The organism is Bordetella tumulicola, assembly GCF_054779135.1.
The window spans coordinates 339357-395185 of the sequence record NZ_BAAGYU010000006.1 but is presented as its reverse complement, the minus strand read 5'-3'; the positions used below and the strand labels follow the sequence as shown (position 1 = coordinate 395185).

The window sequence follows — 55829 nt, the reverse complement described above, 5'->3', positions numbered from 1 at the left end:
ATGCAGATGCGCGCCATGGATCTGGATCATGGGGGTGTCGTTTGCGACGGCGCGTCGACCATTGAGCGGATGTTTGAGAGGCTTGGCCAGATAGCGGCCGGTGACGGATTCGGGCGCGTCGATCAGATCCTGGGCGCTGCCTTGGGCAACGACGCGCCCGCCGCGTACGCCCGCACCCGGGCCGATATCGATGATGTGCGAGGCGCGCCGGATAGTGTCGTCATCGTGTTCGACGACGACCAGCGTATTGCCATTGCCCTCCAGGCGGGCCAGGGCATCGAGCAGGATACGGTTGTCGCGCGGATGCAGGCCGATCGTGGGCTCGTCCAGCACATAGCAAACGCCCTGCAGATTGGATCCCAGTTGGGCCGCCAGGCGGATGCGTTGTGCCTCGCCGCCCGACAGCGTGGGCGCGGCGCGATCGAGTGCCAGATAGTCCAGTCCGACTTCTTTCATGAAGTTCAGGCGGCCACGGATTTCCGTCAAAATATCACGCGCGATTTCCCCTTCGCGGCCGCGCGCGACCAGGCCGGTGAAGAACGTATGCGCCTCGGAGACAGGCATGGCTGCCAACTCGGCGATGGAACGATCACGCCAGCGCACGGCCCGCGCAATACGATTCAGGCGCTGACCATCGCACACGCTGCACGTGCTGGCTTCGCCATCGTAGCCGGCATTCCAGGCGGACTCTTCGCCGGTTTGCTCGGCATCGAAATTCTGCAGTTGCACGCCCGTGCCAAAGCAACCGGTGCACCAGCCGTGCTTGGAGTTATAGGAGAACAGGCGAGGCTCGGGCTCGGGAAAACTGGTGCCGCACGACGGGCAGGCACGCTTGACCGAGAAGTGTTGTTGCTGCAGTTCGCTGTCGAGCGCCTCGTGCAGTTTGTTGACAGGCCAGACCATGTTCAGCACGCCCTGGCCGTGTTCCAGGGCGCGCTTGACCGCGTCACGCAACGCGGCTTCGTTGTCGGAGGCGACGACCAGGTCGGCGATCGGCAGTTCGATCGTGTGTTCTTTGTGGCGATCCAGCCGCGGCCACGGGCTGACGGGAATAAACGTGCCGTCGACTCGCAGATGGCTGTATCCCTTGGCGCCCGCCCATTTGGCCAGATCGGTGTAGTAGCCCTTGCGCGCGACAACAAGCGGCGCGAGTAGGCCGATATGCTCGCCCTTGTGATCGCGCAGCAGGCGGGCCACGATCTGGTCGGCGTTTTGCGGCTCGACTGCGGCCTGGCAATCGGGGCAATACTGCGTGCCCAGCTTGACGTAAAGCAGGCGCAGGAAATGGTGAATTTCCGTCATGGTGGCGACGGTGGATTTGCGGCCGCCGCGGCTGGTGCGTTGTTCGATGGCGACGGTAGGGGGAATGCCGAAAATCGCATCGACGTCGGGTTTGCCTGCGGGCTGCACGATGGCGCGCGCATAGGCGTTCAGGGACTCGAGATAACGGCGCTGGCCCTCGTTGAAGAGGATGTCAAAGGCCAATGTCGATTTGCCCGATCCTGATACCCCTGTAATCACCGTGAATTTGTTGTGCGGGATATCGACGTTGACGCTCTTGAGGTTGTGTTCGCGCGCGTTGCGTATCTCGATGGCTTGCGTGCGCCGCTGGCGTTGCATGACGGATTGCAGCGGTGTGCCCGTGTCGTCGCCATAGGCGGTCATGGGTTCGGCCAGCGTGAGCGCCTGGCTGGGGGAGGTTTCGGATGACACAGGGTCGCCCACCGCCGTGGCCGCATTGCTTGGCAGCACGCTGACCGCGTAGTCGCGTAGCGCGGCCCCGGTATGCGAATGCGGATTGTCCATCAGGTCTTGGGGGGTTCCGACGCCGATGACCAGGCCGCCCGCATCGCCGCCCTCGGGGCCCAGGTCGATCAACCAATCGGCCGCACGGATGACGTCGAGATTGTGCTCGATGACCAGCAGCGTATGGCCGGCCGCGAGCAGTTTACGGAACGCGCGCATCAAGCGCGCAACATCGTCAAAGTGCAGCCCCGTGGTGGGCTCGTCGAACAGGAACAGGCTGCCTTTTTTGGCGACGCGGGCCGTTGAGATGCCACTGCGCGCGGCCTCGGCCAAGTGGCCCGCGAGCTTGAGGCGTTGCGCTTCGCCGCCCGATAGCGTGGGTACGGGCTGCCCGAGCCGCACGTATTCCAGGCCGACATCGGCCAGCGGCGCCAGACCGGTCTGGACATCGCGCAGACCCTTGAAAAAGTCCAGCGCCTCGCTGACCGTCATTGCCAGCACGTCGCTGATCGAGGCGTTTTTGCCCAAGTGTTCGATGCGGACCTCGAGGACCTCCGGCCGGAAGCGTTTTCCGTCGCAGTCGGGACAGCGCAGATAGACATCGGACAAGAACTGCATTTCGACATGCTCGAAGCCCGTGCCGCCGCAGGTGGGACAACGGCCGTCGCCGCTATTGAAGCTGAAGGTGCCCGCCGTGTAGGCACGTTCTTTGGAGAGGGGCGCCTGGGCAAACAGCTTGCGGATGGCGTCAAAGGCGCCAACATAGCTGGCGGGATTGGATCGCGCGGTTTTGCCGATGGGGGTTTGATCCACCATGACGACATCGGCGATTTGTTCGGCGCCCAGCAAGCGATCAAACGCGCCGGGGGCTTCGGAAGGCTTGCCTTGATACTTGAGCAGTGCGGGGTACAGGACGTCCTGGACCAGCGTCGATTTACCGGAGCCCGAAACGCCCGTGACGCAGACCAGACGGCCGAGCGGCAGTTCGATCGAGACGTTGCGCAGATTGTGGGCAGTCACTCCCTCGAGCAGCAGGCGCGGGGTATTGGCGGCGACCGGCATGGGGCGCGGCGCCTCGACGCGTTGACGACCGCTCAGGTAGTCTCCGGTGAGGGTGGCAGAGGTGCGCAGTTGTGCCGGTGTACCGTCGAACACAATGCGGCCGCCGCGTTCGCCGGGGCCGGGACCGATGTCGATGATTCGGTCGGCCGCGACCATGACTTGCGGGTCGTGTTCGACGACGACCAGGGTATTGCCAGCGTGGCGCAAGCGGTGCATGACCTCGACGACACGATGCATGTCGCGTGGGTGCAGCCCAATGGAGGGCTCGTCCAGAACGAACAAGGTGTTGACGAGCGACGTACCCAACGCGGTCGTCAGGTTGATGCGTTGCACTTCGCCGCCAGACAGCGTGCGGCTTTGGCGATCAAGTGTCAGATAACCTAGACCGACATCGCAGAGAAATTTCAGGCGCGCCCGAACCTCGGTGAGCAACAGGTCGGCCGCGGCGTCCATGGCGCCGCCGAATGACAGTGTGTCAAAGAAACGCCGGACGCGCTCGATGGGCAGCAGCATCACGTCGTGAATCGACAGGCCGTCGAGTTGCTCGAGTTGGTTGAGGCTCCAGGCGGCACCCACGGGCATGGCGCGCGCATAGCGCGCGTCCCCGGGGGGCAGCACGGCGTCGGCCTCGGCCCGCGATCCCAGGCGCCATAGCAGGGCATCGGGCTTGAGGCGTGCGCCATGGCAAGTGGGGCAGGCCGTGTAGCTGCGATATTTGGACAACAGCACGCGCACGTGCATTTTGTAGGCGCGGCTTTCTAGCCAGGCAAAGAAGCGGTGTATGCCATACCACTGGGTTTTCCAGGCGTTATTGCCGCCTTTCCAGTCGGGGTCGCCGTGCAGCACCCAGTGGCGTTGCTCGTCGGTCATGGCCTTCCAGGGAACGGAAAGCGGAATGCCCGCGCGGGGGGCGTACTTGGCCAGATCGTCCTGGCATTCCTTGTACGAGGGGGTTTGCCAGGGCTTGATGGCGCCCTCGCGCAGGGTTTTGTTTTCGTCCGGGATGACCAGGCCGTAGTCGATGCCGATGACGCGGCCAAAGCCGCGGCAGGTCTCGCAGGCGCCGAGCGGCGAGTTGAACGAAAAGCTGCTGGGCAACGGATCGGTGTACTCGATATCGCAGTCGGCACAATGCAGGCGATCGCTGTATTTCCAGACGTGCGCGTCGGCCCCCTCGTCGTCGAGCGCATGGACGGCCATGTGGCCGCCGCCCATGCGCAGTGCGGTGTCGAGAGCCTCCATCAAGCGGTCTCGCTCGGTACTGCTGTGGCGAAAGCGGTCCTGGATGACATGGAGGATGCGGCGTTCGCCACTCGCCGCGGCGGTGGTCTTGCGTGCGGTCTTGGCAGCTTTGCGGGGGGCTTTGCGAGGGGGGATAGCGCGTGCGTCGCGGGTTTCTTCGCGGTGTACCCGCGTGTAGCCCTGCTGTTCGAGAAAGCCGCGGACTTCGTCTTCGGTGAAGTTGGCGGGTACGGCAATCGGGAATGTGATGACCAGGCGAGGATCACCCGCGGCCTGCGCACGCTGCGCCAGCGAGTCGGCGACCGATTCGGGGGTGTCGCGGCGGACGAGCTTGCCGCAACCCCGGCAGTAGAGTCTGGCGCCGCGGGCAAACAGGAGCTTGAGGTGATCGTTCAGCTCGGTCATGGTGCCGACGGTGCTGCGCGAGCTGCGGACCGGGTTGGTCTGGTCGATGGCAATGGCTGGCAGGATGCCTTCGATGCGATCGACCTGTGGCTTGTCCATGCGATCGAGAAACTGGCGCGCGTAGGGCGAAAACGTTTCGACGTAGCGGCGCTGCCCTTCGGCATAGAGCGTATCGAACGCCAGTGAGCTTTTGCCGGAGCCCGACACGCCGGTAATCACGATCAGCTCGCCGGTGGCGAGCGTCAGGTCCAGGTTTTTCAGATTGTTCTGGCGGGCACCGACGATGCGAATATGAGAGCTCATGACGAGGAAACGTAGCGTGGACAAGGCGGAATTCAAAGCAATCCCGCAGGCGAAAGGATATCGCTGAAATATCTGTATATATAAACAGTATCTCAGATTATTGTTGTTCAGGGTAATTGTCGCTTTCGGCTCGCCTGGCGGACGATTGTCAGGGTTGATTTGGTAAGGAGCGGTTTTCGGGATAAAATGGCAAGTTATCTATTTTCTGCCACCAGCCTGTGGCCCTCTGTGTATGTCGCGTACCATTTGCGCATATGCCGGGAACGTCGGGCAGGTTTGGGCACCATCGAACCTTACCGGAGATCATCATGGCTGAGCGCAAACGCGTGCGTCGTAACACCCTGGAACGCCGTTGCCTGGGCAAGGCTTTCAAGCGTTTGTTCGTTAATTCCCCCAAGGGAATTTTCAAGATGCTGGAAAAGATCAAGCGCGTGTAATAAACGCGGTTTGACGAAAAAACCACCGATTATGTCGGTGGTTTTTTTTTGTCCAAAATTTTTTTTTGGGTTTTTGCGGCCCATTGCGCGGCTGTATTGAACGAATATGGGCCCGGGTTCGATAATTTTGTATCACCGCGGAACAACATGAAAAGTTTATTTGCAAAATTGAGGGATGGATTACATCGTAATTTTGCATATCCCCCTAAACTTGACGCTATCCTATACCGGCAAAACAAGCCAATCGCGGCTGCCGATGTTTACGCAAACTGTCTGACTGCATGAGTGAGCCTCGTTACGCGTTCACGATACTGACGCCCACTTATAACCGGGTAGCCACGCTGCATCGTGTGCATGAATCCTTAAAGCGACAGACCTGTCGGGATTTTGAGTGGTTGATCGTCGACGACGGGTCGACGGACCGTACGCATGATGCCGTACTGGCCTGGCAGGCGAAGTCGGATTTCCCGATTCGGTATGTCTGGCAACGAAATCAGCATAAAAAGACCGCGTTTAACCGCGGGGTGCGCGAGGCGCAGGGCGAGTTTGTCATCACGCTGGATAGCGATGACGAGATTCCGCCGGATTCGCTGCAAATTTTGAAAGACGCCTGGGAAAATATTCCATCAGATCAACGCGATAAGTATGTGGGCGTGACGGGTCTCTGCGCGCGACCGGATGGCGAGATTGTCGGGGATCGTTTCCCGCAAGATGTTTTTGATGCGTCGGCGGTGGATTTGTATTTCCGTTATCGCATCAAGGGTGAAAAATTCGGGAGTTTGCGCACGGAGGTGTTGCGCCGTTTTCCGTTTCCCGAGGAAGTAGCGGGTTTTGTGCCGGAGAGCTTGATCTGGTGGGCGATGGCGCGGGCGGGCTATCAGAACCGCTGTATTAATCAGGTGGTGCGTACGTATCACGCGAGCGAGGATGGTTTGAGTCGCGCACCGGTCTCGATACGGAATAATGCCCAGGGGCTGTATTTGCTAGCCTGGGATACGCTTGAGCATCACATGGATTGGTTTCGCTATCGGCCCAAGGATTTTCTGATGGCGGCGGCGCGCTATACCCGGTTCCGATTGGACCTGAAACATTCGGGCGTACCGACGGCGGTCCAAGCTTATCCGCTGACACAGCCCGTTGCGCGAATGCTTGTCGCGGTGATGTGGCCCGCGGGGTATGCGCTGCATCGGCGGGATCGGCGGCGGGGACTGACTTAGCGGTTGTTGGGTTGACGCTGCGGGGTTGGGTTCCGATTAGGTTCGATTGGGTTCTTTAGGCGCCCCTGTCCCGCCGGCCTCTCAATGGGTCGCGCCGGGCCAAATCGGCTCGGCTCGGGCGCATGCAGGCGCCCTCGGTCCCGCTGTGCGGGACTGCCCTCACCTCAAAAGGCCCGGCGCGACCCATTGAGAGGCCGGCGGGACAAGGGCTCGCGTTATCGGACTGCGCGTCCTGGCGTGGGCGCGCTGAGAGGAGAAAACAGTCCGCGTTATGGTTATTGGACTGTTGTGCGATGTCTCTCGCTTTTCGTTGACTCTCAGGGTGAGGCGGATTAGTGGTGGCGGTAGCCGGGGGGAGGGGTGTTGCCGTCCGGCTCGTCTTCGACGTCGCCCTCGTCATCATTGCCGTCTTCCTCATCCTCATCGTCGTCTTCCTCATCATCGTCATCGTCCGGCAATGGGTCGTCGGTGAGGGCGAAGGGGAGGACGTCTATCAGGTCGTCGGACCAGGCGGCTTCTTCGCCGTTTTGATCCAGTTTTATGAATCGCTCGCCTTCTGTGAGGGTGATTTGTATCGCCCAGAGGTAAAGACAGTCGTAGGCGTTGTTGTCGTTGGGATCGAGGCCGCCGCGGTTGCCGAGGAGGCGGGCTTGCGGGCCGCCCATCTGGATGTGGGGTTGTTCGTCGTCTTTGGCGTCTTGGGCGATGGGTGTGCCAAAGCTGACCCATTCGGTGCCTTCGTCGCCGAGGACGACTTCGGCCAAGACGGGCTTGCCGACGTAGGCGCTAAGAGCGTCCGCGGTTTTGGCGAGCATGTCGAGTTCTTTGGGGCTGAAGTGCGTTAATGAGGCCGGCGGCGTGGCGGAGGCGGTCATGGGGAGTTCCTGAATGGGGCGGCGAATGCGGGGTGGCGATTCGGTCGAAAGTGTATGAAAGCGATATTGTCGCGCGTTTTTTGCCTTGGGCTGCCTCAAGTCAAAAACGGCCCCTTGGGGGATGAGCCCGGATGGCACGAACCCGCTTGAGCAGTCCATCGTAGCGCCGTCGTGCATGAGGAGGCGTTGCGAACAACTATTGGCTGCTCCTTTTGCCATTGCGCTGGTCGTAGGCTGCACGGGCTTGCTCAATGACCTCCAAGCTTTGCTCAGCCCAGATCCACACGCCGCAAAATGCTGCGCCCAAGCCAAGGCCCAGATCCGTCAGTTGGTATTCCACTTTGGGCGGCACCACGGGGAAAACAGTGCGGGTCACCAGCCCTTCGCGTTCCATCTCGCGCAGCGTTTGCGTCAGCATCTTCTGGCTGATGCCGGTGACTCTCCCGGCTAACTGGGTGAAGCGCAGCGCGCCGTGTCCGGCCAGCACGTCGACGATGATCATCGTCCATTTGTCGGCCACCCGTGCGATGACTTCATTGACCAAGGCCTGTACGCGTGGGTCCGGGGGCTGCTCGGCGGCCAGTTTGGCTTGCATTTGGGCGTGTTTGACGAAATCGATGCTCATGCGTGTTCCTGTGGGTGCGGTGCTTCGGCCGTGTACCTGTGAAGGGAATTGGCGTTGTCCCTCGACGATTACTCCATTTCTTACCAGAAAGTCTGTATAGCACTTTCAGGTGCCTTCTTCCCAAAAGAGAGTATAGAAATTAATCTTCGCTTCGTCCATTGCTTGCCGGTGGCAAAAGGCGGTGGCCAGATGCCCGCAACGCGCTACGGATGGGTTGCTGCTGCTTGGCAATGCAGCTTCCGCCCCCTCTCCAGAAGGAAGAAAGATCATGCAAACCACAGAGAACACCATCCTTCTCACCGGCGATGGCTCCGGTATTGGCCGTGAACTGGCGCAGCGTCTGCACGCGCTGTGAAACACCGTCAGCCGGTGACCCGCCACAGCAAGGCACGCCCGTAGGTTCTGCTTTGCAATATCGATCCTTTTATGGAGTATCACGTGTCCTACAAAGACTTCACTTCACACGACCCGGCAAGTCCGGGCGGGGCATATCTCTCGCGCCGCAATCTGCTGCGCGCCGCCACCTTGGCTGCGCCTGTCGCGCTGCTGGCCAGCACCGCAAGTGCCGCGACTCCTGTCACGGCACCACCTGATGGCAACCCGTCCAAGGCGGCCTTGGTGACTGGCTCTTCACGTGGCATTGGCGCGACGACGGCTAAGCGTTTGGCGCAAGATGGCTACGCAGTAACGATCAACTACTTGAACAATCGGGATCTCGCACAACAAGTGGTGCGCGAGATCACCGATATGGGCGGAAAAGCCATATACGTGCAGGCGGATGTCAGCGATTCAGAAGCAGTGCGGCGTCTGTTTGATGCTCATCAAGAGGCGTTCGGGTCATTGAACGTGGTGGTAGCCAACGCCGGTATCCAGCGCCTGGGTACCTTCGCGCAGATGAGCGATGCCGACTACAACCGCCTGATCGACGTGAACATGAAAGGCTGTTTCCATACCCTGCGTGAAGCTTCGCGACGCGTGGTCGATGGCGGCCGCATCATGGCGCTGTCGTCAGGCACGGTGACGATGCGCCCACCTACCTACGGTGCCTATGCCGCTAGCAAGGCGGCGGTGGATGTGTTCGTGAACATTCTGGCCAAAGAGCTGGCGGGCCGAATGATATCCGTCAACGCGATCGCGCCAGGCACTACCAACACCACCTTGTTCACCGATGGCAAAACAGCCGAGCAAATCGCCGGCTTTGCCCGCCAGACGCCGCACCAGCGTTTGGGTGAGCCGCAAGACATTGCCAAGGTCGTTTCGATTCTGGCAAGTGAGCGAGGCGCGTGGATCAGCGGCCAAGTGGTCAATGCCAATGGCGGTTTGACCTAAATCGCGCTACGACGGCGCGCAAGGCCGCATCGATGGACGCCGCATGTCGGTCACCGCGCTTTTCCTGATTTTTCCGACCTTTTTGAAACGACGAGGAGCTGACATGTCAAAAGATATCATCGACACATCCACCGAGATTGAACACACAGGCCACTCGCGCCGTAACTTCCTGCGGGCATCGGCGTTGGCAGCGCCTGCGGCCATGTTGATGGGCGCTGGTAGCGCAGCTGCGGCAACGGCCGCGGCAGGCGCTACTGATGTCGGCATATCCAAACCCGCCAATGGCAAAGTGGCGCTGGTCACCGGCTCCTCACGCGGCATTGGTGCCGCAACGGCCAAACAGTTGGCCGCCGATGGTTACAGCGTGACGGTCAACTATCTGACCAACCAAGCGCTGGCCGAGGCGGTGGTTGCACACATCACCCAGGCGGGCGGCAAGGCGATCAGCGTACAGGCTGACGTCAGCGATCCGGAGGCAGTGCGCCGCTTGTTTGCGGCCACCCAGCAAGCATTTGGCGGCGTGGATGTGGTAGTGAGCAACGCCGGTATCATGCGCCTGGCGCCATTCGCCCAAATACGCGATGCTGATTTCGACCGGATGATCGCGGTAAACATCAAGGGCAGCTTCAACGTGTTACGTGAAGCCGCCCAGCAGGTGCGAGATGGTGGCCGCATCATCGCCTTGTCTTCCAGCATCACCAAGCTGCGCAGCCCGACCTATGGCCCATACGCGGCCTCCAAAGCGGCGCAAGATTTGTTTGCCAGCGTGTTGGCCAAGGAGCTGGAAGGCCGCAATATTTCAGTCAACGCGATTGCGCCGGGCTTGGTGAACACCACCTTGTTCACCGATGGCAAAACAGAGGTGCAAATCGCGGGCTTCGCGCAGCGCACGCCGCACAAGCGTTTGGGCGAGCCGGAAGATATTGCCCAGGTGATTTCCACGCTGTGCAGCAATGACGGCTGGTGGATCAATGGCCAAACCGTGTTTGCCAACGGCGGTATTGTCTGATGGCTGGGGAATCCGAGCGGCCTGCCCGCCGTGAGGTGGACAGCAAGCCCAAGACGCGGTTTGTGGCGATGAATTGGGTGCGAGAGCAGTAATATCCCGGCTTTGCTTGCGGAAGGTGGGATGTGATGTCGAATGCTGTTGCCGTGCCGTCTATGCGCTATATGTTGTTTCCCCTGTCGGCGGTGTTGATCTGGTCGATGAATATGGTGGTGACGAAGATGGCGGCGGGGGTGATTGAGCCGGCTTCGATCGGGTTTTATCGGTGGGCGTTGGCCGCGGCGTTGTTGACCCCTTTTGTTTTGCCGAGTGTGGTGCGCGACTGGCGGGTGATTGTGCCGGCGTTGGGCAAGCTGGCGGTGTTGGGTGCGCTGGGCATGGCGGTGTATCAAGGGCTGATTTATGTGGCGGCGGAGACGACGACCGCGACCCATATGGGCATTATTACGGCGATGGTGCCTCTGCTGACGATTGTGTTGGTATGTGTGGTGCTGCGGGAGTGGCCGACCTGGGCGGCTGTGGCGGGCGGCGTGTTGTCGCTGTTGGGGTTGGGGGTGTTGTTGAGCGAGGGGGATCCTTTACGGTTGCTGGAGGTGGGTGGCAGCCGGGGGGATGCGTTGATGGGCGTCGCGGCGCTTGCTTATGCGACGTATGGGGTTTTGCTGCGTCGCTGGCCGTTGCCTATCAAGGTGTGGCAGTCGCTCTATGTGCAGATATTGTTCGGGTTGTTGTTTCAGTTGCCGGTGTTTTTGCTGTCGGTAGCGTCGCCCTTGACTGACGCGAATATTCCGCTGGTGCTGTATGCGGGGATTTTTCCGTCGCTGTTTGCGCCGTATTTGTGGATGCAGGCGGTGCAGTATCTGGGGCCGAACCGGTCAAGTATTTTTCTGAATTTGATGCCGGTGGGCACGGTGGCTATTGCGGCGGCGATGTTGGGGGAGGTGCCGCACGGTTATCACATTGTGGGAGGGATGATGGCGCTGGCGGGTGTAATGCTCGCGCAGTGGCGGCCTCGGCCGGCGGCGCGGCCGGCTTGAGGCAATCCGGCCTACAATCATGGCTTCTAGTTGATCCGTCTATTTACATACGAGCCCATGGCCCAATACGTTTACTCCATGAATCGCGTCGGCAAAATCGTGCCGCCGAAACGCCAGATTTTGCGTGATATTTCTCTTTCGTTTTTTCCCGGCGCCAAGATCGGCGTGCTGGGCCTGAACGGGTCGGGCAAGTCGACGTTGCTCAAGATCATGGCCGGCGTGGACAAGGATATCGAAGGCGAAGCCGTGCCCATGCCGGGCTTGAACATCGGGTACTTGCCGCAAGAGCCGCAATTGGACCCCGAACATACGGTGCGCCAAGCCGTCGAAGAAGGTCTGGGGGCGGTGGTGCAGGCCAAGAAACGCCTGGATGAGGTGTACGCTGCCTATGCCGAGCCAGATGCGGATTTTGACGCGTTGGCGGCCGAGCAGGCCGACCTTGAGGCGGTGATTGCCGCAGCGGCATCCAGTGGCGCCGACGATATTGAACACCAGATGGAAATCGCCGCGGATGCGTTGCGCTTGCCGCCCTGGGAGGCGACAGTGGGCAACCTGTCGGGCGGTGAAAAGCGCCGCGTGGCGTTGTGCCGTTTGCTGCTGTCCAAGCCCGATATGCTGCTGCTGGACGAGCCGACCAACCACCTGGATGCCGAAAGCGTAGAGTGGCTCGAACAATTCCTGCATAAATTCCCTGGCACGGTGGTGGGCGTGACCCACGATCGTTATTTCCTGGATAACGCGGCCGAGTGGATTCTGGAGCTCGATCGCGGTTACGGTATTCCCTGGAAGGGCAATTACAGTTCCTGGCTCGAGCAAAAGGACGCTCGCCTCAAACAGGAAGAGTCTTCCGAATCGGCACGCCAAAAGACAATCAAGAAGGAACTCGAATGGGTGCGTCAAAACCCCAAGGGGCGTCAGGCCAAGGCCAAGGCGCGTTTGGCGCGGTTTGAGGAACTGTCATCGTACGAATACCAAAAGCGCAATGAAACCCAGGAAATTTTCATTCCAGTCGGCGAGCGTCTCGGTAACGAGGTTATCGAGTTCAATAACGTCAGCAAGGCCTACGGCGATCGTTTGCTGATCGACAACCTGAGCTTCAAGGTGCCGCCAGGCGCGATTGTGGGCATCATCGGCGCCAACGGCGCCGGTAAGTCAACGTTGTTTCGCATGATCTCCGGCCGCGAGCAGCCGGATTCGGGCAGTGTGACGCTGGGTCAGACGGTGCAGGTGGCGTTTGTCGATCAGTCGCGCGATTCGCTGCAAGACGCCAAGACCGTGTTCGACGCGGTCGCCGATGGTGCTGATTTGCTGACGGTTGGCAAGTTCGAAATGTCGTCGCGCGCTTATCTCGGTCGCTTTAATTTCAAGGGCGCGGATCAGAACAAGGTCGTCGGGCAGTTGTCAGGCGGCGAGCGTGGCCGCCTGCATCTGGCCAAGACGCTGGTCGCGGGCGGTAACGTCCTGCTGCTGGACGAACCCTCTAACGATCTGGACGTGGAAACGTTGCGGGCGCTCGAGGATGCCTTGCTGGAGTTCCCCGGCAGCGTCATGGTGATCAGCCATGATCGTTGGTTCTTGGATCGTATCGCGACTCATATCCTGGCGTTCGAGGGTGATTCGCAAGTGGTGTTTTTTGACGGCAACTATCAAGAATACGAAGCCGACAAGAAACGTCGCCTGGGCGAAGAAGGCGCCAAGCCGCGTCGTCTGCGCTACAAGGCACTGAAGTAAGCCGGGGCCGCCATGTTGCTGCGAGCTGCCGATTCAACCTTATTGATTGTGGACATGCAGGAACGTCTGCAGCCCGCGATCATGAACGGGGAGGCGTCGGCGGCGACGGCCTGCAAGTTGGCGCAGGGCGCTCGGCTGCTGGAGGTCCCGGTGGTGGCGACCGAGCACAATCGCTCGGCGCTGGGCGCGACGATTGCGTCCCTGAACGATTCGGTACAGGCGGTGTTTCAAAAACGGCATTTTTCAGCGATGGGTGAGCCAGGCTTCGAGGCTTGGTTGCCACCGGCGCGACGCACGATCCTGGTCGCCGGCTGGGAGGCTCATGTGTGTGTGCTGCAAACGATCATGGGCCTGCTCGCGCTGGATTATCGCGCGGTGCTGGTGGCGGATGCGGCGGGATCGCGTCGTGCATCGGATCAGCATGCGGGCTTGCGGCGCATGCGCGCCGCCGGAGCAACGGTCATCACAGCCGAGATGGCCCTGTTCGAATGGCTGGAGAGCTGCGACCATCCGCGTTTTCGTGATGTGTTACGACTGGTGAAATAAGCCCGACAAGCGGCAACGTTTCGCGTCTATATCAGGGTTTATACCTACGCATCGATACAATTTATGGTGATCCCTCACAGCTAGGCAGTGCACTTTCTGCGATGCTGTGTGTTCGTAGTAATACGGGGAATATTGTATATAGGCGAACCCGGCTCGATCCAGGTTTGTGAGCTTTCCCGGGCGAAGGTGCCCCACGCTTGCCATGATGTGGCGAGGTTGTCCCAGGATATGTTGTCTTGGAACGGTCCGGTGGCAAAAACAGGAGTCTCATTATGACGAAAATCGGAACTATCTCAAAAATTGTAATGACGGTCGTGCTGGCCGCATCTGCCGCGGGCTGTTCGTCCTGGGATCGCATGAGCCATCGAGATAAGGCCACCGTGGGTGGCGCGGCCGCAGGCGGCCTGGCCGGGGCCGTGATTACGAACGGCGGCGTGCTGGGGACTGTCGGGGGCGCCGCATTGGGTGGCATCATCGGGAACCAGGTTGGCAAGTAGGGAGCACGGTAAGTAGCGTCCTGCGCACCTGATATGCCCGAATACAGCAAGGCCCCGGCAGAAAAATCTGCCGGGGCCTTGTGTTGTATGGGACAACAAAAGTCGCCGTGGTCAGGCTTCTTTTTGGGGCATTTCGATTTTGACTTCCAGGACTTCGAGTGTGTCCTGGCGTTCCAGGTGCACCCGGATGTCCTCAGGGTTGATGTTCACGTATTTGGAAATAACGGCGATCAGCTCTTGCTGTAATTGTGGCAAGTAGTCGGGCGATGAGCCGCGACCCGTACGTTCGTGTGCCAGGATAATCTGCAGGCGTTCTTTGGCGACTACAGCCGAAGTTTTTTTCTGCCCAAGCAGAAACGACAGGAAGGACATCGCTTACTTTCCTCCGAACAGGCGTTTGAGGAGGCTGGGTTTGTTGTAATCCGTAAAACGCAGCGGTTTTTCTTCACCCAGGTAACGAGCCACGACGTCTTTATAAGCCTCGGCGACGTCGGTTTCGCGCAAATGAATGGCAGGCACGCCCTGGTTGGAGGCTTGTAGTACGGACTCTGATTCCGGAATGACGCCGATCAGCTTGATGCGAAGAATGTCTTCGATGTCGCCGAGGGACAGCATTTCGCCGTCATTGACACGCTTGGGGTTGTAGCGCGTCAGCAGCAGGAACTCTTTGACGGGCTCGTCGGCTTCGATGGCGCGGCGAGATTTGGCGGCCAGAATGCCCAGAATGCGATCGGAGTCGCGTACCGAGGAGACTTCGGGGTTGGTCACCACCAATGCGTCATCCGCGAAATAGGCGGCCATCAGGGCACCTGCTTCGATACCGGCGGGCGAGTCGCAAACGATGTAATCGAAGCCCATTTCTTTGAGCTCGTTGATGACTTTCTCAACGCCCTCCTGGCTGAGCGCGTCTTTGTCGCGCGTTTGCGACGCTGGCAAGATGAACAGATTTTCCAGCTGCTTGTCTTTGATCAGCGTCTGCTTGAGCGAAGCCTCGCCCTGGATGACGTTGACGAAGTCATACACGACGCGACGTTCGCAGCCCATGATGAGATCCAGGTTGCGCAGGCCGACGTCAAAGTCGATGACGACGGTTTTGTGGCCGCGCATGGCCAGGCCGGAGGAAAAGCTGGCGCTGGTGGTCGTTTTGCCGACCCCGCCTTTTCCGGAAGTCACCACCACAATTCGTGTCATGACTAATTAACCTTTATGTTCGAGGAAATCGCGTTATCGTAAAGCAAAAAGCACTGTAAGGCTTTTTACAAGTTGTAGGTCTCGCTAACGGTACGGTGTACCGAGGCGAATCCGCGTGGTGTTGCTTATTTTTTTAATGCATCGACGCTGAGTGTTTCGTTGTCGAGATAGACCAGAGCAGGCTGGTTATGCAGCGCGCTGTCGAGCTTCGCTTCTACCACACGGTAGACACCCGCGATGGCGAGAAGCTCGGCGTCAAGCTGGGTCGTGAAAATCCGTGCGGACGTATCACCGCGCGCACCGGCCATGGCTTTGCCGCGCAAGGGGCCATAGACGTGCACATTGCCATCGGCAATGACTTCGGCGCCTTGGCTCACCATACCGATCACGACCAGATCCGTATGCCGTGCATAAACACGCTGACCCGAGCGCAGGGGCTTTGTGATGACCAGCGCGGTGGTGGGCAGGGGCTCGGGCTGCGCGGAAGCTTCCGCGCTGGCTGCGGCGGCCTTGGCGTCTGTGGCCTCGGCATCGGCGGGTCCTGGCTCGCTTGGCTTGGCGGCATTCGTCGTCGGATCCTTGGCCGCCACACTAGGTACGGGTGTCGCGACGGAGGCTGAGGCCATTTCGACGGTGGCGGCAGGACGTGCCACCGGTGTGGACAGTTCGACGGGCGTGAGGCCCGCGGCCTGGGCGGACGTGAGGTTGTCCCCCTCGGCGATCACCCCAATGGGTGGCAGATTGTGGCCGCGCAGCGCGGCGATCAGGGCGGTCCAGTCGACAGGGTCCGTCACGCGGCTGGCATCTACGACGACAGGTTCGTTTTCAAAGAAACTGCCGGCGTCGGCCATGCGTTGATCGAGCGCGGTGGACAAATGTGTCAGATCGGCGCTATGCAGGACCACGCGTATGGCATACAGCGTGGCACTTTTGAAATCCAGGGCTAGGGAATCGGTAGTCATAGTTATCAATCAGGCCGTGGCCCAGGAGTCGCGCAGGGTCACGATGCGGTTGAGTACCGGGGCGTCAGGCGTGGAGTCTTGGCTGTCTGCGGTGAAATAGCCCAGCCGTTCAAATTGCCAGGTGGCACCGGGCGTGGCCACGGTACCCGGCTCTAGCCAGGCATCGACCGTTTTGCGCGAGTTCGGGTTCAGGCAGGTCAGAAAGTCCTTATCGCCGGCATCTGGGTGGGGATCAGAAAACAGACGGTCGTACAAATGGACGCGAGCCGGCACGGCATGTGCGGCGCTGACCCATGTGATGTTGCCCTTGACCTTGACGCTGTCGGCGCCGGGCGTGCCGCTCTTGGTGTCGGGCAGGTATTCGGCCTGAACCTCGGTAATCTGGCCGGACTCATCTTTAGTGAAACCGGTGCAGCGTACGACATAGCCGTATTTCAGGCGGACGGTGTTGCCCGGGAACAGGCGGAAGTACTTCTTTGGCGGTTCTTCGCGGAAGTCGTCGCGCTCGATCCAGAGCTCGCGCGAGAAGGGAAACTCGCGTTTGCCGGCTGCTGGGTCGTGAGGGTTTGTGGGGGCCGAGCAAAGCTCTTCCTGGCCCGCCGGATAGTTGGTGATGACCAATTTGACGGGGTCCAGCACGGCCACCGAACGGGCGGCGATGGGATCCAGGTCGTCGCGGACGGCTTGTTCGAGCAGGCTGTAGTCGATGCGAGAGTCGGATTTGGAGACGGCCGTGCGATCGCAGAACAGCCGGATGGCCGCGGCGGTGTAGCCGCGCCGACGCAGACCGAACAGTGTCGGCATGCGCGGGTCATCCCAGCCGTCGACGTACCCTTCGCGCACCAGTTGCAGCAATTTACGTTTGCTGGTGACGACGTAGCTCAGGTTCAGGCGCGCGAATTCGTATTGGCGCGGCAAAGGATGGCTTAGTTTGCCCAATTCGGCCAAGCGCGCCAGGATCCAGTCATAGAACGGGCGTTGGTCTTCGAATTCCAGGGTACAGATGCTGTGGGTGATGCCTTCCAGGGCGTCTTCGACCGGGTGTGCCCAACTGTACATCGGGTAGATGCACCATTTGTTGCCGGTACGGTGGTGGGTGACGTGTCGCACGCGATACATGACAGGATCGCGCAGATTGATATTCGGCGAGGTCATGTCGATTTTGGCGCGCAACACCAGGCTGCCGTCGGGGTACTTGCCGTCGCGCATGTCCGCCAGCAAGGTAAGCGACTCGGCGGCAGGACGGTCACGCCAGGGCGACGCCGTACCCGGTTCGGTCAGGGTGCCGCGGTTCAGGCGGATCTGCTCGGGTGTTTGCTCGTCGACGTAGGCGTGGCCGGCCTGCACCAGCGCCTGGGCGAATTCGTACATGAACTCGAAGTAGTCGCTGGCGAAATACAGGTTATCGTTGCCGTCGGCTTTCCAGTCGAAACCCAGCCAGTGCACGGCCTCGGCGATGGCATCGACGTATTCCTGGTCCTCTTTTTCGGGATTGGTGTCGTCAAAGCGCAGATGGCAAACCCCCCCGTATTCGCGCGCCAGACCGAAGTTGACGCAGATGCTCTTGGCGTGGCCAATGTGCAAATAGCCGTTGGGCTCGGGCGGGAACCGAGTGCGGATCCGCGCGGGATCAGGCTCGCCTTGAGACTGTACCGAGGCGGGACCGGGCACACCGGCCCAGCGCTTACCTTGGTAGCGGTTGGCCTGCAGGTCATCGTCGATGATGTTGCGCAGAAAGTTGGTGGCGGCAGACGTGGTGGGGGCGGTGGTCATGCTCAATGGAATAAGTAAATGCAGCAGCAAAGCGTCAATTTTGCCACGTTCAGCTGAAGGTGCCGTCGTAAACCCGTCTCCCACGTATCGAAAACAGGCTCTACACTACCGGCCATCATGGATATTGTTCCCCTACTACTGGCTCGCATCCAGTTTACGACCAGCCTCAGTTTCCTGGCACTGTTCATGGCCCTGGCGTTCGCGCTGGCCTGGCTGTTGCTGTTTTTTAAGTTGTGTACGCACGGACCCCGGCGGGCCGGGTGGACGGCCGCCTATCGGTTTTGGGTGCGTTTTTTCGCCCTGTCGTTTGTGTTGGCGTTGGCCTCCGGGCTGCCCGTCCTGATCCAGTTGGGCAGTTTGTGGCCGGGCCTGATGGACAAAATAGGCAATATCGCTGGACCGCTCGTGGGTTTTGGCGTGCTGTCGGTATTTATTCTGAAGTCGTGTTTTCTGGGCGTCATGCTGTTCGGTCAGCGGCGCGTTTCGGATGGCGTACACACCTTTGCCGTGTTTATGGTGGCGGTGGGGCAGGCGGCGACGCTGTTTTGGGTGCTGTCGCTGCAATCATGGGTCCAGACACCCGCGGGAGCGACACTGATCGATGCCCGATATCGGGTTTACGACTGGAATGCGGTGATTTTCAATCCCTCCCTGGGATGGAACTTGGGCTTGATGGCCCTGTGGTCTGCGTTGGCGGCGGCGTTCCTGATGCTGGGGGTCACGGCCTTGCATGCGCTGCGGCGTCCCCTGGACGACGGAGAGCGTTGCACGTTCAAGACGGCACTGGTGGTGGCGGTGGTGGCCTCTGCGCTGCAGATTCCCGTGCTCGCTGGCGCCTCACGTGTCATGGCGGAGCATCAACCCGCCAAGGCCGCTGCGGCCGCGGGTTATTGGCACAGCGGTGCCGAGCCCAGCTGGACGCTATTTGGGTGGCCAGATCATCGGGCCGAGAAAAATCGTTTTGCCTGGACGCTGGACCAGGCAGGCGGTGAATGGCTGGGCCGCGATACCCACGGGCAGTACCTGGGACTGGACACGTATTCAGGTATGCGGCCACCGGTGGCGCTGACGTTCTGGTTGTTGCGTGCCGTGTTGCTGTTGGGCGGGCTGATGTTGCTGATGTCGTGGGCCACCCTGATCCTGACGGCGCGACGTGGGCTGGATCCGTCTCACTTGCCTCGCTGGTGGCTACGCCTGATGGTGGGCATGGTGTACACCGGCGGCCTCGCCGTGCTGGCGGGAGGCGTTTTTTCGTTGGTGGGGATGCAGCCGTATGCGGTCAACGGCACGATCACGCAAACCGAGGTGCTGGGCACGACCGGCACAGCTGCACTGGCGTTGGGTCTGGTGGGCTATAGCGTGTTGTATATCGTGCTGATCGCGGCTTTTAACAGCATGTTGTTTCACGCAGTCCGCTACGGGGTCGTACCGGTACGCAAACCCGGAGGGGGGGCCCAATGATCGCTGCGCTGGCTGCTTCGCTGGGCGTGAGTGCCAATGATCCGACATTCTGGATCCCGTTGGTGTTCATGGGCCTGCTGTTTTTGTTAATCGCCGGCGGTGTCGTGCTCGATGGCTTTGATATCGGCGTGGGCATGTTGCTGCCGTTGGCGCCGGCCCACGAACGCGGGCGCATGATGGGCTTGCTTAGCCCATGGCGGGACGCCAACGAATTTTGGCCCCTGTTGGGGATAGGCTTGTGTGCCGCGGCCTTCCCGTTGTCGTGGGGGGTGGTGTTCGGCAGGCTGTATGGCCCGCTTGCGCTGATGGCGCTGGGGCTGATGTTGCGCAGTGTGTCCTTTGAATTTCGGATTCGGGCGCGTGCCGAGACCAAGCCGCGCTGGATTTTCGGATTCTGCCTGGGATCGCTGGCGACCGCTTTTGGCCAAGGCCTGATCCTGGGGCGCATCGCCACGGGTTATCAGACGGCCTCCGGCTACGGCTGGTTTACGGTTCTGATCGGGCTGTGTGTGGTGGCGGCCTATGGATTGCTGGGAGCGGCTTGGCTAGTGATGCGTGTCGATGGCGACTTACAGCGTCGCGCGGCGCGCTGGGCGCGTCATGCGATCCGCTGGACGGCGGTGGGCATGGTAGGCACCTCGGTCATGCTGGGACTGGCAAATGCCGGGATTTTCTACAAATGGAGCAACCCAGGTGGATTGGCGACCGTTGTGGGGGTATGGGCGGTCATGTTGCTTTGTTTCTCGTTCGTCGAAATGCTGTTGGTGCGGGTGCCACGCCACGAGTCGGCCTACCATTGGCTGCCGTTTGTATTGTGTGTGGTGTTGATCTGGCTGATGTTGGCCGGGCTGGCATATAGCCTGTTTCCGTACCTGATCCTGGACGACATGACGCTCTGGGACGGCACGGCCTCTATCGAGTCGATGCGGCTCGTGTTGTCGGCGGCGGTGGTGGGCGCGCCCGTGGTGTTGATTTTCAACCTGTGGGCGTACCGGTCCGTGTTTGGCAAAGAACGTCGTAGTTAGCAGTTTTTGCGGCGAGATGCCGTCAATTTGGCACCTTGTGCCGGTCGGGCTTTTGCCGCTAAATCAGGCGATTAACGGCAACCGAATACGCACGAGCAGCCCGCCACTCTTGGCCTGCAGCAACTCGAGGCTGCCTGCGTGGGCCCGGGCAATCGCGTCTGCCAACGCCAGGCCCAGGCCGACGCTGCCGGTGCGAGTTCGTGCATCGTCCAGGCGGGCAAAGGGGCGCAATGCCTCCGTACGCCGTTCCGGATCGATACCCGGGCCGTGGTCCGCCACGTCCAGGACGGCATGCTGGTCTTGACGATACAAGCGGATATCAATCGGTGGTTGGCCGTGATGCAAGGCGTTACCGATCAGATTGTCCAGCAGTCGTCCGAGTGCGGGCGCATCGCCCTGGATGGTCATGGCTTCGTCAGTCGCGTCCAGCGTGATCGCGGTGCCGGTACTAGTCCAGCCACCGACGTAGTCGTCCAGCCATTCGGCCAGGACCAATGGGGTGTACCGATACGCGGCGGGATCGGTGCCACGGACAAATCCAATAAATTGGTCGACCATGCGCTGCATATCCTGCAGGTCTTTGCGCAGGCCTTCTTTCAGCGTCGGGTCATCGGCCATTTCGATACGCAGCCACATACGCGACAACGGGCCTTTCAGGTCGTGAGGCAGCCCGGATAGCAATGTGCGACGGACCGAATCGGATTCGGCCAGGGCGTCCAGCATGGCGTTAAAGCGTTCCCCGAGTGCCCATGTCTCGTTCGGACCAGAGGGCACGACGCGTTGCGGTTGGCCGGCCGCCAAGCGGTCGGCGGCTTCGGCCAGGCGAGTCAGGGGACGGGTGATGTGCCAGGAAAAGCCGGCCGCCAGCAATAGCACCAGACCCAGTCCGCCCAGCCATGCCGCGATCATGGGGGGGGCCAGTGGGGGATCCAGGCGTTCGAGCGGGATGACGAGCCATTCGCGCAGGCGCGGGGCATCCTCGCTGTCGGGATTGCGGGCCAGCGATATGTAGATTTCGGGATCGGGGCCATGCGAGAGCGCGACGCGGGTGCCGTCGTTGAGTCTGTCATTCAGATCACGGATCGGCCCACGCAATTCGCGCCGGATGTCATCGGGCGGTCGATTGCCATCGCCTCGGACGTTACCCCCCCGGCGTGATGACTCGGATGAGGGAGGGCGAGGCGACTGAGGCCGGTATGTTTGCTGAAGCTGGGCTTCTGCGGGCAACGTTCGCGACCACAGCCGCCATTGATTCTGCGAGGCGTTGCGCACGAAATCGGCGCGATCCTCGGTGGGGATTTGCGACAGCGACGCACGCAGCGTACGAATGGTGGTGGCGATATAGCTGATCGCCACATCTTCGATGAATTTTTGGCGATAGTACGACGCCGTGGTCAGCGTGGCCGCCTGCGCCAGGAGAACCGCGCCAAGGACGAGCAGAATAAGGCGTGCCCGCAGCGAGCGCGGTAATAAAATTCGGGTCAGGCGATGCATGCGTCGTCGCGTGGTTTAAGGCGAGAATCGATAGCCAATGCCCCAAACGGTCTGGATCCATCGAGGTTGTTTGGGGTCGTCTTCGATGGCGCGGCGCAGACGCAGAATGGCGATGTCGATCGCGCGGTCGTTGCGCTCGCCCGCATCATCGTCGCGGGCGAGGACCAGCAGTCGCTCGCGCGACAAGGGCTTGCCTGCATTACGAACCAGTGCTTCCAGCAGGTTGATCTCACCTCCGGTCAGCTTGACGACTTCGCCGTCGCGCAGCAGTTGACGCATAGCGGGGTCGAACGTAAAGGGGCCGAAAGTCACCGGGGCATCTTTGGTCAAGGCCGAAGGGCCGCGCTTGCGGCGCAAGATGGCCTCGATACGCGCCAGGAGCTCACGCGGATCGAACGGTTTGCCCAGATAATCGTCTGCGCCAGCCTCCAGGCCGATGATGCGGTCTACGGTTTCATCGCGGGCGGTCAACAAGATAACGGGGAGGTCTTCGCCCTGTTCGCGCAGGCGACGGCAGGCATCCGCACCATCACCGCCGGGCATCATGCGATCCAGCACCAGCAGGTCGGGCGCGTAACGGGCAATGCGCGCGGGCAGATCGCTCGCATCGGCCGCCAACAGCGTATCGTAACCGTGGCGATTCAGGTAGTCAGCGAGCAATTGCCGTAAGGCGGGGTCGTCATCGACGACCAGCAGCTTGGTATGAGGAGTATCCATGTCACCATAGTGGCCGTGGAATGGCTTGGGAGCAAGAGGGCAGAAACGGATTGAAATATACCGTGGCTGTGCAGGTATTTCACGAAGACGGTATGTAGAGTCACTAAAATCGTGCCTGAATTTTCGCGTTTGCTGATGAACGTTTGCTGATGTTTTGTTTTCCGATGTCTATTTTGCTCGAAACCCTGTTTATATGCGCGCGCTCGGGCAGGCGGGCGGCACGGCTGCCATTGGCGGCAATATCCGTGTGTGTGGGGGGATTGGGGGCGTGTGCGTCGGTTGAGCCGCCCCTGGACATCGCAGCGGCGGCTCGCGATCCCGTCCCCAATGGCTTGTTGAGCACAACGGCGCCACCTGGCAGCATTGCGGATCTCGAGCCCAAACAGACGGCCGTGCCCGTCGCCCGGTTGATACAGGATGCGATCGAACGCGCCTCTCGAGAGGGCATCGGCGCGTTGGCGCCCGCCAATTCGATACCGGTCGCGCCCGCTGCCGACATACCGCTGCGTGAGCTGCCGCTCGATCCCATGCCGTGCGAGATGTCGCCGGCCGAGGGGTTGATCGATGCGTCATTGCAGATCGATGCGCCCGCGGCCCCCTTGCCCGTCCAATGCGCCAGTCTGTTCCCCGATATCGCGTCGGTGCCGGAGCAATCGTATTCTTTTGGGCTGGAGACGACGGAACTGGCGGCCGAGCATCCCGTCATATTGGTAACGCGCGCGCATCCCTCTACCCACCCCTGGTTTTCGGCCGTCGGGTCGCAGCAGGGCTTTGCTTATAGCGGGGGGCGATGGACCTATCGTGACGCCGAGGGGCCCATGCTGTCTCTGGGTAATTTGACTGCCAACGCACCGATCTGGGGCGGCACGGTCCCCATCGGTGGCCTGCAAGTCTCGTCTGGCTGGCGTGGCGGAATACAAACGCTGCCTGAGGGCGCGTTGGCTTATTCGTCGTCGGTGGGCCTGCTCAACTACACCGACACGGCCGCGTCGTCGGGGGCGATCGATTATGGCGTGACGGCCGGTAGCGGATCGCTACGCTATGGGCTGACGCCGGCGCTCACCGTGGAGAGCCAAATGCAGAGCGCGCCGAATCTGGCGACGCAGGGTGTCGGGACGACGTATGCCGCAGGCGATCTGGGTGCGTTCGCCTTTGGCGCGACACAAAGTACCTTTGACAGTGTGAACGCCTGGCGTTATCGCTTTGGTTACAGCGTCAACCTGGCCGAGTCGGTCAGCCTGGCGGTGACGAATGAGCACATTGATGCCGGGTTTGGGGATCTGGCCTCGTACCGCAACGGGGCAGGAATCGCACCCCAAATGCGTAATACTCTGGCGGCGGGCGTTCCGCTGTCTGGTTGGGGAACACTGACCGGGACGTATACCGATACGCAGGATGCCGGCGTCTCGGTGGAGCAGCGCTTTGGTCTGGAACACAGCATGCTGGTCGCGCCCACCGTCCGGTTGGCCGTTGGCGCCGATCGCGATGTGGTGACCGGCGACTATGAAGTGCGCGCGGGCATCAGTATGCCGGTCGATACGTTTATGTATGGGCGATGGTTGTCGTGGTAGCGCGGCAACGGCGCGGAAAAGCGGGCGAGGTCAAATTGTGCACCCCTGCGCCCCAGGGAATCGCAATGGGGCTTAAAATCGCCGCCATGACGTTTTTCGCTACTTCCCATGTCTGACCCGCGCGCCCAGGACGTCCTGCAGCGCGTTTTTGGTTACGAATCCTTCCGAGGCGACCAGCAATCCATTGTCGATCATGTCATCGACGGTGGCGATGCGCTGGTCTTGATGCCTACCGGTGGTGGTAAATCGCTGTGCTACCAGGTGCCCGCGCTGGTCCGCCCGGGTACCGGTATCGTGGTGTCCCCCCTGATCGCGTTGATGCAAGATCAGGTCGACGCCCTGACCGAGCTGGGGGTACGCGCCGCGTTTCTCAATTCGACACAAGACTGGCGCGTGGCGCGCGAGGTCGAGCAAGCCTTTCTGAATGGCGAGCTCGACCTGCTGTACGTGGCGCCCGAGCGATTGCTGACCGATCGGTGCCTGCAATTACTCGAGCGTGGCCGCATTGCCCTGTTTGCGATTGACGAGGCGCATTGTGTATCGCAATGGGGGCATGATTTCCGCCCCGAGTACCTTGGGCTGTCGATGCTGCACGAGCGCTGGCCCGACGTGCCGCGCATTGCCCTGACGGCGACTGCGACGGCGACCACACGCGTCGAGATCGCGCAGCGTCTGGCGTTGGATCACGCCGAGCATTTTGTGGCGAGCTTTGATCGCCCGAACATTCGCTATCGCATCGTCGAAAAAAACGAAGTGCGCCGTCAGTTGCTGGAGCTGATCCGCACCGAGCACGAGGGCGATTCGGGTGTGGTGTATTGCTTGTCACGCGCTCGTGTCGAGGAAACCGCCGATTTTCTTTGCCAGAACGGAGTTAACGCGTTGCCGTACCACGCCGGGTTAAATCCCGCAGTACGGGCCGGGAACCAGTCACGTTTTTTGCGCGAAGACGGCATCGTCATGGTCGCGACCATCGCCTTCGGCATGGGGATCGACAAGCCTGACGTCCGGTTTGTCGCGCACATTGATTTGCCCAAATCGGTGGAAGGCTATTATCAGGAAACGGGCCGGGCGGGTCGCGATGGTTTGCCTGCCTCGGCGTGGTTGGCCTATGGTTTGCAAGACGTGGTGCAGCAGCGCAGGATGATTGACGAGTCCCAGGGGGACGAGTCGTATCGGCGGCGATTGGGGCAACAGCTCGACGCGATGCTGGGGCTGTGCGAGACCGTAGAGTGCCGACGCGTGCGCCTGCTGGCGTATTTTGGGCAGACGATTACGGCCTGCGGGAATTGCGATGTCTGCCTCGAGCCGCCGCAGGCCTGGGATGGCACCGTCGCCGCACAGAAAGTGCTGTCGGCCGTTTATCGGCTATGGAAAGAGCGAGGGCAGCGTTACGGGGCGGGCCACATCATCGACATCCTGCGTGGCAAGGTCACTGATCGTACACGCCAGCATGGGCACGACACCCTGAGTGTATTTGGCGTTGGGGCCGACCTGTCCGACAACGCGTGGCGCGGCGTCTTGCGCCAATTGCTGGCTCAGGGCTTGCTGACCGTGGATCACGAGGGCTATGGCACGCTGGCCCTGACCGAGGGCAGCCGCGCGGTACTCAAGGGCGAGCATCAATTGATGCTGCGGCGCGAATCCGAAAAGAAACCCCGCAGTTCGAAGTCGAGCAATCGGACTCGCGCGGTCATCGTTGATCTGCCTACCGAAGCCCAGCCGCTGTTTAATGCCCTGCGCAATTGGCGCGGCGAGATTGCGAAGAACAACGGCGTGCCCGCTTATGTGATTTTTCACGATGCAACGCTGCGTGAAATCGCGATGGCCCGGCCAGCGTCCATGGAAGACCTGGGCCACATCAGCGGCGTCGGGGCGCGCAAGCTCGAGGCTTATGGCGAGGATATCCTGCGCTTGGTGCAATAGCCCACGCATCTGCGGTGCCCTGTGGTAGGGCGAGCCTCGGATTGATCCATGCAAAGACGCCCCTGGACTTGAACTGACCCCAAGAAGTCGAACACCAGTCCAACCCTTGGGGTCAGTTCAAGTCGGGGGGACGTCCGCGTATTTACTTGCCGAACAACTCCGCGCTGTCTGAAGGCGGCGTAAGACCCAAATGTCGCCAGGTCGTCAGCGTGGCCGTGCGTCCGCGTGGCGTGCGCTGCAGATAGCCGTGTTGAATGAGGTAGGGTTCGATCACGTCTTCGATGGTGTCACGCTCTTCGCCAATAGCTGCCGCGAGGCTGTCTACGCCCACTGGCCCGCCATCAAATTTGTGAATGATGGCCTCGAGGAGCTTGCGATCCATCAGGTCCAGGCCTTGAGGGTCGACCTCCAGCATCGCTAGCGCGCGATTGGCCGAGTCAGTATCGATGATGCCTCGCGATTTGACTTGCGCATAGTCACGCACGCGCCGCAACAAGCGGTTGGCGATACGCGGCGTGCCGCGTGCGCGCCGCGCGACCTCATTCGCACCATCAGGGGTGATTTCGACATTGAGCAGGCCCGCGCTACGCGTCACGATGCGTGCCAGGTCTTCTGCGTTATAGAACTCCAGGCGCGACACAATGCCAAAACGGTCACGCAGCGGATTGGTCAGCATCCCTGCGCGCGTGGTGGCGCCGACCAGCGTAAAGGGCTGCAGATCCAGTTTGACGCTGCGGGCAGCGGGGCCTTCGCCGATCAGGATGTCGATCTGAAAATCTTCGAGTGCCGGATACAGAATTTCTTCAACGACGGGTGACAAGCGGTGAATTTCGTCGATGAACAGGACGTCGTTTTTTTCCAGGTTGGTCAGCAGTGCTGCCAGATCGCCCGGTCGCTCGAGCACGGGTCCGGATGTCTGGCGCAGTTGCACGCCCATTTCGTGCGCGATGATGTGTGCCAGCGTTGTTTTGCCCAGCCCGGGCGGACCGAATAACAGTACATGATCCAGAGCCTCGCCGCGATTGCGCGCCGCCTGAATGAATATCTCAAGCTGCTCGCGGGCGCGTCGCTGCCCCACATACTCTTGCAGGGCTTTGGGCCGCAAGGCGCGTTCAATGGACTCTTCGTTGGGTGATACCGGTTGCGGTGTGACCAGACGAGGAGCGTCGGGCAAAGAGGAAAGCGAATCGGACTGGATGGCCATAGTTCAGAACGGGCTGGAAAAACGCCGGCGGGCAGGGATCGTACACCCCGCAGGGTACACCACCACGCAGGGTCAGCGCACCAGCGATTTGAGAGCCAAACGGATCCCGTCCGACACACTCGCGCTGTCGGGCAGACTCTTGAGCGCCGTCTGCGATTCCTTGTCCGAGTAACCGAGCGCCAGCAGGGCATTCAGAATGTCGGTCTGCGCGTCGGGGATCGCGTGCGCCGCGACGCCCAGGTCGGCGCCCAGTTTGCCCCGCATTTCCAGCAGCAGGCGTTCGGCAGTCTTCTTGCCAATCCCCGGTACGCGTGTCAGCCGGCCGGGCTCTTGCAGCGTGATCGCCTGCGCAAGATCCCCTACCGACATCCCCGACAACACCGCCAGCGCGATGCGGGCGCCAATGCCGCTGACTTTGATCAGCTCGCGAAACGCACTGCGTTCACTAGCCGTGGCAAATCCGTACAAAATGTGCGCATCTTCGCGGACCGTCAGATGGATATACAGCGTTACCCGCGATCCCAGATCGGGCAAGTTGTACAGCGTGCTCATGGGAACGTCGATGTCGTAGCCCACGCCATTGACGTCCACGCACAGCGTGGGCGGGAGTTTTTCGATCAGGGTTCCGGTGATGCGTCCGATCATGGTGTCGATATACCAACAAACGAGTGTAAGAGGGCGCGCGTTGCGCCGCGTGTTGCAGGCATTCTATACGGTGTGTGGGTCGCCTTAGGCCTTGCGGTCGTCTACTTAGATCACCAATCGCCCGCGCCGCACCCGTGCGCGGCCGCTCCCCAGGGGGGAAGACGCGCCTGCCAGCCCGCTCAGCCGTGCTTGCAGGGGGCCGACATGAGCATGGCAGATGGCGCAGGCCAGGGCGTCGGCGGAGTCAGGCGCAGGGACGCCATCCAGTGATAGCAGGCGTTGCACCATCATCTGGACTTGTTCTTTGGCCGCTCGGCCAGTGCCGACGACCGCCTTTTTTATTTGCAGCGCCGTGTATTCGTGCACCGCCAGTTGACTGTCTGCCAGCGCGCAGAGTGCCGCGCCACGCGCCTGCCCCAGCAGCAGGGTTGATGCGGGGTTGGTATTCAGGAAGACAATTTCCAGCGCGGCGACATCCGGTTGTGTATCGCGCGCGACTTGCCGCAGATTGTCCAGAATCACTTTCAAACGCTCTGGCAGCGTCAGCGCCGGCGGGACCACGATGGTGCCGCTGGCGACGTAACGCAGTCGCATGCCATCGGCATCGATCACACCGAAACCGGTGCGGCGCAGGCCGGGGTCGATGCCGAGAACACGCATTAGTGGCGGAAGTGACGCGTGCCGGTCAGCACCATGGCAATGCCATGTTCATCGGCTGCCGCGATGACTTCGTCATCACGGACGCTGCCACCCGGTTGAATCACGCACGTTGCGCCGGCACCGACCACCACATCCAGGCCATCGCGGAACGGGAAGAAGGCGTCCGACGCCACGGCCGAGCCTGCCAGCGTCAACCCGGCGTTTTCGGCCTTGATCGAGGCAATGCGGGCCGAGTCCACGCGACTCATCTGACCTGCGCCCACGCCCAGCGTCATCCCGCCGCCGACGAACACAATGGCGTTGGATTTGACGTACTTGGCCACTTTCCAGGCAAAGGTCAGGTCGTTCATTTCCTGCTCGGTGGGTTGACGCTTGGTCACCACCTTGAGTGCGTCGCGCGGCACCTGGAAGGCGTCGGGCGTTTGCACCAGCCAACCGCCACCCACGCGCTTGATGTCGAAATCATTCTGGCCTACGCCAGTGGGGATTTCGAGGACGCGCACGTTTTTCTTGGCGGCCAGCACTGCCAGAGCGGCGCCGTCATAGGCGGGGGCCAGCAGGACTTCCAGGAACTGGCTGCTGACCGCTTCGGCCGTGGCGGCGTCTACCGGACGGTTAAACGCGATGATGCCGCCAAAGGCCGACGTGGGGTCGGTCTTGAATGCTTGCTGGTAAGCGTGCAGGGTGTCTTGCGCGACGGCGACGCCGCAGGGGTTGGCATGCTTGACGATGACGCAGGCCGGCGTGTCAAAGCTACGCACGCATTCCCAGGCTGCATCGGCGTCGGCGATGTTGTTGTACGAGAGTTCTTTGCCTTGCAGTTGGCGATAGTTGCCCAACAGGCCGGGCGCGCGCTGAGCGTCGACGTAGAACGCGGCCTTTTGGTGCGGGTTTTCGCCATAACGCAGGGCTTGTGCCTGTTGGACCTGCAGGGTCAGTGTGCGGGGCCAATCCTGACGGGCCGGCGCCGCATCTTGTGCCGGCGCGGCTTCGGCCAGGCTGGTCAGGTAGGCGGCGATGGCGCCGTCGTAGGAGGCCGTGTGGGCATAGGTCTTGGCAGCCAACTCCAGGCGCAGCGCATACGACGTACTGCCCGTTTGATCCATTTCGTTCAGTACGCGGGTGTAGTCGATCGGATCGATGACGACCGTGACGCCACCGGCGTCGGTACCGTGGTTTTTGGCGGCAGCGCGCAGCATGGCGGGGCCGCCGATATCGATGTTTTCCACAGCGTCGGCAAAGCTGCAATTGGGCTTGGCGACGGTTTCGCGGAACGGATACAGGTTGACGACCAGCATGTCGATGCGATCGATGCCGTGTTTCGCGATGGTGTCCAGGTGTTCGGCGCTATCGCGGCGAGCCAGCAGGCCGCCATGGATCTTGGGATGCAGCGTCTTGACGCGGCCGTCCAGGATTTCGGGCGAGCCCGTGTGGGCGGCAACCTCGGTGACCGTCAGGCCGGACTCGGCCAGCAGGCGAGCCGTGCCCCCGGTGGATAGGAGGCGTACGCCGCGTGAGGCCAGAGCGCGGGCGAATTCGACGATGCCGGTCTTGTCGGACACCGAGAGCAGGGCGGTTTCGATTTTCATAATGGACGGCTGATAAAAGGGAAAACAGTCAGAAGCGCAGAGCGCTGAAGAGGCTCAGGGCTGGATGTTGTGCGCCTGAAGTTTTTTGCGCAGCGTATTGCGGGTGATGCCCAATATTTCGGAGGCTCGGGACTGGTTTCCGCCCGACCGTTCCAGCGCGACTTCGAGCACCGGGCGTTCGACGCAACGCATCACCATATCCCACATGTCGTGAGGCTCGGAGTCGCCCAAGTCTTCGAAATAGCGAGCCAGGCTGGCGCGCACGCAGTCTTCCAGGACATCTTTCTTACTCATTTGTACAGCTTTTATAGTTGGAGGTGAGTAGCGGATCACGCCGCCAGCAGTGGTTGCGCGGTGAGGGCCGGGATAGGCGGCCCACCGCGCGCAAGTTCGTCGAACCAGTCCGACACGGCGCGCCATTGGTCGCGCGTGTTGTCGATCTGGTTCATGCGGTCGCGAAACGGATCTGCGCCGGGCAGCCCGTCCACGTACCAGCCTATATGTTTACGCGCCGAGCGAACACCGGTGTGCTCACCGTAAAAGCGGTAGTGATCATCCAGATGTTCGAGCAGCAAATCACGCATTTCGTCGCAAGACGGCGGGGGGAGCCGATCGCCTGTGCGCAGAAAATAATCAATTTCGCGAAAAATCCAGGGCCGTCCCTGGGCCGCCCGGCCGATCATGATCGCGTCGGCACCAGTGTAGTCCAGGACAAAGCGGGCCTTGTCGGGCGAGTCGATGTCGCCATTGGCGACGACCGGGATGGAGAGCTCGGCCTTGACGGCACGGATGGTGTCATATTCGGCTTGGCCCGTATAAAGATCGGCGCGGGTGCGGCCATGCAGAGCCAGGGCGGCAATGCCGGCATCCTGGGCCTGTCGGGCGACTCGCAGCGCATTGCGGTGTTCTCGATCCCAGCCCGTGCGGGTTTTCAGGGTGACCGGGACGCCCAGCGGAGCACATGCTGCCACGACGGCATCCAGGATGCGGGCGACCAGGTCTTCGTCGCGCAGCAGCGCCGAGCCCGAGGCCAGATTACATACTTTTTTGGCCGGGCAACCCATATTGATATCGATGATGCGTGCACCGCGTTCGGCATTGAATACGGCCGCCTCGGCCATCATGGCGGGATCGGCGCCGGCGATTTGCACGGCCACCGGCGCGATTTCGCCATCATGATTCAGGCGACGCGAGGTCTTGACGCTATCCCACAGGCGTGGATTGCTGGCGGCCATTTCCGATACCGCATAGCCTGCGCCCAATCGTTTACATAATTGACGGAAAGGACGATCCGTCACCCCCGCCATGGGAGCGACCAGAACGTTATTGGAAAGCGTCCACGGGCCGATGCGCATGCGCACATTTTAACCGACCCGGGCGCGTGGTTTTGGGTCAGGCGCGAAATCCTTGCAATAAATGACGCGCGAGAGGAGCCCGTAGCGGCGCGGCCAGATCGAGCGCCAGCAAACCGGCTCCGCAGGCATGCTCCAACGGCGCCAGGCGCGTCGCAAAGGCGCGCGGCATCAGATCGGTCAAGCCTGCTGTGATCCATCGATCAGCACGGCGCGCACTGACAAACTCAGCGAGTCTCGCGCCGGGATTGTCAGCGGGGCACGATAACCATTCCGTGAGGGTATGCGCCAGACGTGCGGCGTCGCGCAGGCCCAGGTTCAGTCCTTGACCCGCGACCGGGTGCAACGTTTGCGCGGCGTTGCCGATGGCGACCAGGCGTCCCTGGACGAGGGTGCGTCGTGCGCTGAGCGCCAGCGGAAATACATGGCGCGGGGCCTGGCTGGACAAGCGGCCGAGCCGCGTGCCGAAGGCTTCGCTCAGCGCTGCGGAGAAAGCGCCGTTCTCCATTTGAGCCAGTTGGGCCGCGCGCCCGGGAGCGCTGCACCACACCACCGAATACGCCCGGGCGTCCAGGGGGTGCGGAAGCAAGGCCAGCGGCCCTTCACGGGTGAAGCGTTCCCACGCCCAGGCCGCCCGGGGGAGTGTCGCTACCGCGCTGGTCACGATGGCATGCTGATCGTATTCGCGACGGATGTCGGCGCCACCACTGCCGTCCGACAACACGGCGATGCCGCAGCGTAGCTCGGTGTCACCCTGGCGCACCCGAATGCCCAGGCTATCCTGGTCTTGCGCCTGCGCGGGGGGGCCATACAGGATCGTGACACCGCTGGCTGCGACGCATGCCTGCAGCGTGGCATGCAGTTCCGCATACGACACAACGCTGCCCAGGCGCGGGACCTGAAAATCGTCACTGTGGATGATGGTGCTGCCCAGGCGCCCGCGCTGCGAGACATGAACGTGGCGGATATCCGCCGCGCGACCGGACCAGGCCTGTAGCGACTCCAGCAATACGCGGCTGCCATGGTTCATTGCCAGCACGCGCGGATCGGCTGCCGGGGACGACGCAAGCAGGGCAGGGGTGGCCGGCGGAGATCCGGCGAGCAAGACAATGCGTTCTGGTTGTGCCGTCTGGCGAGCCAATAGCAGCGCAAGCACATGCCCGACCGGGCCAGCGCCCAAAATCGCGATATCGTAAGCAGACTGAGTCATGTCGGAATTTTACCGTCTGCCTCTACAATCCCATTATGTCGTCTTCCCAACTCATCGCTTCCGCTCCCACTATTCGCCCGCGCAACAAGATTGTGCTGGGGTTGCTGGCCTGTTTTTTAGGATGGCTGGGAGCGCATTGGTGGTATTTGGGGCGACGCTATGCCTGGGTAGTCACGCTGGCTTCAGTCGTCTGCTTGCTGGTGGCCTTGCGGTTTCCCGTGTGGTACGACAATCCGGCGTTTTTTCTGGTATTCATCCCGATGATCGATGGGTTCATCGAGGGAGTGGTGTTCAGCCTGATGCCAGACGAAAAATTCGACCGCTTGTATCACCCCGAGCAGGGGCGCGTGACGCACACCGGCTGGGGCCCGGTACTGGTGGCGATCATCGGTGGCCTGGTCGGCTCGACCGCCGGCATTTTTGCGATTGCGATGGTGGTGGTCTACACCTGGACAGCCTTGGGCTGGCTGGACGGATATGTGTTGTAGCGCTTGAACTGGCTCATCTTGCGCAGAATGCGGAGATAGTCGACCACGGGGCGTTTACGGCTTTGCGTTTAAACGGGATGTCAATGCGCTCATTCCCGCATCAGCGCCTCGATTTCTTTGGCATCCACCGGCACGCCCCGGGTGATGAGCTCACAGCCCTCCGCCGTGACCAGTGCGTCGTCTTCGATGCGGATGCCAATATTCCAGAATGACTCCGGCACATCGTCGGCCGCGCGTACGTAGATGCCGGGTTCGATCGTGAGCATCATGCCGGCCTCCAGCGTGCGCCAGGGGCGTTCCGCGTCCGAGGGCGCGCCTTGCCGGTAGTCTCCCACATCATGTACGTCCAGGCCCAGCCAATGACCGGTGCGATGCATATAAAACTGTGTGTGCGCGCCCGAATCGAGAACGCCGTCCAGCGAGCCTTGCAGCAATCCCTCGTCCAGCATGCCTTGTGCCAGGACACGCACGGCCGCTTCGTGGCTGTCGTTCCAGCACCGTCCAGGCGCGGTGGCCTGGACGGCGGCTTGCTGCGCGGCCACGGTCAGGTCGTAGAGGGCACGTTGCGGACCGGTAAAGCGACCGTTGGCAGGAAACGTGCGGGTGATGTCGGACGCGTAGCTGTCATATTCGCAGCCGGCGTCAATCAGGACGAGATCGCCGTCGCGCAGCACCGTATCGCCCGCTGCATAATGCAGCACGCAGGCATTGGCGCCCGCGGCCACGATGCTGGGGTAGGCGGGCGCCTGCGCGCCATGGCGCCGAAACTCATACAGCAGCTCGGCCTCCAATTGATACTCATGCAACCCGGGTCGGGCGGCTCGCATCGCGCGGGCATGGGCGCCGGCCGAAATCCGGGCGGCTTGACGCATCGTCGCAATCTCGCTGGCGTCTTTGATGACGCGCATTTCGGCCAGCACGGGGCGCAGATCCTGAATGTGCGCGGGTGGCTGGCGTCGGCCACGGCCTTGCTGCTCGGCTTGTGCCAGCCAGCGGCGCAGTTTGCGTTGAGCTGAGCCCGCGGCGGCAAAGGGACGATAGAGCACGGACTGATCCAGCAATAGCGCGGGCAGCAGCGTGTCCAATTGATCGATGGCGTAGGCCTCGTCGAAGGCATAGCGTGCGATCGCCTCATCGGGTCCGCATCGAAAACCTTCCCAGATTTCGTGTTCAGGATTCTTGGCCCGGCAAAACAGAATCGCCCGGTCGGTGGTACCCGCTACCAGCACTAGCCATGCCTCGGGCTCGATAAAGCCCGTCAGATAATAAAAGTCACTATCGTGGCGATACGGGTACTCGGCATCGTGGTTGCGCTCGGCCTGCGGCGCCGTTGATAGCACCGCGATGCCACCGCCTGCGGCGTGCATTTGCGCCAGCAACCGCCGGCGGCGATCAACAAACGGAGTGATGTCAGTGCAGGGCAGGCTCATGGCAGATTGGGCGGACCCGAGAGCCCGTCGTCAAAAGATGCGAACACCATACTGTATTTCACGCAGACCCCGTGGTGGAGGTATGTATAGTCTTTGCTTGTGCGTGGCGGTATTTCTTGCGCTGAGTCTGTTGCATCGCTGCACAATGCTTGCAAATGGCAAGAGTCCGTCGCGGGAAAACCCTTGCTCGGGATGGCAAGTTCGCGTAGCATTGAATTGTTTACATCATACGGAGCCTTCTGTGAATACCGATTCCGGCGACAGTAGTCGACCTTACGTCGACGTCGCTGCCTGACAGGAACTCCGCAGAATCTCCTTCTGCCGCATCCTGCCAGTGCAGGGTGCGGTGCGTGACACACGTCCTGTGTTGTCATTTCCCACCAAACCGCCAGAACCGCCGCTATTTCAACGCAGCCCGCGTTAACGCGTACCTATCGTGCGCCTTGCGTGTCGCTGCGTGGTGACGTGCGTATTCGCTGAATGCTTTTTGCTTTGTCAGGAGGCTGCTATGCGTTTATTTGATCTGTTCATGCGCCGCGCTGGCGTGGACCGCGCCAGCTCGCTCAATCGCCGCCACGGCATGTCGCGCTTGACCATCGTGTGTCCGCGCGATGCCCTGGGTGCCGTACGCAAGCAAGTTTGTTCGGATTTTGGTGCAGCGGGGCTTAATGTCGCGCAATTCCAGATAGACACTAATCGTGACGCCGACTTTGCGTCGGCATGCATTACCGTCAATTGTCCACCCGAGCTGCGGCCCGAACTGATGTCGCAGGCGCGTCGCCTGCAGGCGAACCCCTCCGTTCGCCATGTGCATTTCGGTACATCGGGTCACATCGCTAGCGCCGCTGCCTGATTTCGGGCATGGACTATCTGGGCTGGCTCGTTCCCTGGGAGTTTTCCCCCTCGCTGGTCGCCGCATTCGTGGCGGCCAGCGTGTTGTTTATTCGCGGTCAGCGCGTGCATCGCGTCACCAAAGCACGCCAGTTTCTGTTCTGGACCGGTATGGCGCTGCTGTATCTCTCGCTCCATACCCGGGTCGACTACTACGCCGAGCGCATGTTTTTCATACATCGCATCCAGCACTTGGTCCTGCACCATCTGGGGCCGTTGCTCGTGATGGCGGCGTTTCCGGGATCCGTTATGCGCGCGGCCCTGCCGATGGCCTGGCGAGTCCGTTTACGGGATTTTTTGCGCACCGGCGCTGGCCGGGCCTTGGTGGGCGTACTCACCCACAAATATCTCGTTCCCGCGCTGTTCGTCTTTCTCGTTCTGGTCTGGCTCATTCCGTCGGTACAGTTTTATTCCATGCTGGATTGGCGCTTGTACCGGTTGATGAATTGGTCCGTCGTGATCAGCGGCTTCATGTACTGGAACTTGATCCTGGATCGACGTCCCAGTCCGCCGGCCGCCATGAGCCCGGGCGGGCGCGTCCTTTCCCCCGTGCTGACCATGGCCCCGCAGATGGTGGCCGGCGCGGTCATCGCCTTTACCGAATCCGATATCTATCCCTTGTTTGACCTGTGTGGCCGGGCGATTGCCATGTCGGCGCAGACCGACCAGACCATTGGTGGCCTTACCATGTGGATCCCGGCAGCGATGATCGAGGTTTTTGGGTTGATGGTGGCACTGGGCACGTTGATGCGCCTATCCGCCAAAGGCCGTTTACGCCCCGAAGACCGCCAGGCAATCGATCGTGCGCGTCGTCAGATCAACGCGGACAAGACCGCGATCGGTTCCTGAGGGGCCGTAGCGGGCTGATTCGGCGTGCACCCCGGGGTTGTTCCCCTTGCGCGCCGCGTCAACCCCCGGTGTCTGGCTCGGGGATGAGCCCGTGATACTTGCGCCCCAGCGCGACCGTTGCCTGAAACATGCCGGCCTTGCTGCCGCAGTCGTATCGCTGCCCTTCATAGCGGTGGGCCAGAACCGTTCGTTGACTCAACATCGAGGCAATGCCATCGGTCAGTTGAATTTCATTGCCGGTGCCGAACAGCGTGGCGCGCAGGTGGTCAAAAATCTCTGCCTCAAGCACATAACGTCCCACGACGGCTAGCGTAGATGGCGCTTCTTCGGGCGAGGGTTTTTCAATAATATGCGTGATGCGAGCCGTACGATTACTCAGCGGTCGCGTGGCGACGATACCGTACCTGCTGACTTCCTGGCGGGGAACATCCTGTACGCCCACCACGCTCGCGTCTTGTGCGTAAGCGGTATCGATCAACTGCTTCAGGACCGGCGTCTCGGCATCAATGAGATCGTCGGCCAGCAGCACGGCAAAGGGCTCATTACCGACAGCCGGCGCGGCGGTCAGCACCGCGTGACCCAGACCCAGTGGTGCCGATTGACGGATATACAGGCAATTGACGTGGGCCGGCAAAATATTGCGCACCATTGCCAGCAGCTCGGTTTTGCCCTTGCACGCCAGATCGGCTTCCAGCTCGGGCGACGAGTCGAAATGATCTTCGATCGTACGCTTGTTGCGGCCCGTGATAAAAATCAAGTCGGTAATGCCAGCCGCGATGGCTTCTTCGACCGCATACTGAATCAACGGTTTGTCGACGACCTGCAACATTTCTTTGGGCATCGCCTTAGTGGCCGGCAGAAATCGCGTACCCATTCCCGCGACAGGAAATACGGCTTTGCGTATTGGGCGCATAAGAAGAGGATCCCTATAGAAAATTAAGCGAACCATCAAAAATTAAACGAACCACCAAAACTTTTGCTGGTGATCGCTATCATATTGCCATGAACTGCTGCTATTCGATAATCAGGATCACTATTCTGAAGCGTTGCCTGGCCGCCACCCTGAGTCTGAGCCTGGTCGCGCCCTTCGCGCCCGCCATGGCTCAGCCTACGGGGTTGCCGTCTATGGGGGCGGCGTCGTCGGCCGATTTGTCGCCTGCACTAGAGCGTCAACTGGGCGAGGCCATCATGGCCCAGGGCCGGCGTGATCCGACCTTTATCAACGACCCCGAGCTGACGCAATACTTGACTACGATGGGGCGCAAACTAGCGTCTTACGCGCCGGGTGCCGTGCCCGAAGTCGAAATGTTCGGGGTGCGAGACCCTCAGATCAACGCGTTCGCGATGCCGGGCGGATTTATCGGCGTCAATTCCGGCTTGATCGTCCAGTCGACCAGCGAGTCCGAGCTGGCATCGGTGGTGGCTCACGAAATTGGCCACGTCGCCCAGCGGCATATTGCCCGTGGCATGACACAGCAAAACCAGACGGGCGTGATCATGATGGCCAGTCTGGCAGCGGCCCTGTTGACGGCCCTGGCCGGCGGGGGAGGCAACCTGGCGATGGGGGTGGCGGCGTTTGGGCAGGCCGCCGCCATTAATCAGCAACTCGGTTTTTCACGCGATGCGGAACGAGAGGCCGATCGCGCTGGCTTTGTCATGCTGACCAAGGCGGGCTATGACCCCGAGGGCATGGTGCGCATGTTCTCCCGGCTGATGGGGGCATCGCGCCTGAACGAGGGCATGGGCGGCGGCGCGTGGGCGAGTACCCATCCCTTGTCGATTGAGCGGATGTCGGACGTTCAGAACCGTGCCCGCAATTTGCCCTCTGAGCGTTATCGGGACAGTGACGATTATTGGTACATTCGCGCGAAAATGCGGGTGATTCAGGGTCGTGATTCGGTCAGTTTGCGTACGGCCAACCAGCAACTGAAAGACGAGGCCCACCGGTTGACCGGCGTGCAACAGTCGGCGGCCAATTACGGCTTGGCCCTGCAAGCGTTTCAGCGAAATAACCTGAGCGAGGCCCAGCAGTTTCTGAACCAGGCGCAAGCGGGGGGGCGTAGTTCGCCCCAATTGGCGCGCTTGGACATCGACCTGGCCGCGGCGCGTAAAGACAATGCGCAGGCGCTGCAATTGGCGGCCGCAGCCGTCAAGCGCTGGCCGCAACAGCGTGCGCTGGGTATCGCATACGCCCAGGCGTTGCAGGGTGTGGAGCGCCATGCCGATGCACAGGCGTATCTGCGCGGGCGCATCAAGCAGTGGGGCGAGGACGAACCCGGGCTGTACCAGATGCTGGCGCAAAGCGAAGAGCGTAACGGCCAGCCGGTGCAAGCGCGTCGTGATATGGCCCGTTATTACGTGCTGACGGGGGCCTACGCCGCGGCCGAGTCCCAGCTACAGCAGGCCCGCAACATGTCGAAGGATTTTTACGAGCAATCGCAAATCGACGTGCAGATCCGGGAAGTCGCGGCCCGGCTGGCCGAGGAACGCGAATTACTGGAACGATTCAAGAGCTGACCGCTGCACGCCAAGCCTCGGCTTTCAGACCAGACCGGGATACTGCGGGCGACGTGAATTAGCGGCCTGTCTCGAAAAAGCGTCCCAGACGTTGCGGCAACCATCCGAGATGGGCTGGAAAGCTGCCAGTCGGAAAACCGGCGTGACCGCCTTCGGCCGGCTGGTGCAGCAGCACGTGCGCGGAGCATTCGCGTGGCATCGGCAGGGCGCTTTCAGGCAAGAACGGATCGTTGCGCGCGTTCAACACCAGCGTGGGTACCTCGATGCTGGTCAGCCATGGCTTGCTGGACGCTCTTGTCCAGTAATCGAGGGCATTACGAAAACCGTGCATAGGGGCGGTGTAGGCATCGTCAAAATCGCGCAGGTCGCGCGCATGCGCGATGCGCATGACATCGATGGCACCCGGAAAGCGCCGGGCTTTTTCCAGGACCTTGTGCTTCATGGTCTTGAGAAAATGCGCGCTGTACACGCGGCGATTCAATAGACCGCGAGACAGAGTATTGCCGCCCGCGACCAGATCCATCGGGACGGATACGCCGGCACAAGCCGCCAGCCACGAGACGGCATCGCCTTGTTCGCCCAGAAATTTCAGCAAGGCATTGCCGCCCAGCGAGACCCCGACGGCGTGCCAGCGCGCATGGGGAATGCGGGCCCGGACGGTCTCGAGCATGAAACCGACCTCGGCGGAGTCGCCGGAGTAGTACGCGCGGGCCAGGCGATTGGGTGTGCCGGAGCAGCCCCGAAAATGGGCGACCGCGACGATCCAGCCTCGTGCCCGGAAATAATGGGCGATCGACTGCGCGTAGCGGCTGGTACTGCCGCCCTCTAGGCCGTGGAACAACAATAACGCGGGCGTATCGGGCGTCTGTGGCAGGGACGGCCAGTCCGCATCCGTGATCCACCGCGCGGCCGCAGTCTTGCCGGACACCACGGGTGTCGTGTTATCGATCGGTTGGCCGTCGGCGCTTTTATGAGGAAACAGCCCTGGGCCCGTCCAGTCAATATCGATGAAATCGGTATCGGGCGTGTCCACACGCTGGCGCACGAAAGCCACGCCGTGATGCTGCGCAAAAAAGGCGCCATAAATCGTCTGGCTATGACGATCAGGCAGCCACGCGGGGACCGGGCAGGGCGAGGTGTCGAGTCGGGCGATAGGCACGCGAACTACCCGCCTCAGTGCAGTCGATCGGGTACATCGTGCAGATCCAGCACCCCGGCGTCGGCGGGCGCTGGCGAGGCATGGTGTACGACCATGCGCCACCCAGTTGGGCCCTTGTGATAGATGTTGGTGGCGTAGCAATGGGCATACTGTGTGCCGCTACGCGTGCGCACCAACACTTGTTCGACCAGCGTGTGTATCGAGCACATCATGCTTTGCATGATCTGGGGGCGCAGGGGACGGATATGCAATGGTCCGCCTGCCAACGTTTGTTGCCAGGATTCTTGTACCGCCGTATGGCCGACAGCCCGCAGCCCGCCAGGATGAATACAGATGATTTCCTCGTCATCGGCCCAGATTTGCATGAGGCGGACGGTGTCAGCCTGCTCGAGCGCATCGTAGAACGCTTGTTCGGCTTCTTCTGGCGTGGCAAACATGTGGGCGGTAGCAGGTGACAAGTGGGTGAGAAGGTCAGTGGCCGCGAACGACCGTGCCGGGCTTGAGTCGGTATTCGGCGCCACAGTACGCGCAGCGGGCGGAACCCGTGTGGGCAACGTCGAGAAATACGCGGGGGTGCATGCTCCAGAGGGGCGCCTTGGGGCCCGGGCAATACACGGGCAGGTCTTCGGCTCCGACTTCGATGGTTTCGTGTGCGGGCGCGGCGGCAGGGGCGGCAGCGGTCATGATATTTCCTGAAAAAGACAAATGAAGAAGCAAACAGGGCCAAGCGTCAGAACGTATGCGGTGATAGCACACCACGAAGCATACTTGCCGTCGTACCAGATGAAAGCGTCGCGATTCGCCACATGGTATTCCCCTTTCAAGTGGCGCCTATTGTATCAAGCAGTAGGGGTACAATGCGGCCTTTGAGCGCTAAGCGCTCTGCGATCTCTCTAACTGGGTGCCGTGCCATACCGGCTGGCGTGCGTGAGTTTGTCTTTGAAGCGTTCCATGCCGTTCAGTTCCATTCGTTTTGGGGCACGTAGTGTCCGTTGACTTCCTTTTGCCCTCGGACGATCCCCGCCTTGTCCGCCAGGAACGCGTCGCTGCCTTTCGCCAGGGCATACACGCCATATTGCCGGCGTTGATCGCCACGGGCACGTGGGGGCTGGTGACAGGCGTGGCCATGGTCAAATCCGGTCTGACCGAGTCCATGGCGCTGGCCATGACATTGCTGCTTTATGCCGGGTCGGCGCAGTTGACCTCTTTGCCATTGATCGCGGCTGGCGCGCCCCTATGGCTGGTGTTCATGGCCGGCTGCGTAGTCAATCTGCGCTTTCTCATCTTTGGCGCCGCGCTGCACCCTTATTTTCGTCACCTGTCGTGGCCTCGTCGGTTGGGCCTGGGGTATTTCACGACAGACATGGGTTTTGTCCTGTTTATGCCGCGCTTTGGCGATGCGGCCGAGCGCGGTACGCGTGAACAGCTATGGTTTTTCCTGGGGACGATTGTGCCCGGGTGGCTGGTTTGGCAATCGTCGTCGATCATCGGCATTTACCTGGGGGGCATGGTGCCCTCGGATTGGTCGCTGGATTTCGCCGCGGTGTTGGCATTACTGGCGATTACGGTGCCGTTGGCCAACTCCAAACCCATGCTGATTTCCATGTTGGCGGCCGGCTTGGTGGCCTGGGTGGGGCAGTTGTTGCCCCTGCGCCTGGGGCTCGCGGCGGCCGTGATCACGGGTATCGTGGCGGGCATCGTCGCGGAACGCTATTTCCACAAAGGTCGGGCATGACCTTCTGGCCCTCCGAAATCTACGTCTATTCGGCTATTTTGCTGCTGGCCCTGTGCAGCGTGCTGACGCGGGCGGGTTTTATGTTGTTTGGCGACTACATTCCATTGCCCGACGGGGTGCGGCGCGCCCTGCGTTATGCGCCGGCCGCCGCCCTGACTGCCATCGTCGTGCCCGATTTGCTGCCTTGGAAAGCCGGTGCTGGCCCGGCGTTTGACTACCGGCTGGTAGCGGCAACGGTGGGCATCGTCGTATTCTTGCGTAGCCGCAGCGCGGTGCTGGTGATTGTGGCGGGCATGGTCACGCTGTGGGGCTTGCGCTGGCTCGCTGGCTGAGGGTTTTTGCGGCATGGATGCGGGCAATATCCCGGATTGACTTCTGGTAGTATGGCTGGTTGCGCTAAAATAAAGTTATCCACAGCAATCCGGGCTTAGCAGCACTCTCGTTTTGTTCTTTTTCGTTGCCCCGGCTTCTGCCCATCCTGATGACTGAACCTACTAATTCCGCAGCGCCTACTTCTGACATTCCTACCCCGACCTTTACCGAGTTCGGGTTGCACCCCCAACTGCTTCAGTCAGTTGTCGATACGGGGTATACCACGCCCACCCCCATCCAGGCCCAGGCACTACCTGCGGTGATGGCCGGGCGCGATGTCATGGGCGCAGCGCAAACCGGTACAGGTAAAACGGCGGCCTTTACGCTGCCGATTTTGCATCGCCTGATGCCGCAGGCCAACACCAGTGCCTCGCCGGCGCGGCACCCCGTACGTGCGCTGATCCTGGCGCCCACACGTGAATTGGCCGATCAGGTATACGAGAGCGTCAAACGCTATAGCAAGCACACGCCGCTGCGCTCTGCGGTGGTGTATGGCGGCGTCGATATCGGTCCTCAAAAAGAAGCGCTGCGCCGTGGTTGCGAGGTGCTGGTCGCGACGCCTGGGCGTTTGCTGGATCACATCGAACAAAAAACGCTCAACCTGGGCCAGGTTGGCATTTTGGTGCTGGACGAGGCCGACCGCATGCTGGATATGGGCTTCCTGCCCGATCTGGACCGCATCGTTCGCTTGCTGCCCGCGCAGCGCCAGGGCCTGCTGTTTTCGGCCACCTTCAGCAACGAAATCCGCAAGCTGGGCCGCACGTACCTGAATCAGCCTGTCGAGATTGAAGTCGCGGGGCGCAATGCCACGGCCGACACGGTCACGCAAATTGCCTACCAGATGCCCAGCGACGCCAAACGGGCCGCCGTCGTGCATTTAGTGAAATCGCGTGGGCTCAAACAGGTCATCGTGTTCTCGAACACCAAAATCGGCACCGCCCGCCTCGCTCGCGAATTAGAGCGTGATGGCGTGCGGGCCGAGTCCATCCATGGCGATAAAAGCCAAGCCGACCGCATGAAGGCCCTCGAGGCCTTCAAGGCGGGTGAACTCGAAGTCCTGGTGGCGACCGATGTGGCCGCGCGTGGCCTGGATGTCGCTGGCGTGCCTTGCGTCATTAACTACGACTTGCCGCATAACGCGGAAGACTACGTGCACCGCATTGGCCGCACGGGCCGTGCAGGGGCATCCGGCGAAGCCATTGCCTTGTTCACGGCCGACGAAACCCGCTATCTGCAAGACATCGAAAAGCTGACCAAATTGCCGGTGCCGCGCGGCACGCTCGACGTTCCCCAGGAGTTGGTCGCACGCAGTCACACCCGCGAGCCTCGCGAGACCCGTGGACGCGATCGCCGCAGTGGAGGCTACACGCAGGCAGCGTCACGTCAGCCGGTCGACGACTTTTTCGACAAGCCCTACGTACCCTCCGCGTCGGCGGCCAGCCAGGCCGAGTCCCGATCCGAATCCGCGACGCCCAAGCGTCAGTTGGCGGTACTTCTGGGCGGCAGCCGCAAGCCCGCTGCTTGATCAGGCTTAGGCCGTTCCTCGCAACAAACCCGTCACATCAGGGAGTTGCGTGGCGACTTCAGCGCTATCTGGCGCCAGGCTAGCCAATAGGCGTTCCAGGTGCCCGATGTGCGGCAGCATCGGTCCGTAAAACAGGATGCGCGAGCCGTGTTGCACCAGCAACGTCGGAAAATTCTCGACATCTTCGTCCCCGAGTAGATCGGGATGATCCTCGATATCAATCCATGCATAGACCCGATCCGGCTGGCTATCGGCCAACGCGGCGAGTTTTGGGCGATATTGTGTGCAAGTGTCACACCACGCGGCGCAAAAGCACGCAATGAACCAACGGTCATCGCTGCCAGAGAGCAGGGCGGTGCGCAGGGCGGACGTGTCGGGGCCGGGGACGAGCAAAGGCATGTCAATGAAATCGCAGCGTATTTGAGACTATGATACCCGCCATGTTCATCAACCGCTTTGCGATATGACTTCTCCCCGCCCCGAGTATTCCGTCCGTACCGTTGCCGTTGGGACGGCAGGCGTTGCGCAGGCGTTCAAACGCGCCTTGGTATCACAATGTCATCCCAACATGCTGTTGGCGATATTGCTGCCTTTTGTCATTGCGCTGTTGGGCGCGTTGCTGCTGCTGTGGCTGTTCTGGACACCGTTGACCGGATGGCTGAACATGCAGGCATCGGAATGGGAGTTTGTGAACGACGCCGACGCCTGGATGCTAGGCGTTGGATTGTTCTCGCTCAAGCTGTACTTGGTCCCCATCGTCGCCGTCATCATTTTGCTGCCGCTTTCCGGCATTTTGGGATTGGCGATCGCCGCGATTTTTGTGATGCCGCTGGTATTGCGCCACGTCAGTGCGCGGGAATACGTCTCGGTGGATCGTCAAGGGCGTAATGCCACGGCCTATAGCGTCTGGAACGCCATCTGGGTCAGTTGTGTGTTTGCCGCGGGGTGGCTGCTGACGCTGCCTTTGTGGCTGGTTCCGCCCGTGGGGATCCTGTTGTCGATCTTCTGGTGGGCATTTGCTTTCTCGCGCATGATGCGGGTCGACGCGATCGTAGAGCACGCCAGTCCCCAAGAACGCGCCATTTTGCTTAAACGCCACAATACCGGGTTTTGGGTGATCGGCCTTGTCTGCGCGTTACTGAACTTGCTGCCGCCGGCCTGGATCATCCTGCCGGTGTACGCTGGTCTGGTAAATGCCCACTATGGGCTGGAAGCCCTGCGACGTTTGCGCGAAGAACGTGTCATCGAAGCCTGATCCGGTGGATATCATTATGGCGAACTCTCTCCCTACCCCCCGTCGTATCCGCCTGATCATTGTGGGCGACGAGATTCTGTCCGGACGCCGTCAGGACAAGCATTTTCCCAAGGTCGTCGAGTTATTGGCGGCTCGTGGCCTGCAATTGTTCGGGGTCGAGATACTGCCCGACGACCGCGAGGCGCTGACCGCCGCCTTGCGCCGCAGTTTTGCCTCGGGCGATATCGTGTTGTCGTGTGGCGGTATCGGTGCCACGCCCGACGACCACACGCGCCAGGCGGCGGCCGCGGCACTGGATCTGCCGTTGCAGTTACACCCCCAAGCAAGAGAAGCGATTGCCCAGCGGGTGGCCGAGATGGTGAGGGAGGGAAAAGCCCCGGCCGATCTGGACGCCGCAGAAAACCAGCAGCGCATGCAAATGGGCGTGTTTCCCGAGGGCTGCGAGATCGTGCCCAATCCTTATAACCGGATTCCCGGATTTTTCATTCGCGACCATACTTTCTTGCCGGGTTTTCCCGTTATGGCATGGCCGATGCTGGAATGGACCCTGGATACGCGCTATCACGCACTGCACCATGCGCAGGCGCATGCGGAGCATTCATTCCTGGTCTATGGACTGCCCGAATCCCGGGTCGCACCCGTCATGCATGCGGTACAAGCGCGTTGGGCCGGCGTGAACGCATTCAGCCTACCCAGCATGGGCGAGACCCCGCGTATAGAGCTCGGCGTGAAAGGGGACCCGGACGACGCCGTAGCGGCGCTGGCCTACCTGCGGGAAGAGGTTTTGCGCTTGGGCGGACGCCTGTCGCCCTAACGAAAGGTTGCCAAAACGCCGTCAAAATTTCACAATACGGGAAATAAGTTGATGTTGCACAGCGGCATAAGCGTGAATTCCGCGTGCCGCGGCCTCCTGATTTGCCCCATCTATTCATTGTGATTCCTGCCATGTCTGTTATTGCGCCTAGTCCGGACAACGAGCGAACCTCGGGCCACTCTCCCATCGCCATCCAGGTTATCGAGCGTGCCATGCGTCTGCTGGATGCGTTGGCTGCGCATCCCGACCCGGTGACGCTGAAAGCGTTGTCAGCGACGACGGGGCTGCATGCGTCCACAGCCCACCGTATCCTGAATGACCTGGTCGTGGGCCGCTATGTCGAGCGTGTCGACAACGGCCTGTACCAACTGGGTATGCGTTTGCTGGAGTTGGGTTCATTGGTGAAAGGGCGTTTGAATGTCCGTGAGGCCGCCATATCGGAGATGCGCTCGCTACACAAACTCACGGGCCAGACGATTAACCTGTCGGTCCAGCAAGGCGACGAAATTGTCTATATCGATCGTGCCTGGAGCGAGCGTTCCGGGATGCAAGTGGTTCGCGCCATCGGCGGGCGGGCACCGCTGCATCTCACATCTACCGGCAAGCTTTTCCTGTCGACCATCGATAGCAGGCAAGTCCGCGCGTATGCGCTACGCACCGGCCTGGCGGGCCACACCCGCAACAGCCTGACCGATATTGACCGACTGGAACGCGAGTTGTCTCTGGTACGCCGTCACGGCTATGCCCGCGACAACGAAGAGCTTGAGCTCGGCGTGCGATGTATCGCCGCCGGTATTTTTGACGATACCGGCAAGCTGGTGGCAGGGCTGTCTATTTCGGCGCCGGCCGAACGTTTGCAAGACGAGTGGATTCAGGTGCTGGTCGATTCGGCCAGGACGATCTCCGAAGCCCTGGGGTTCGAATCCATCACGAGCCCGAATGGCAGTGGCGTCGGCGGCGCGTTAGGCAAGAGCCTGACGCCAACAAACGTGGCGCGCGCCTAAAAAAAGAAAAGAGGAGAGGGGGGAAGGGCCCCCACGCTGCGCCTTTGGCTTGCGACAAGGCAAAAAAATCCCTGCAAAGGCAGCGTGGCGCTTTGCAGGGATCGATACTGGTGAGGCATCAGGCCAATGCCGAGGGGCATCGGCCTGGCGTCCTCTGGTTTACTGCGCCGAGATGCCCGCGTTCTTGAACAGCTTGGCCCATTGCGGCACTTGCTGGTTCACCTTGGCATCGAGGGCTTGGGGATTGGCGTCGTTTGTCAGGACTTCGGCGCCCAGGCCAGCCATGCGTTCCTGGAACTTCGGATCAGCCAAGCCTGCTTGCAGGGCCTTGACCAGTTTGTCCACGACGGGTTGGGGCGTGTTTTTTGGAACCCACATGCCGTGCCAGATACCGACCTGAAAGCCCTTATAGCCCGATTCGTCCATGGTGGGCAGATCGGGCAGCGTCGGGACGCGCTTCAGGCTGGTCACGGCATAGGCCTTGACCTTTTTGGCTTTGATGTACTGGGTGGTGTTGGTGGTCTGGTCGCACAGCATGTCGACCTGCTTGCCCAGCAAATCGTTCATGGCCGGGGCGGTGCCCTTGTAGGGAACGGTCAGCAAGTCCACGCCAAGCGCATCGACCAACATGGTGCCGCACAGGTGGCTGGCTGCGCCGATCCCGGCATTGGCGAGCGAGATCTTGTCCTTGTTGGCTTTGACGTACTCAACCATCTCTTTGATATTGTTGGGCGGGAAGTCCTCGCGGGCGATAACCGTCATGGGGACGTCGACGACCAAGCCGACAGGCGCGAAGCTCTTGTCGACGTCGTAGCCCGGGTTTTTATACAGCGAGGCCGCGGTTGTGAAGCCCAGGTGCATGAGCAATACGGTATAGCCATCGGCATCGGCACGCCCGACGAACGAGGTACCGATCGTGCCACCTGCACCGGTCTTGTTTTCGACGACGACGCTTTGACCCAGGGTCGGTCGCATGGCTTCGGCGAGCGAACGGGCGACGTTGTCCGTGGGGCCGCCAGCGGCGAAAGGCACGACCATCGTGACAGGGCGCTCGGGGTACTCTGCTTGGGCCGCGCCCGCTGCAAAGAGGGCGCTCGCGGCTAGCAGCACGGAAAGCGTACGGGGAATCAATCTCATGAAGTCTCCTGGGCCGCAGGATATGCGGCAATTTTCAATAGCGTAGCGTGATGAGTCTTTTTCGAATGTCATCAGCCGGTCTTGAGTGTAGAAAACAATATAGCGGACGTCACCGGGGGGTTTCCCCTGAGACGAACGCGCCTCTATATGTTTGCACGAAGTTGGTGCCGTATGTTTGCACAAAGTTGGCGCAAAAAGTTGTTGCAATGCATCAAAATTGCTTGACAGCGGATTTTAAGGACGTAGAATGGCATTTGTGCAGTGCAACAAACGCGCCGGCCTTAGCTTCATATAGTGGTTCCGAGCTCGTTTTCCTATTCGTCGCAACCTATCGCTATTGCCGGCCACCGCGGCCTTATTTTCCGGAGACCACCATGACTGCTATCCCCCAACAAATTCTAGACCGTCAAGTATCCGCTCTGAACGCGCTGACCGCGACGCAGACCACGCTGTTTGCCGGCTTTGAAAAACTGGTTGATCTGAACCTCAAGGTCGTCAAGGCCACGCTCGACGAGGTCGCCCAGACTTCGCAGCAGGCCCTCAGCGTCAAAGATCCCCAAGAAGCCACCGCTTTCGCCACGTCGCTGGTCCAACCCGGCGCTGAAAAGGCCCTGGCTTATGGCAAGCATGTGTACGACATCGTTGCTGGCGTCCAGGGCGAGCTGGCCAAGTTGGCCGAAACCCAAATCGCCGCTGGTCAGCAACAAGTCGCTGATGCTGTCGAGCAACTCGCCAAAAACGCGCCCACGGGCTCGGAAAGCGCAGTTGCCCTGCTGAAGTCCTCGCTGGCGACCGCCAACGGTGCCTATGATTCGTTGACCAAGGCTGCCAAGCAAGCTGCTGAAGTCGCCGAGTCCAACATGAACGCCGCTACCAACGCCACGTTCAAGGCTGCTTCCGACGCCACCCAGGCCGCTAGCAAAACGGCTCGCCGCAGCGCATAATGTGTAATCGGTGCCGAGAGGTTGTCGGCACGCAGCTTGTGTAGTACTGTTGAGTGACAGAGCAGAGCTGGAATTAGGCCACCCTTCGGGGTGGCTTTTTTTATGGGGGTGGCTTTTTTTATGGTCGGGCCGCGGCGGCCATCGCTACCGCGCCATTGCCACTGTTTCAGCGGGTTTTGATCGCCTGTACACACTCGCTCACCAGGGCCGGGCCGCGGTAGATCAAACCGGTGTATAGCTGCACGGCGTTGGCGCCCGCCGCCATTTTCTCCCTGGCTTGTTGGCCCGACACAATACCGCCGACACCGATGATGGCGGCTTCCGGACCCATGCGTTGGCGCAGACGGGCGATCACGGCCAGCGATAGCTCATGAACCGGTGCTCCCGACAAGCCGCCAGCCTCGTTGGCATGGTCGAGTCCCGTTACCGCGTCGCGGGACAGGGTGGTGTTGGTGGCGATAACGCCATCGATGCCAAAACGGGGAAGAATGTCGGCAATGGCGTCGATCTGGGCTTCGGACAGGTCCGGAGCAATCTTGACTGCCAGAGGGACGTGCCGTTGATGTTGATCGGCCAGTTCCGCGCGTTTGTCGCGCAGTCGGGCCAGCAGGGCGCTCAATTCGTCTTCGCCTTGTAGCGCGCGTAAATTCTGCGTGTTGGGTGACGAAATGTTCACTGTGACATAGTCAGCATGCGGATAAACGCCTTCCAGGCCCAGCACATAGTCGTCCGCCGCGCGCTCAATCGGGGTATCGGCATTTTTGCCGATATTCAGTCCCAGGATACCGCCCTGATCACGCCATTGACTGCGGCGGACATTGGCGATGAACGCCGTCAATCCCTGGTTGTTAAAGCCCAGGCGATTGATCAATGCCTGCGCCTGCGGCAGACGGAACATGCGGGGTTTGGGGTTGCCCGGCTGGGCCCGGGGCGTCACCGTGCCGACTTCGACGAAGCCGAATCCCAAATTACCCAGCGCATCGATATAGGCGCCGTTCTTGTCCAGCCCGGCCGCCAACCCTACCGGGTTGCGCAGCGTCAGCCCCATCAGGGGGCACGGCGCCTGCGGCTGGGCGTGCAGCAGCTTGCGCGTGATGCCGCACGCGTAGGCGCGTTGCAGGTTGGCCAGCGTGACTTCGTGGGCAGTTTCCGCGTCCATGGCAAACAACGCCGGACGCGCCAGGGGATAGGCTTGGAAGAGGATCGACATGGGGGGCAATTGTAGCGAGTTTGCCCGGCCCGACAGACAAAATCAGGCCAGATCGGGGGGGGCGGGTTGCCAGTCGCCGTCCAAATGCATCTGCAGGGGGCGAAAGCCGGATTTATAGGCCATTTTCCGGCTTTCGTGGATCCAGTATCCCAGATAGAGCCAGGGCAGGTTCAGTGAGCGGCACTGCTCAATCTGCCACAGTACGTTATAGGTACCCAGGCTGCCGCGCAGACTCGGATCGTAAAAGGTATAGACCGAAGACAAACCATCATCGAGTACATCAATGATCGACACCATCACCAAGCAATTATCGGCATCGCGAAACTCGACGAGGCGCGTATTGACCCGGCTGGTCAGCAGAAACTGTGCATATTGCGTTCGGCTATCGTCATCCATGCCGCCACCGGGATGTCGACCCTGCTGGTAGCGGGTGTATAGATCATAGTGTTCGGATGACCAGGCGAGCTCCGCGACAAACGCCTGCAGACCCTGGTGGGAGCGCCACGCACGGCGTTGGCTGCGGCTAGGTACGAAATGCGCGGTATCGACCCGTACGGGCACGCACGCCCGGCAGTTGTCGCAATGCGGACGGTAGGTAAACAGGCCGCTGCGCCGAAAACCTTGTTCTACCAACTGTGAATACGTGCCCGCGTTGATCAAATGCCCGGGCGCAGCGACCTGTGAGCGCGCTTGGCGATCGGGCAGGTAACTACACGGATACGGTGCAGTGGAATAGAACTGCAGCGTGGCAAACGGAAGTTCTTTAAGCTGACTCATCGGCGGGTCGCACCAGCATCGGGCTCGTGCATTCAGGTAAACATCTTAACGCGATGACGGCCTATGACAAGCGTCAGTGTTGCTCGATCAGGTCATGCAGGCTGCCCCGGCTATCCAGCCAGCCTGTTCGCCAGTCCGGCGTTGGCCGGGTCACGGCCTGTCGTACGTGCTCGACAAACTCGGCGCGTGTAACGGGCCCCGCGCCCAGGCTGGCCAGGTGGCGGGTCTGTTGCTGGCAGTCAATCCACTGCACGCCAAAGCGGCGCAAGAACGTCACCAGATACGCCAGCGCGATTTTCGAGGCATCGGGGGCGCGCATAAACATCGATTCGCCAAAAAACATGCCCCCCAGGCTGATGCCATACAGCCCGCCGACTAGTGCCCCGTCGATCCAGGTTTCCACGCTGTGTGCATCGCCCGCCAAGTGCCAGGCCAGGTAGGCCTGCTGCATCTCGCCGGTAATCCAGGTGCCCGCCTGGCCATCGCGTGGCGCCGCGCAGTAGCCCATGACGGTCTCGAATGCCGTATCCACACGAACCTGGATGCGTGGCGTGGGACTGGATTCGTCTCGTGCGATCTGGCGCAACCGCTTGCCTAGCGAACGCGAGACCGCAAAATCGCGGCAGGCCAATACCATGCGTGGATCTGGGCTCCACCACAAAATAGGCTCGCCGCAGCTATACCAAGGGAAAATTCCGTTTGCATAGGCCAGCCGTAATCGCGCTAGCGACAAGTCCGCGCCGAGCGCCAGCAGCCCTGCGGGCTCGGACAGCGCGTCTTCGACCGGAGGAAAAGGGGTGTCGGGTTCAAGCCAGGCTAACTTCACTGTTCTGCGGTGTTAATCAGACGGAGAATCAATACAAAGGATACCGCCACCCGTCGCTGCGGCCCTTGGGCCGCTAGCGATGCCAGTCCAGCGTGTAATGATGGCAGCCAAAGCTGCCGCGCCGACGGTCCTCCAGGTACTGTTTCAAGGTCGTGCTGACCGTGCGGAATGAAAGTTCATCCCAGGGAATATCCGCCTCGTCGTAATAGCGCGCCTCCAGGCTTTCAGGGCCTGGGTCGAGCTCAGGGCCCGACGCCTGGGCCAGATAGAACAGGTGCACCTGGTCGACCTGGGGTACGTCGATCACGGTAAATAAGGCCCCTAGCGCGATACGAGCGCCGGATTCCTCCAGCGTTTCGCGGGTGGCTCCCTGCGCCGTGCTTTCACCCAACTCCATAAAGCCCGCGGGCAAGGTCCACGTGTTGTACCGCGGTTCGATCGCGCGCCGGCACAGCAAAATGCGGTCCTCCCAAACGGGCACCGTTCCCACGACCATCCGGGGGTTTTGATAATGAATGGCCCCACACTGATCACAGATATCACGTTCTCGATTGTCGTCATCGGGCACGCGCCGATGCGTCGGTGCACCACATTGGCTGCAAAAGCGTGCCAGGCGCGGCGCGGGAAAATAGGTGGGGGGCGATCGGTCAGTCATGTCGTCGATTCTAACGGCAGTCGGGGCTGCTGTTGTGTTCGCCTTATTATCCTTTCATTCGGGTACCGGATTCGCTATAAAATCGAGTTGCTGTTTGATGTCCTTCGCGGTGGCGCCATTGTGCAACGGCACCGTCCCGGGATAGGCTGCGTGATTGACTTGCCATATGGCATCCGGCGGGGAGTTCTCGTCGCCAAGCGCCTCCAGCAAGGCCGTTTCGCCCGGCATGACGCGTAGCTGATCAAGAATGCTCGCCAGGTCACGTCCGTCAATTAATCCACCACCGACGTCGGTCTGAGCATAGAGCCGTCCCGTGTCATCCAGCCACCATCCGGCGATGGTCTTGACGGCCACATCGGTGTGCGTGATCAGACCTTGGCCCGTATCGGCGCGTCGCAAAACATACGGAGCCGCATCCAGGCGCACATAGACCCGTTGCGGACCGTTCTGGAAATACCAGCGGCCTAGCTCGTCCGCGACGTAATTGCGACCAATAAACGCCAGAATCTGCGGGTTCGTAATCGGGTCACCTCTGCCGCCCGCCGTTGCATCACCCTGCTCGTGAATGTGCCACCGGCCGCGTTCGTCCAGGGATAGCCAGCCGTAGACCGCAGGAACATTCGGCCACTTGGCGAGCGCTTGTTTAACGGATAAGTCCATGGAGAGGGTCATCAATGCAGCAAGACCCACCATTTAACCAGACCGGGTACTTGTCGCCAGCACGTCCATCCCCGCATAGGCCCTTATTTCGTTCGCCATCCTGGGCCATCCCAGTGTTGCGCCTCTGGAAATTGCCGTATAAACGGCTTCAGTCCGGCTGTGCACATGCAAACGCTGGTACACCGTTTCTGCATGGACTTTGGCGGTCGCCGCCGCAATATTCAGATGACGGGCGATCGCTTTCAAGGTATAGCCTCGTGCCAATAGCACCAGCACTTCATATTGACGCGGCGTGAGCCCCAGGTTTTTGCTTTCTTGTTGCGCATAGGGCGGCATCGCTGACGTGGTGCTCGTCGTGTCGAATGTGGGCGCTGGAAACGATTTCATTGGCGGCCCGACGAGAGAATGCTTACCAAAAGGCGATTGAGCGTCCGGCGCCTCGTCTGCCAGCGCAAGTGTGATCGCGGCCTGCAGGATGTCCGGGCTGGCATGGATAGGCACACATCCGACCACGTTCGACGGCAAATCTTGAGGAACGGATGCTAGTGCGTCTGATAGTACGATGATGGATTTGGGCTGGTAGGTCTGTGTCGCTGCGGTGATGATTTGCGTTGCGGCATCATCCAACAGTACGAGCGACAGCAGCATCAGCGCATAACCCGACAGTGGTAGCGGGACAAGGGCCGTGGTGTCTTGGTGAAGGTCTTTTTGCGCGGCTACATCGATCTGACAACCGGGTACGGTTTCCGAGATCAACTGCACAATGCCTCGTAGTATCAGTGGCCGCGATTCTATGATAATTATTGTTGACACGTCTCCTTCTCCTTCATTGGATCGGGTGTGCATTTTTCCCAAAATCTAGCCCGAATCACGCGATATCGCAATAAAACAATAGCTATACAAACGTTAATTCGCGCACTGTTTTTTAATTGGTTATTGGATCCAACAATTAAGTTGGACTGTTTCCGGTCGCGTTTCCCAGTTGATCGGGAATGCCTCAAAGCGCTCTGCGAAGCATGACGCTCGCAGGCTGTAGCCGGACTGCGGTAGCCAGTCATCCAGTAGCTTGCCATAGAGCCCCACGACTTCATCGGATGTGCAGTGGGCGACACATGCCGCGATACGTCCTGCGGGCAACATAATCTCAAACGCTTCTTTGGGCTTGGGCCCCAGGCCTGGCGGCACTTGAACCCCGCAGTAATAGCGCATAAAGGGCAAGGGTACGAACATGGGCGTGTCGTAGGTCAGCCCAAAAAAAGGGCCCTCCAGCATCGTGGCGGGCAGGTCGGAGAACAGCTTGCGAAAGTCACTCCAGCACGCGTGCTTTTGGCCTGACAGCCCTTCATACCGAACGGCCCAGAAGCGAATGGCTGGCCACTGACGGATCACGATTTTCGTGTTGTCTACAGACGGATGGCCGACGTCAGACGTCAGCTTGTAGGCGGCATTGAGTTTGGCGATGTAGCGCACGTGCGCCTGTCGGAACTGGCAGGGCGATATGCCCCAATAGTGTGTAAAGGCTCGCGTGAACGCTTGCTGGCTGGAGAACCCCATGTCGATCGCTATCGAAAACGGCGATTGGCGAGTATGGGCAATCATCAGCGCGCAGCGCCCCATCAGATTGCGGTGGATGTAATCCCTGGGCGAATACTGAAAATCCTTGAAGAACAGACGCGTGAGATGAAATCGGCTGAGCTGCATTTCCTGGGCCAGCGTCTGTATTAAGGCGTCGTGCGTGCAATGCTCTGTCGAGTCATGCAGGATCTTGTGCTCGATCTGCGTGACGCAATACTGAATACGAGGGTCCATCTGGCTTCTCCTTTTCCTTATTTTTGTGCCCGGGCACATTGTTTTTAAAGTGGAAGAATGCGTTGGATAGCTTTGTCTCAAAAAAAACTTCAAAAAAATTTCAAACATCACAAACTGTAAATTATGTGAACTAAACCTGCCTAGAATGGCATCCATGCAAACGGTGTTTGAGGAGACAAAAACAATTCCGAAGGAGATTGATAGAGACGCATTGGAATTGTTAAAGATTAGTAGGAATTACGCCGCGATTGTGAAGTTTGATTGATGCCCTGTATATGGGGGTTACTACATAGACCATTGGTAGTAGGCCATAAAAACTATCGACAACCCCTGTTGCAACAATCAGATAGATTAATTCATGCATTGGTTTTTTCTTGGGTTTTAAAAATCCAGGATGGGAAGTTTTTGCCAAAAAAACAGAACTTTTATTTAGAAAAATTGTTTCAAAAGCCTGTTTTTTGACTGGAAACTTATTTATAAGTCGGAAATTTTCCCGGAAATGATGGATCTTCTATCGCCATTGTTAATCCGGATAACGATGTAGTACCGCTTCGAGACGGTCTCTCGAAATATTCGGAGGAAGACATCATGAAAAAGACTCTTTTGGCTGTGGCCTTGGCAGTTAGCTCTATTGGTATGGCTCATGCCGCCGGTTTTGCAATCGGTGCTTTTGGCGGCACGGGTACTGCCGGTTCGGGCACGATGGGTGGCTCGCAAGCCACCAGTGGCAGCGGTTCGATTGGGCCGGGAGTGGCGGTGCAGGGTACGACTGCCACCAGCTCGACCAGCGCGAACTCGGGCGTGTCCCTGACACCGCAAGGCACCACCACTTACGCCAACGGTGCCAGCGTGAACCAATCTGTCGGCGGTAGCTTCTCGTCGGGCTTTGCCGGCGGTACGACCGGCGGTATGGCTGGAGGTGAATACACCAGCGGTG

General features: G+C 60.6%; 54 protein-coding genes (2 of these 54 cut by a window edge). 24 read left to right on the top strand and 30 right to left on the bottom strand.

Features of this window, described 5'->3' with window-relative positions:
- Window positions 1-4758, bottom strand: partial view of an excinuclease ABC subunit UvrA gene (gene uvrA / locus ACYVDM_RS05830; RefSeq protein WP_415789657.1) — the 5' portion only. Its footprint begins 1014 nt before the window's first position; the window shows 4758 of its 5772 coding nt (coding positions 1-4758); it begins with the start codon at window positions 4756-4758; its stop codon lies off the left edge, out of view.
- Between the two features lie 308 nt (window positions 4759-5066).
- Between uvrA and ACYVDM_RS05825 the strand changes: the two genes are divergently transcribed.
- On the top strand, window positions 5067-5195 hold the full coding sequence (locus ACYVDM_RS05825; RefSeq protein ID WP_415789490.1) for a hypothetical protein: 129 nt from the start codon (window positions 5067-5069) through the stop codon (window positions 5193-5195).
- A gap of 281 nt (window positions 5196-5476) precedes the next feature.
- On the top strand, window positions 5477-6412 hold the full coding sequence (locus tag ACYVDM_RS05820; RefSeq protein ID WP_415789488.1) for a glycosyltransferase family 2 protein: 936 nt from the start codon (window positions 5477-5479) through the stop codon (window positions 6410-6412).
- 332 nt (window positions 6413-6744) lie between these two features.
- Here ACYVDM_RS05820 and ACYVDM_RS05815 read toward each other — a convergent pair whose 3' ends face one another.
- The gene (locus ACYVDM_RS05815; protein ID WP_415789486.1) at window positions 6745-7287 is read right to left on the bottom strand and encodes a hypothetical protein; all 543 of its coding nucleotides are present in this window, start codon (window positions 7285-7287) and stop codon (window positions 6745-6747) included.
- Between the two features lie 196 nt (window positions 7288-7483).
- The gene (locus ACYVDM_RS05810) at window positions 7484-7912 is read right to left on the bottom strand and encodes a winged helix-turn-helix transcriptional regulator (RefSeq protein WP_415789483.1); all 429 of its coding nucleotides are present in this window, start codon (window positions 7910-7912) and stop codon (window positions 7484-7486) included.
- 546 nt (window positions 7913-8458) lie between these two features.
- Here ACYVDM_RS05810 and ACYVDM_RS05805 point away from each other — a divergent pair.
- The 6 genes from ACYVDM_RS05805 (at window position 8459) to ACYVDM_RS05780 (ending at window position 14058) form a co-directional block, all read left to right on the top strand.
- A complete protein-coding gene (locus tag ACYVDM_RS05805) occupies window positions 8459-9241 on the top strand; it encodes an SDR family oxidoreductase (RefSeq protein WP_415789655.1) in 783 nt (260 codons plus the stop codon).
- A 103-nt stretch (window positions 9242-9344) separates the two neighbouring features.
- Entirely contained in the window at window positions 9345-10250 is a 906-nt protein-coding gene (locus tag ACYVDM_RS05800) for an SDR family oxidoreductase (protein WP_415789480.1), read from the top strand.
- A 125-nt stretch (window positions 10251-10375) separates the two neighbouring features.
- Entirely contained in the window at window positions 10376-11284 is a 909-nt protein-coding gene (locus ACYVDM_RS05795; RefSeq protein WP_415789478.1) for a DMT family transporter, read from the top strand.
- A 57-nt stretch (window positions 11285-11341) separates the two neighbouring features.
- The gene (ettA, locus tag ACYVDM_RS05790; protein ID WP_415789475.1) at window positions 11342-13015 is read left to right on the top strand and encodes an energy-dependent translational throttle protein EttA; all 1674 of its coding nucleotides are present in this window, start codon (window positions 11342-11344) and stop codon (window positions 13013-13015) included.
- Between the two features lie 12 nt (window positions 13016-13027).
- Window positions 13028-13561: an isochorismatase family protein gene (locus ACYVDM_RS05785; RefSeq protein ID WP_415789473.1), complete on the top strand. Its 534-nt coding sequence runs from the start codon at window positions 13028-13030 to the stop codon at window positions 13559-13561.
- A gap of 272 nt (window positions 13562-13833) precedes the next feature.
- Window positions 13834-14058: a glycine zipper 2TM domain-containing protein gene (locus ACYVDM_RS05780; RefSeq protein ID WP_415789471.1), complete on the top strand. Its 225-nt coding sequence runs from the start codon at window positions 13834-13836 to the stop codon at window positions 14056-14058.
- Window positions 14059-14169: 111 nt separating this feature from the next.
- On the opposite strand, the gene minE is transcribed toward ACYVDM_RS05780, so the two are convergent.
- From minE to ACYVDM_RS05760, 4 genes are all read right to left on the bottom strand, one after another.
- The gene (gene minE / locus ACYVDM_RS05775) at window positions 14170-14430 is read right to left on the bottom strand and encodes a cell division topological specificity factor MinE (RefSeq protein WP_415789469.1); all 261 of its coding nucleotides are present in this window, start codon (window positions 14428-14430) and stop codon (window positions 14170-14172) included.
- A gap of 3 nt (window positions 14431-14433) precedes the next feature.
- Window positions 14434-15249, bottom strand: coding sequence for a septum site-determining protein MinD (gene minD, locus ACYVDM_RS05770; protein ID WP_415789467.1), 816 nt, complete (start codon window positions 15247-15249; stop codon window positions 14434-14436).
- A 125-nt stretch (window positions 15250-15374) separates the two neighbouring features.
- Window positions 15375-16211, bottom strand: a complete 837-nt coding sequence (gene minC / locus ACYVDM_RS05765) for a septum site-determining protein MinC (protein ID WP_460475322.1) — start codon at window positions 16209-16211, stop codon at window positions 15375-15377.
- 9 nt (window positions 16212-16220) lie between these two features.
- Window positions 16221-17984, bottom strand: a complete 1764-nt coding sequence (locus ACYVDM_RS05760; protein ID WP_415789465.1) for a glutamine--tRNA ligase/YqeY domain fusion protein — start codon at window positions 17982-17984, stop codon at window positions 16221-16223.
- A gap of 117 nt (window positions 17985-18101) precedes the next feature.
- On the opposite strand from ACYVDM_RS05760, the gene ACYVDM_RS05755 reads away from it, so the two are divergent.
- Entirely contained in the window at window positions 18102-19445 is a 1344-nt protein-coding gene (locus ACYVDM_RS05755) for a cytochrome ubiquinol oxidase subunit I (RefSeq protein WP_415789463.1), read from the top strand.
- The gene (locus tag ACYVDM_RS05750; RefSeq protein ID WP_415789461.1) at window positions 19442-20470 is read left to right on the top strand and encodes a cytochrome d ubiquinol oxidase subunit II; all 1029 of its coding nucleotides are present in this window, start codon (window positions 19442-19444) and stop codon (window positions 20468-20470) included. The genes ACYVDM_RS05755 and ACYVDM_RS05750 overlap by 4 nt, the downstream gene beginning before the upstream one ends.
- Before the next feature lie 63 nt (window positions 20471-20533).
- Here ACYVDM_RS05750 and risK read toward each other — a convergent pair whose 3' ends face one another.
- Together risK and ACYVDM_RS05740 are read right to left on the bottom strand one after the other, a co-directional pair.
- The gene (gene risK / locus ACYVDM_RS05745) at window positions 20534-21964 is read right to left on the bottom strand and encodes a sensor histidine kinase RisK (protein ID WP_415789458.1); all 1431 of its coding nucleotides are present in this window, start codon (window positions 21962-21964) and stop codon (window positions 20534-20536) included.
- 15 nt (window positions 21965-21979) lie between these two features.
- Window positions 21980-22681, bottom strand: coding sequence for a response regulator (locus ACYVDM_RS05740; protein ID WP_415789456.1), 702 nt, complete (start codon window positions 22679-22681; stop codon window positions 21980-21982).
- A gap of 164 nt (window positions 22682-22845) precedes the next feature.
- Here ACYVDM_RS05740 and ACYVDM_RS05735 point away from each other — a divergent pair, with 164 nt between their 5' ends.
- Window positions 22846-24252 (top strand): fimbrial protein, encoded by a 1407-nt coding sequence (locus ACYVDM_RS05735; protein WP_415789454.1) that lies wholly within the window; start codon window positions 22846-22848, stop codon window positions 24250-24252.
- A gap of 108 nt (window positions 24253-24360) precedes the next feature.
- Window positions 24361-26175 carry a DNA helicase RecQ gene (recQ, locus tag ACYVDM_RS05730; protein ID WP_415789452.1) on the top strand — a complete coding sequence of 605 codons (1815 nt, stop codon included), beginning with the start codon at window positions 24361-24363 and terminating at the stop codon, window positions 26173-26175.
- Window positions 26176-26317: 142 nt separating this feature from the next.
- Here the strand turns inward: recQ and ruvB are convergent, their stop codons facing one another.
- From ruvB to ACYVDM_RS05695, 7 genes are all read right to left on the bottom strand, one after another.
- On the bottom strand, window positions 26318-27379 hold the full coding sequence (gene ruvB / locus ACYVDM_RS05725) for a Holliday junction branch migration DNA helicase RuvB (protein WP_415789450.1): 1062 nt from the start codon (window positions 27377-27379) through the stop codon (window positions 26318-26320).
- A 72-nt stretch (window positions 27380-27451) separates the two neighbouring features.
- The gene (gene ruvA, locus ACYVDM_RS05720) at window positions 27452-28024 is read right to left on the bottom strand and encodes a Holliday junction branch migration protein RuvA (RefSeq protein WP_415789448.1); all 573 of its coding nucleotides are present in this window, start codon (window positions 28022-28024) and stop codon (window positions 27452-27454) included.
- A gap of 105 nt (window positions 28025-28129) precedes the next feature.
- Window positions 28130-28684, bottom strand: coding sequence for a crossover junction endodeoxyribonuclease RuvC (ruvC, locus tag ACYVDM_RS05715; RefSeq protein WP_415789446.1), 555 nt, complete (start codon window positions 28682-28684; stop codon window positions 28130-28132).
- Window positions 28684-30273: a bifunctional phosphoribosylaminoimidazolecarboxamide formyltransferase/IMP cyclohydrolase gene (gene purH / locus ACYVDM_RS05710; RefSeq protein WP_415789444.1), complete on the bottom strand. Its 1590-nt coding sequence runs from the start codon at window positions 30271-30273 to the stop codon at window positions 28684-28686. The genes ruvC and purH overlap by 1 nt, the downstream gene beginning before the upstream one ends.
- 54 nt (window positions 30274-30327) lie before the next feature.
- Window positions 30328-30567 (bottom strand): helix-turn-helix domain-containing protein, encoded by a 240-nt coding sequence (locus ACYVDM_RS05705; protein ID WP_415789442.1) that lies wholly within the window; start codon window positions 30565-30567, stop codon window positions 30328-30330.
- 35 nt (window positions 30568-30602) lie between these two features.
- Window positions 30603-31628, bottom strand: a complete 1026-nt coding sequence (gene dusB, locus ACYVDM_RS05700) for a tRNA dihydrouridine synthase DusB (protein ID WP_415789440.1) — start codon at window positions 31626-31628, stop codon at window positions 30603-30605.
- 37 nt (window positions 31629-31665) lie between these two features.
- Window positions 31666-32835, bottom strand: coding sequence for a UbiH/UbiF/VisC/COQ6 family ubiquinone biosynthesis hydroxylase (locus ACYVDM_RS05695; protein ID WP_415789438.1), 1170 nt, complete (start codon window positions 32833-32835; stop codon window positions 31666-31668).
- A 35-nt stretch (window positions 32836-32870) separates the two neighbouring features.
- Between ACYVDM_RS05695 and ACYVDM_RS05690 the strand changes: the two genes are divergently transcribed.
- On the top strand, window positions 32871-33323 hold the full coding sequence (locus ACYVDM_RS05690; RefSeq protein ID WP_415789436.1) for a TM2 domain-containing protein: 453 nt from the start codon (window positions 32871-32873) through the stop codon (window positions 33321-33323).
- Between the two features lie 89 nt (window positions 33324-33412).
- Here the strand turns inward: ACYVDM_RS05690 and ACYVDM_RS05685 are convergent, their stop codons facing one another.
- Entirely contained in the window at window positions 33413-34753 is a 1341-nt protein-coding gene (locus ACYVDM_RS05685; protein ID WP_415789433.1) for an aminopeptidase P N-terminal domain-containing protein, read from the bottom strand.
- 508 nt (window positions 34754-35261) lie between these two features.
- On the opposite strand from ACYVDM_RS05685, the gene ACYVDM_RS05680 reads away from it, so the two are divergent.
- Both ACYVDM_RS05680 and ACYVDM_RS05675 read left to right on the top strand, forming a co-directional pair.
- Window positions 35262-35606, top strand: a complete 345-nt coding sequence (locus ACYVDM_RS05680; protein WP_415789431.1) for a hypothetical protein — start codon at window positions 35262-35264, stop codon at window positions 35604-35606.
- Entirely contained in the window at window positions 35606-36493 is an 888-nt protein-coding gene (locus ACYVDM_RS05675) for a cytochrome c oxidase assembly protein (protein ID WP_415789653.1), read from the top strand. Before ACYVDM_RS05680 ends, ACYVDM_RS05675 begins: the two co-directional genes overlap by 1 nt.
- Window positions 36494-36551: 58 nt before the next feature.
- Here ACYVDM_RS05675 and galU read toward each other — a convergent pair whose 3' ends face one another.
- Complete coding sequence (gene galU / locus ACYVDM_RS05670; protein ID WP_415789429.1) at window positions 36552-37406, bottom strand: UTP--glucose-1-phosphate uridylyltransferase GalU; 855 nt, start codon at window positions 37404-37406, stop codon at window positions 36552-36554.
- A gap of 89 nt (window positions 37407-37495) precedes the next feature.
- Here galU and ACYVDM_RS05665 point away from each other — a divergent pair, with 89 nt between their 5' ends.
- The gene (locus ACYVDM_RS05665) at window positions 37496-39010 is read left to right on the top strand and encodes a M48 family metalloprotease (protein WP_415789427.1); all 1515 of its coding nucleotides are present in this window, start codon (window positions 37496-37498) and stop codon (window positions 39008-39010) included.
- A 58-nt stretch (window positions 39011-39068) separates the two neighbouring features.
- On the opposite strand, the gene ACYVDM_RS05660 is transcribed toward ACYVDM_RS05665, so the two are convergent.
- The 3 genes from ACYVDM_RS05660 to ACYVDM_RS05650 are packed head-to-tail and all read right to left on the bottom strand — an operon-like array spanning window position 39069 to window position 40853.
- On the bottom strand, window positions 39069-40169 hold the full coding sequence (locus ACYVDM_RS05660) for a YheT family hydrolase (protein ID WP_415789425.1): 1101 nt from the start codon (window positions 40167-40169) through the stop codon (window positions 39069-39071).
- A gap of 14 nt (window positions 40170-40183) precedes the next feature.
- A complete protein-coding gene (locus ACYVDM_RS05655; protein WP_415789423.1) occupies window positions 40184-40606 on the bottom strand; it encodes a YybH family protein in 423 nt (140 codons plus the stop codon).
- 34 nt (window positions 40607-40640) lie between these two features.
- Entirely contained in the window at window positions 40641-40853 is a 213-nt protein-coding gene (locus ACYVDM_RS05650; RefSeq protein WP_230662228.1) for a zinc-finger domain-containing protein, read from the bottom strand.
- Window positions 40854-41232: 379 nt separating this feature from the next.
- On the opposite strand from ACYVDM_RS05650, the gene ACYVDM_RS05645 reads away from it, so the two are divergent.
- The 3 genes from ACYVDM_RS05645 to ACYVDM_RS05635 all read left to right on the top strand — a co-directional run bounded on the left by ACYVDM_RS05645 (window position 41233) and on the right by ACYVDM_RS05635 (window position 43801).
- Window positions 41233-41904, top strand: a complete 672-nt coding sequence (locus tag ACYVDM_RS05645) for an AzlC family ABC transporter permease (protein WP_415789651.1) — start codon at window positions 41233-41235, stop codon at window positions 41902-41904.
- A complete protein-coding gene (locus ACYVDM_RS05640; RefSeq protein WP_415789421.1) occupies window positions 41901-42236 on the top strand; it encodes an AzlD domain-containing protein in 336 nt (111 codons plus the stop codon). The genes ACYVDM_RS05645 and ACYVDM_RS05640 overlap by 4 nt, the downstream gene beginning before the upstream one ends.
- A gap of 149 nt (window positions 42237-42385) precedes the next feature.
- On the top strand, window positions 42386-43801 hold the full coding sequence (locus ACYVDM_RS05635) for a DEAD/DEAH box helicase (RefSeq protein ID WP_415789419.1): 1416 nt from the start codon (window positions 42386-42388) through the stop codon (window positions 43799-43801).
- Window positions 43802-43807: 6 nt separating this feature from the next.
- On the opposite strand, the gene ACYVDM_RS05630 is transcribed toward ACYVDM_RS05635, so the two are convergent.
- Entirely contained in the window at window positions 43808-44200 is a 393-nt protein-coding gene (locus ACYVDM_RS05630) for a thioredoxin family protein (RefSeq protein WP_415789417.1), read from the bottom strand.
- A gap of 64 nt (window positions 44201-44264) precedes the next feature.
- On the opposite strand from ACYVDM_RS05630, the gene ACYVDM_RS05625 reads away from it, so the two are divergent.
- The 3 genes from ACYVDM_RS05625 (at window position 44265) to ACYVDM_RS05615 (ending at window position 46874) form a co-directional block, all read left to right on the top strand.
- Window positions 44265-45056, top strand: a complete 792-nt coding sequence (locus ACYVDM_RS05625) for an EI24 domain-containing protein (protein ID WP_415789415.1) — start codon at window positions 44265-44267, stop codon at window positions 45054-45056.
- A 16-nt stretch (window positions 45057-45072) separates the two neighbouring features.
- Window positions 45073-45870 carry a competence/damage-inducible protein A gene (locus ACYVDM_RS05620; RefSeq protein ID WP_415789413.1) on the top strand — a complete coding sequence of 266 codons (798 nt, stop codon included), beginning with the start codon at window positions 45073-45075 and terminating at the stop codon, window positions 45868-45870.
- Between the two features lie 131 nt (window positions 45871-46001).
- Window positions 46002-46874, top strand: coding sequence for an IclR family transcriptional regulator (locus ACYVDM_RS05615; protein WP_415789411.1), 873 nt, complete (start codon window positions 46002-46004; stop codon window positions 46872-46874).
- 159 nt (window positions 46875-47033) lie between these two features.
- Here the strand turns inward: ACYVDM_RS05615 and ACYVDM_RS05610 are convergent, their stop codons facing one another.
- Window positions 47034-48011 carry a tripartite tricarboxylate transporter substrate binding protein BugD gene (locus tag ACYVDM_RS05610; RefSeq protein ID WP_415789409.1) on the bottom strand — a complete coding sequence of 326 codons (978 nt, stop codon included), beginning with the start codon at window positions 48009-48011 and terminating at the stop codon, window positions 47034-47036.
- 374 nt (window positions 48012-48385) lie between these two features.
- Between ACYVDM_RS05610 and phaP the strand changes: the two genes are divergently transcribed.
- Window positions 48386-48955 (top strand): TIGR01841 family phasin, encoded by a 570-nt coding sequence (phaP, locus tag ACYVDM_RS05605; protein ID WP_415789407.1) that lies wholly within the window; start codon window positions 48386-48388, stop codon window positions 48953-48955.
- A 166-nt stretch (window positions 48956-49121) separates the two neighbouring features.
- Here phaP and ACYVDM_RS05600 read toward each other — a convergent pair whose 3' ends face one another.
- The 7 genes from ACYVDM_RS05600 to ACYVDM_RS05570 form a co-directional block, all read right to left on the bottom strand.
- Window positions 49122-50165, bottom strand: coding sequence for a quinone-dependent dihydroorotate dehydrogenase (locus ACYVDM_RS05600; RefSeq protein WP_415789405.1), 1044 nt, complete (start codon window positions 50163-50165; stop codon window positions 49122-49124).
- 42 nt (window positions 50166-50207) lie between these two features.
- The gene (locus tag ACYVDM_RS05595) at window positions 50208-50942 is read right to left on the bottom strand and encodes an arginyltransferase (protein ID WP_415789403.1); all 735 of its coding nucleotides are present in this window, start codon (window positions 50940-50942) and stop codon (window positions 50208-50210) included.
- 73 nt (window positions 50943-51015) lie between these two features.
- Window positions 51016-51768: a leucyl/phenylalanyl-tRNA--protein transferase gene (gene aat / locus ACYVDM_RS05590; protein WP_415789401.1), complete on the bottom strand. Its 753-nt coding sequence runs from the start codon at window positions 51766-51768 to the stop codon at window positions 51016-51018.
- Between the two features lie 73 nt (window positions 51769-51841).
- Window positions 51842-52423, bottom strand: coding sequence for an NUDIX hydrolase (locus ACYVDM_RS05585; protein WP_415789399.1), 582 nt, complete (start codon window positions 52421-52423; stop codon window positions 51842-51844).
- Window positions 52424-52477: 54 nt separating this feature from the next.
- Window positions 52478-53083 (bottom strand): DUF2946 family protein, encoded by a 606-nt coding sequence (locus tag ACYVDM_RS05580; protein WP_415789397.1) that lies wholly within the window; start codon window positions 53081-53083, stop codon window positions 52478-52480.
- A 33-nt stretch (window positions 53084-53116) separates the two neighbouring features.
- On the bottom strand, window positions 53117-53896 hold the full coding sequence (locus ACYVDM_RS05575) for a response regulator transcription factor (protein ID WP_415789395.1): 780 nt from the start codon (window positions 53894-53896) through the stop codon (window positions 53117-53119).
- A 120-nt stretch (window positions 53897-54016) separates the two neighbouring features.
- Window positions 54017-54892: a helix-turn-helix domain-containing protein gene (locus tag ACYVDM_RS05570; RefSeq protein WP_415789393.1), complete on the bottom strand. Its 876-nt coding sequence runs from the start codon at window positions 54890-54892 to the stop codon at window positions 54017-54019.
- Window positions 54893-55480: 588 nt separating this feature from the next.
- Between ACYVDM_RS05570 and ACYVDM_RS05565 the strand changes: the two genes are divergently transcribed.
- On the top strand, window positions 55481-55829 hold the 5' portion of the coding sequence (locus tag ACYVDM_RS05565) for a hypothetical protein (RefSeq protein ID WP_415789391.1). It continues 47 nt past the right edge of the window; only the first 349 of its 396 coding nucleotides appear in the window; its start codon is at window positions 55481-55483; its stop codon lies off the right edge, out of view.

Excerpts from the sequence above, each read along its gene's own strand:
- ACYVDM_RS05825 (WP_415789490.1), top strand. The coding sequence starts at position 5,067 with ATGGCTGAGCGCAAACGCGTGCGTCGTAACACCCTGGAACGCCGTTGC.
- ACYVDM_RS05820 (WP_415789488.1), top strand. The coding sequence starts at position 5,477 with ATGAGTGAGCCTCGTTACGCGTTCACGATACTGACGCCCACTTATAAC.
- ACYVDM_RS05815 (WP_415789486.1), bottom strand. The coding sequence starts at position 7,287 with ATGACCGCCTCCGCCACGCCGCCGGCCTCATTAACGCACTTCAGCCCC.
- ACYVDM_RS05810 (WP_415789483.1), bottom strand. The coding sequence starts at position 7,912 with ATGAGCATCGATTTCGTCAAACACGCCCAAATGCAAGCCAAACTGGCC.
- ACYVDM_RS05800 (WP_415789480.1), top strand. The coding sequence starts at position 9,345 with ATGTCAAAAGATATCATCGACACATCCACCGAGATTGAACACACAGGC.
- ACYVDM_RS05795 (WP_415789478.1), top strand. The coding sequence starts at position 10,376 with ATGTCGAATGCTGTTGCCGTGCCGTCTATGCGCTATATGTTGTTTCCC.
- ettA (WP_415789475.1), top strand. The coding sequence starts at position 11,342 with ATGGCCCAATACGTTTACTCCATGAATCGCGTCGGCAAAATCGTGCCG.
- ACYVDM_RS05785 (WP_415789473.1), top strand. The coding sequence starts at position 13,028 with ATGTTGCTGCGAGCTGCCGATTCAACCTTATTGATTGTGGACATGCAG.
- ACYVDM_RS05780 (WP_415789471.1), top strand. The coding sequence starts at position 13,834 with ATGACGAAAATCGGAACTATCTCAAAAATTGTAATGACGGTCGTGCTG.
- minE (WP_415789469.1), bottom strand. The coding sequence starts at position 14,430 with ATGTCCTTCCTGTCGTTTCTGCTTGGGCAGAAAAAAACTTCGGCTGTA.
- minD (WP_415789467.1), bottom strand. The coding sequence starts at position 15,249 with ATGACACGAATTGTGGTGGTGACTTCCGGAAAAGGCGGGGTCGGCAAA.
- minC (WP_460475322.1), bottom strand. The coding sequence starts at position 16,211 with ATGACTACCGATTCCCTAGCCCTGGATTTCAAAAGTGCCACGCTGTAT.
- ACYVDM_RS05760 (WP_415789465.1), bottom strand. The coding sequence starts at position 17,984 with ATGACCACCGCCCCCACCACGTCTGCCGCCACCAACTTTCTGCGCAAC.
- ACYVDM_RS05755 (WP_415789463.1), top strand. The coding sequence starts at position 18,102 with ATGGATATTGTTCCCCTACTACTGGCTCGCATCCAGTTTACGACCAGC.
- ACYVDM_RS05750 (WP_415789461.1), top strand. The coding sequence starts at position 19,442 with ATGATCGCTGCGCTGGCTGCTTCGCTGGGCGTGAGTGCCAATGATCCG.
- risK (WP_415789458.1), bottom strand. The coding sequence starts at position 21,964 with ATGCATCGCCTGACCCGAATTTTATTACCGCGCTCGCTGCGGGCACGC.
- ACYVDM_RS05740 (WP_415789456.1), bottom strand. The coding sequence starts at position 22,681 with ATGGATACTCCTCATACCAAGCTGCTGGTCGTCGATGACGACCCCGCC.
- ACYVDM_RS05735 (WP_415789454.1), top strand. The coding sequence starts at position 22,846 with ATGTCTATTTTGCTCGAAACCCTGTTTATATGCGCGCGCTCGGGCAGG.
- recQ (WP_415789452.1), top strand. The coding sequence starts at position 24,361 with ATGTCTGACCCGCGCGCCCAGGACGTCCTGCAGCGCGTTTTTGGTTAC.
- ruvB (WP_415789450.1), bottom strand. The coding sequence starts at position 27,379 with ATGGCCATCCAGTCCGATTCGCTTTCCTCTTTGCCCGACGCTCCTCGT.
- ruvA (WP_415789448.1), bottom strand. The coding sequence starts at position 28,024 with ATGATCGGACGCATCACCGGAACCCTGATCGAAAAACTCCCGCCCACG.
- ruvC (WP_415789446.1), bottom strand. The coding sequence starts at position 28,684 with ATGCGTGTTCTCGGCATCGACCCCGGCCTGCGCCGCACCGGTTTCGGT.
- purH (WP_415789444.1), bottom strand. The coding sequence starts at position 30,273 with ATGAAAATCGAAACCGCCCTGCTCTCGGTGTCCGACAAGACCGGCATC.
- ACYVDM_RS05705 (WP_415789442.1), bottom strand. The coding sequence starts at position 30,567 with ATGAGTAAGAAAGATGTCCTGGAAGACTGCGTGCGCGCCAGCCTGGCT.
- dusB (WP_415789440.1), bottom strand. The coding sequence starts at position 31,628 with ATGCGCATCGGCCCGTGGACGCTTTCCAATAACGTTCTGGTCGCTCCC.
- ACYVDM_RS05695 (WP_415789438.1), bottom strand. The coding sequence starts at position 32,835 with ATGACTCAGTCTGCTTACGATATCGCGATTTTGGGCGCTGGCCCGGTC.
- ACYVDM_RS05690 (WP_415789436.1), top strand. The coding sequence starts at position 32,871 with ATGTCGTCTTCCCAACTCATCGCTTCCGCTCCCACTATTCGCCCGCGC.
- ACYVDM_RS05685 (WP_415789433.1), bottom strand. The coding sequence starts at position 34,753 with ATGAGCCTGCCCTGCACTGACATCACTCCGTTTGTTGATCGCCGCCGG.
- ACYVDM_RS05680 (WP_415789431.1), top strand. The coding sequence starts at position 35,262 with ATGCGTTTATTTGATCTGTTCATGCGCCGCGCTGGCGTGGACCGCGCC.
- galU (WP_415789429.1), bottom strand. The coding sequence starts at position 37,406 with ATGCGCCCAATACGCAAAGCCGTATTTCCTGTCGCGGGAATGGGTACG.
- ACYVDM_RS05665 (WP_415789427.1), top strand. The coding sequence starts at position 37,496 with ATGAACTGCTGCTATTCGATAATCAGGATCACTATTCTGAAGCGTTGC.
- ACYVDM_RS05655 (WP_415789423.1), bottom strand. The coding sequence starts at position 40,606 with ATGTTTGCCACGCCAGAAGAAGCCGAACAAGCGTTCTACGATGCGCTC.
- ACYVDM_RS05650 (WP_230662228.1), bottom strand. The coding sequence starts at position 40,853 with ATGACCGCTGCCGCCCCTGCCGCCGCGCCCGCACACGAAACCATCGAA.
- ACYVDM_RS05640 (WP_415789421.1), top strand. The coding sequence starts at position 41,901 with ATGACCTTCTGGCCCTCCGAAATCTACGTCTATTCGGCTATTTTGCTG.
- ACYVDM_RS05635 (WP_415789419.1), top strand. The coding sequence starts at position 42,386 with ATGACTGAACCTACTAATTCCGCAGCGCCTACTTCTGACATTCCTACC.
- ACYVDM_RS05630 (WP_415789417.1), bottom strand. The coding sequence starts at position 44,200 with ATGCCTTTGCTCGTCCCCGGCCCCGACACGTCCGCCCTGCGCACCGCC.
- ACYVDM_RS05625 (WP_415789415.1), top strand. The coding sequence starts at position 44,265 with ATGACTTCTCCCCGCCCCGAGTATTCCGTCCGTACCGTTGCCGTTGGG.
- ACYVDM_RS05620 (WP_415789413.1), top strand. The coding sequence starts at position 45,073 with ATGGCGAACTCTCTCCCTACCCCCCGTCGTATCCGCCTGATCATTGTG.
- ACYVDM_RS05615 (WP_415789411.1), top strand. The coding sequence starts at position 46,002 with ATGTCTGTTATTGCGCCTAGTCCGGACAACGAGCGAACCTCGGGCCAC.
- ACYVDM_RS05610 (WP_415789409.1), bottom strand. The coding sequence starts at position 48,011 with ATGAGATTGATTCCCCGTACGCTTTCCGTGCTGCTAGCCGCGAGCGCC.
- phaP (WP_415789407.1), top strand. The coding sequence starts at position 48,386 with ATGACTGCTATCCCCCAACAAATTCTAGACCGTCAAGTATCCGCTCTG.
- ACYVDM_RS05600 (WP_415789405.1), bottom strand. The coding sequence starts at position 50,165 with ATGTCGATCCTCTTCCAAGCCTATCCCCTGGCGCGTCCGGCGTTGTTT.
- ACYVDM_RS05595 (WP_415789403.1), bottom strand. The coding sequence starts at position 50,942 with ATGAGTCAGCTTAAAGAACTTCCGTTTGCCACGCTGCAGTTCTATTCC.
- ACYVDM_RS05585 (WP_415789399.1), bottom strand. The coding sequence starts at position 52,423 with ATGACTGACCGATCGCCCCCCACCTATTTTCCCGCGCCGCGCCTGGCA.
- ACYVDM_RS05580 (WP_415789397.1), bottom strand. The coding sequence starts at position 53,083 with ATGGACTTATCCGTTAAACAAGCGCTCGCCAAGTGGCCGAATGTTCCT.
- ACYVDM_RS05570 (WP_415789393.1), bottom strand. The coding sequence starts at position 54,892 with ATGGACCCTCGTATTCAGTATTGCGTCACGCAGATCGAGCACAAGATC.